Origin of the sequence: Burkholderia sp. BCC1996 (genome assembly GCF_905339955.1) — a bacterium.
Classification (GTDB): domain Bacteria; phylum Pseudomonadota; class Gammaproteobacteria; order Burkholderiales; family Burkholderiaceae; genus Burkholderia.
The window spans coordinates 55,694-113,364 of the sequence record NZ_CAJPHM010000022.1 but is presented as its reverse complement, the minus strand read 5'-3'; the positions used below and the strand labels follow the sequence as shown (position 1 = coordinate 113,364).

General features: G+C 67.7%; 49 protein-coding genes, 1 tRNA gene and 3 riboswitches (1 of these 53 cut by a window edge). Of the genes, 34 read left to right on the top strand and 16 right to left on the bottom strand.

Annotated elements, in window-relative coordinates; all coding sequences use genetic code 11:
• Positions 1–16 precede the first annotated feature (16 nt).
• The 6 genes from U4Z64_RS28130 to U4Z64_RS28105 all read right to left on the bottom strand — a co-directional run bounded on the left by U4Z64_RS28130 (position 17) and on the right by U4Z64_RS28105 (position 8,015).
• The gene (locus tag U4Z64_RS28130; RefSeq protein ID WP_321821683.1) at positions 17–1,153 is read right to left on the bottom strand and encodes an alginate lyase family protein; all 1,137 of its coding nucleotides are present in this window, start codon (positions 1,151–1,153) and stop codon (positions 17–19) included.
• Positions 1,154–1,305: 152 nt separating this feature from the next.
• Positions 1,306–4,233, bottom strand: coding sequence for an aminomethyl-transferring glycine dehydrogenase (gene gcvP, locus U4Z64_RS28125; protein ID WP_321821682.1), 2,928 nt, complete (start codon positions 4,231–4,233; stop codon positions 1,306–1,308).
• A gap of 59 nt (positions 4,234–4,292) precedes the next feature.
• Positions 4,293–4,673 (bottom strand): glycine cleavage system protein GcvH, encoded by a 381-nt coding sequence (gene gcvH / locus U4Z64_RS28120; protein WP_044848374.1) that lies wholly within the window; start codon positions 4,671–4,673, stop codon positions 4,293–4,295.
• A gap of 126 nt (positions 4,674–4,799) precedes the next feature.
• Positions 4,800–5,918 (bottom strand): glycine cleavage system aminomethyltransferase GcvT, encoded by a 1,119-nt coding sequence (gene gcvT, locus U4Z64_RS28115; RefSeq protein WP_321802062.1) that lies wholly within the window; start codon positions 5,916–5,918, stop codon positions 4,800–4,802.
• Between the two features lie 86 nt (positions 5,919–6,004).
• A riboswitch (glycine riboswitch) is annotated at positions 6,005–6,138 on the bottom strand.
• Positions 6,139–6,169: 31 nt separating this feature from the next.
• A riboswitch (glycine riboswitch) is annotated at positions 6,170–6,273 on the bottom strand.
• Positions 6,274–6,394: 121 nt separating this feature from the next.
• Positions 6,395–6,763 (bottom strand): hypothetical protein, encoded by a 369-nt coding sequence (locus tag U4Z64_RS28110; RefSeq protein ID WP_044848372.1) that lies wholly within the window; start codon positions 6,761–6,763, stop codon positions 6,395–6,397.
• A 199-nt stretch (positions 6,764–6,962) separates the two neighbouring features.
• Positions 6,963–8,015: an oxidoreductase gene (locus U4Z64_RS28105; RefSeq protein WP_321821681.1), complete on the bottom strand. Its 1,053-nt coding sequence runs from the start codon at positions 8,013–8,015 to the stop codon at positions 6,963–6,965.
• Between the two features lie 541 nt (positions 8,016–8,556).
• On the opposite strand from U4Z64_RS28105, the gene U4Z64_RS28100 reads away from it, so the two are divergent.
• The gene (locus tag U4Z64_RS28100) at positions 8,557–10,644 is read left to right on the top strand and encodes a UvrD-helicase domain-containing protein (RefSeq protein WP_321821680.1); all 2,088 of its coding nucleotides are present in this window, start codon (positions 8,557–8,559) and stop codon (positions 10,642–10,644) included.
• Between the two features lie 97 nt (positions 10,645–10,741).
• Here U4Z64_RS28100 and U4Z64_RS28095 read toward each other — a convergent pair whose 3' ends face one another.
• The gene (locus U4Z64_RS28095; protein ID WP_321821679.1) at positions 10,742–11,641 is read right to left on the bottom strand and encodes a c-type cytochrome; all 900 of its coding nucleotides are present in this window, start codon (positions 11,639–11,641) and stop codon (positions 10,742–10,744) included.
• Positions 11,642–11,906: 265 nt separating this feature from the next.
• Here U4Z64_RS28095 and U4Z64_RS28090 point away from each other — a divergent pair.
• From U4Z64_RS28090 to U4Z64_RS37660, 3 genes are all read left to right on the top strand, one after another.
• Positions 11,907–11,982: transfer RNA gene (locus tag U4Z64_RS28090), tRNA-Arg, on the top strand.
• Positions 11,983–12,556: 574 nt separating this feature from the next.
• The gene (locus tag U4Z64_RS28085) at positions 12,557–16,126 is read left to right on the top strand and encodes a beta strand repeat-containing protein (protein WP_415750606.1); all 3,570 of its coding nucleotides are present in this window, start codon (positions 12,557–12,559) and stop codon (positions 16,124–16,126) included.
• Positions 16,127–16,338: 212 nt separating this feature from the next.
• Positions 16,339–18,165, top strand: a complete 1,827-nt coding sequence (locus U4Z64_RS37660; RefSeq protein WP_415750605.1) for a tetratricopeptide repeat protein — start codon at positions 16,339–16,341, stop codon at positions 18,163–18,165.
• 57 nt (positions 18,166–18,222) lie between these two features.
• Here the strand turns inward: U4Z64_RS37660 and U4Z64_RS28070 are convergent, their stop codons facing one another.
• From U4Z64_RS28070 to U4Z64_RS28055, 4 genes are all read right to left on the bottom strand, one after another.
• Complete coding sequence (locus U4Z64_RS28070) at positions 18,223–19,002, bottom strand: glycosyltransferase family 2 protein (protein WP_321802064.1); 780 nt, start codon at positions 19,000–19,002, stop codon at positions 18,223–18,225.
• Positions 19,003–19,100: 98 nt separating this feature from the next.
• Positions 19,101–19,406 carry a flagellar protein FliT gene (locus tag U4Z64_RS28065; RefSeq protein WP_044849186.1) on the bottom strand — a complete coding sequence of 102 codons (306 nt, stop codon included), beginning with the start codon at positions 19,404–19,406 and terminating at the stop codon, positions 19,101–19,103.
• 40 nt (positions 19,407–19,446) lie between these two features.
• Positions 19,447–20,913: a flagellar filament capping protein FliD gene (gene fliD / locus U4Z64_RS28060; RefSeq protein WP_044849185.1), complete on the bottom strand. Its 1,467-nt coding sequence runs from the start codon at positions 20,911–20,913 to the stop codon at positions 19,447–19,449.
• A 171-nt stretch (positions 20,914–21,084) separates the two neighbouring features.
• Entirely contained in the window at positions 21,085–21,912 is an 828-nt protein-coding gene (locus tag U4Z64_RS28055) for a flagellin (RefSeq protein ID WP_321810799.1), read from the bottom strand.
• A 588-nt stretch (positions 21,913–22,500) separates the two neighbouring features.
• On the opposite strand from U4Z64_RS28055, the gene rpsU reads away from it, so the two are divergent.
• Positions 22,501–22,713, top strand: a complete 213-nt coding sequence (rpsU, locus tag U4Z64_RS28050; protein ID WP_006401410.1) for a 30S ribosomal protein S21 — start codon at positions 22,501–22,503, stop codon at positions 22,711–22,713.
• A 293-nt stretch (positions 22,714–23,006) separates the two neighbouring features.
• Here rpsU and U4Z64_RS28045 read toward each other — a convergent pair whose 3' ends face one another.
• On the bottom strand, positions 23,007–23,612 hold the full coding sequence (locus U4Z64_RS28045; RefSeq protein WP_124486856.1) for a DNA-3-methyladenine glycosylase I: 606 nt from the start codon (positions 23,610–23,612) through the stop codon (positions 23,007–23,009).
• A 141-nt stretch (positions 23,613–23,753) separates the two neighbouring features.
• On the opposite strand from U4Z64_RS28045, the gene U4Z64_RS28040 reads away from it, so the two are divergent.
• Positions 23,754–24,635 carry a BadF/BadG/BcrA/BcrD ATPase family protein gene (locus U4Z64_RS28040; RefSeq protein WP_321821677.1) on the top strand — a complete coding sequence of 294 codons (882 nt, stop codon included), beginning with the start codon at positions 23,754–23,756 and terminating at the stop codon, positions 24,633–24,635.
• Between the two features lie 276 nt (positions 24,636–24,911).
• Positions 24,912–25,745 (top strand): Cof-type HAD-IIB family hydrolase, encoded by an 834-nt coding sequence (locus U4Z64_RS28035; RefSeq protein ID WP_321821676.1) that lies wholly within the window; start codon positions 24,912–24,914, stop codon positions 25,743–25,745.
• A 110-nt stretch (positions 25,746–25,855) separates the two neighbouring features.
• Here U4Z64_RS28035 and aqpZ read toward each other — a convergent pair whose 3' ends face one another.
• The gene (aqpZ, locus tag U4Z64_RS28030; RefSeq protein ID WP_321802070.1) at positions 25,856–26,596 is read right to left on the bottom strand and encodes an aquaporin Z; all 741 of its coding nucleotides are present in this window, start codon (positions 26,594–26,596) and stop codon (positions 25,856–25,858) included.
• A gap of 298 nt (positions 26,597–26,894) precedes the next feature.
• Here aqpZ and U4Z64_RS28025 point away from each other — a divergent pair, with 298 nt between their 5' ends.
• Complete coding sequence (locus tag U4Z64_RS28025) at positions 26,895–27,191, top strand: H-NS histone family protein (protein WP_321821675.1); 297 nt, start codon at positions 26,895–26,897, stop codon at positions 27,189–27,191.
• 107 nt (positions 27,192–27,298) lie between these two features.
• On the opposite strand, the gene U4Z64_RS28020 is transcribed toward U4Z64_RS28025, so the two are convergent.
• Positions 27,299–28,363 (bottom strand): glycosyltransferase family 4 protein, encoded by a 1,065-nt coding sequence (locus U4Z64_RS28020; RefSeq protein ID WP_044849179.1) that lies wholly within the window; start codon positions 28,361–28,363, stop codon positions 27,299–27,301.
• Between the two features lie 665 nt (positions 28,364–29,028).
• Here U4Z64_RS28020 and flhD point away from each other — a divergent pair.
• From flhD to metF, 25 genes are all read left to right on the top strand, one after another.
• Positions 29,029–29,349 carry a flagellar transcriptional regulator FlhD gene (flhD, locus tag U4Z64_RS28015; protein ID WP_014895554.1) on the top strand — a complete coding sequence of 107 codons (321 nt, stop codon included), beginning with the start codon at positions 29,029–29,031 and terminating at the stop codon, positions 29,347–29,349.
• Positions 29,350–29,443: 94 nt separating this feature from the next.
• Positions 29,444–29,998 (top strand): flagellar transcriptional regulator FlhC, encoded by a 555-nt coding sequence (flhC, locus tag U4Z64_RS28010; protein WP_124520474.1) that lies wholly within the window; start codon positions 29,444–29,446, stop codon positions 29,996–29,998.
• A 167-nt stretch (positions 29,999–30,165) separates the two neighbouring features.
• A complete protein-coding gene (gene motA, locus U4Z64_RS28005; RefSeq protein ID WP_044849177.1) occupies positions 30,166–31,026 on the top strand; it encodes a flagellar motor stator protein MotA in 861 nt (286 codons plus the stop codon).
• Between the two features lie 13 nt (positions 31,027–31,039).
• Complete coding sequence (gene motB, locus U4Z64_RS28000) at positions 31,040–32,059, top strand: flagellar motor protein MotB (RefSeq protein ID WP_321821674.1); 1,020 nt, start codon at positions 31,040–31,042, stop codon at positions 32,057–32,059.
• 108 nt (positions 32,060–32,167) lie between these two features.
• Positions 32,168–32,545: a response regulator gene (locus U4Z64_RS27995; protein ID WP_044849175.1), complete on the top strand. Its 378-nt coding sequence runs from the start codon at positions 32,168–32,170 to the stop codon at positions 32,543–32,545.
• 33 nt (positions 32,546–32,578) lie between these two features.
• Complete coding sequence (cheA, locus tag U4Z64_RS27990; protein ID WP_321821673.1) at positions 32,579–34,831, top strand: chemotaxis protein CheA; 2,253 nt, start codon at positions 32,579–32,581, stop codon at positions 34,829–34,831.
• Between the two features lie 48 nt (positions 34,832–34,879).
• A complete protein-coding gene (gene cheW / locus U4Z64_RS27985; protein ID WP_039320139.1) occupies positions 34,880–35,395 on the top strand; it encodes a chemotaxis protein CheW in 516 nt (171 codons plus the stop codon).
• A 37-nt stretch (positions 35,396–35,432) separates the two neighbouring features.
• Positions 35,433–37,397, top strand: a complete 1,965-nt coding sequence (locus tag U4Z64_RS27980) for a methyl-accepting chemotaxis protein (RefSeq protein ID WP_321821672.1) — start codon at positions 35,433–35,435, stop codon at positions 37,395–37,397.
• 3 nt (positions 37,398–37,400) lie between these two features.
• Positions 37,401–38,414, top strand: coding sequence for a CheR family methyltransferase (locus tag U4Z64_RS27975; RefSeq protein WP_321821671.1), 1,014 nt, complete (start codon positions 37,401–37,403; stop codon positions 38,412–38,414).
• Entirely contained in the window at positions 38,411–39,172 is a 762-nt protein-coding gene (gene cheD, locus U4Z64_RS27970) for a chemoreceptor glutamine deamidase CheD (protein ID WP_124520477.1), read from the top strand. Before U4Z64_RS27975 ends, cheD begins: the two co-directional genes overlap by 4 nt.
• The gene (locus U4Z64_RS27965) at positions 39,169–40,263 is read left to right on the top strand and encodes a protein-glutamate methylesterase/protein-glutamine glutaminase (protein ID WP_044846376.1); all 1,095 of its coding nucleotides are present in this window, start codon (positions 39,169–39,171) and stop codon (positions 40,261–40,263) included. The genes cheD and U4Z64_RS27965 overlap by 4 nt, the downstream gene beginning before the upstream one ends.
• Before the next feature lie 67 nt (positions 40,264–40,330).
• The gene (gene cheY, locus U4Z64_RS27960; protein ID WP_006754880.1) at positions 40,331–40,726 is read left to right on the top strand and encodes a chemotaxis response regulator CheY; all 396 of its coding nucleotides are present in this window, start codon (positions 40,331–40,333) and stop codon (positions 40,724–40,726) included.
• 1 nt (position 40,727) lies between these two features.
• Entirely contained in the window at positions 40,728–41,459 is a 732-nt protein-coding gene (cheZ, locus tag U4Z64_RS27955) for a protein phosphatase CheZ (RefSeq protein WP_044846375.1), read from the top strand.
• Positions 41,460–41,742: 283 nt separating this feature from the next.
• A complete protein-coding gene (locus tag U4Z64_RS27950) occupies positions 41,743–42,246 on the top strand; it encodes a DUF2844 domain-containing protein (protein ID WP_124486866.1) in 504 nt (167 codons plus the stop codon).
• A 16-nt stretch (positions 42,247–42,262) separates the two neighbouring features.
• The gene (locus U4Z64_RS27945; RefSeq protein WP_321821670.1) at positions 42,263–43,522 is read left to right on the top strand and encodes a DUF3443 domain-containing protein; all 1,260 of its coding nucleotides are present in this window, start codon (positions 42,263–42,265) and stop codon (positions 43,520–43,522) included.
• A 145-nt stretch (positions 43,523–43,667) separates the two neighbouring features.
• The gene (locus tag U4Z64_RS27940; RefSeq protein ID WP_044846372.1) at positions 43,668–44,165 is read left to right on the top strand and encodes a VOC family protein; all 498 of its coding nucleotides are present in this window, start codon (positions 43,668–43,670) and stop codon (positions 44,163–44,165) included.
• Between the two features lie 360 nt (positions 44,166–44,525).
• A complete protein-coding gene (locus tag U4Z64_RS27935) occupies positions 44,526–44,906 on the top strand; it encodes a DUF805 domain-containing protein (protein ID WP_321821669.1) in 381 nt (126 codons plus the stop codon).
• A 438-nt stretch (positions 44,907–45,344) separates the two neighbouring features.
• A complete protein-coding gene (gene flhB, locus U4Z64_RS27930) occupies positions 45,345–46,544 on the top strand; it encodes a flagellar biosynthesis protein FlhB (RefSeq protein ID WP_321821668.1) in 1,200 nt (399 codons plus the stop codon).
• A complete protein-coding gene (gene flhA, locus U4Z64_RS27925) occupies positions 46,541–48,643 on the top strand; it encodes a flagellar biosynthesis protein FlhA (protein WP_044846369.1) in 2,103 nt (700 codons plus the stop codon). Before flhB ends, flhA begins: the two co-directional genes overlap by 4 nt.
• A complete protein-coding gene (gene flhF, locus U4Z64_RS27920) occupies positions 48,640–50,412 on the top strand; it encodes a flagellar biosynthesis protein FlhF (RefSeq protein ID WP_321821667.1) in 1,773 nt (590 codons plus the stop codon). The genes flhA and flhF overlap by 4 nt, the downstream gene beginning before the upstream one ends.
• Complete coding sequence (locus tag U4Z64_RS27915; protein WP_044846367.1) at positions 50,405–51,223, top strand: MinD/ParA family protein; 819 nt, start codon at positions 50,405–50,407, stop codon at positions 51,221–51,223. Before flhF ends, U4Z64_RS27915 begins: the two co-directional genes overlap by 8 nt.
• A 22-nt stretch (positions 51,224–51,245) precedes the next feature.
• Positions 51,246–51,980, top strand: a complete 735-nt coding sequence (locus U4Z64_RS27910) for an RNA polymerase sigma factor FliA (protein WP_044846366.1) — start codon at positions 51,246–51,248, stop codon at positions 51,978–51,980.
• A 78-nt stretch (positions 51,981–52,058) separates the two neighbouring features.
• Positions 52,059–52,175: riboswitch (S-adenosyl-L-homocysteine riboswitch) on the top strand.
• A 34-nt stretch (positions 52,176–52,209) separates the two neighbouring features.
• Complete coding sequence (ahcY, locus tag U4Z64_RS27905; RefSeq protein ID WP_044846365.1) at positions 52,210–53,628, top strand: adenosylhomocysteinase; 1,419 nt, start codon at positions 52,210–52,212, stop codon at positions 53,626–53,628.
• A gap of 182 nt (positions 53,629–53,810) precedes the next feature.
• Positions 53,811–54,164: a phage holin family protein gene (locus U4Z64_RS27900; RefSeq protein ID WP_006477367.1), complete on the top strand. Its 354-nt coding sequence runs from the start codon at positions 53,811–53,813 to the stop codon at positions 54,162–54,164.
• 24 nt (positions 54,165–54,188) lie between these two features.
• The gene (metF, locus tag U4Z64_RS27895; RefSeq protein WP_044846364.1) at positions 54,189–55,019 is read left to right on the top strand and encodes a methylenetetrahydrofolate reductase [NAD(P)H]; all 831 of its coding nucleotides are present in this window, start codon (positions 54,189–54,191) and stop codon (positions 55,017–55,019) included.
• Between the two features lie 97 nt (positions 55,020–55,116).
• On the opposite strand, the gene U4Z64_RS27890 is transcribed toward metF, so the two are convergent.
• Positions 55,117–56,595 carry an amidase gene (locus U4Z64_RS27890; RefSeq protein ID WP_321821697.1) on the bottom strand — a complete coding sequence of 493 codons (1,479 nt, stop codon included), beginning with the start codon at positions 56,593–56,595 and terminating at the stop codon, positions 55,117–55,119.
• Positions 56,596–56,676: 81 nt separating this feature from the next.
• A complete protein-coding gene (locus U4Z64_RS27885; protein WP_321821666.1) occupies positions 56,677–57,369 on the bottom strand; it encodes a dienelactone hydrolase family protein in 693 nt (230 codons plus the stop codon).
• Between the two features lie 269 nt (positions 57,370–57,638).
• Here U4Z64_RS27885 and U4Z64_RS27880 point away from each other — a divergent pair, with 269 nt between their 5' ends.
• Positions 57,639–57,671, top strand: partial view of an NAD(P)H-dependent flavin oxidoreductase gene (locus U4Z64_RS27880; RefSeq protein WP_321804075.1) — the 5' portion only. It continues 1,047 nt past the right edge of the window; the window shows 33 of its 1,080 coding nt (coding positions 1–33); its start codon is at positions 57,639–57,641; its stop codon lies beyond the right edge, outside the window.

Genomic DNA, 57,671 nt, shown 5'->3' with positions numbered 1-57,671 from the left:
TGCTTTAAGAATAATGCTAGCGCGCCTGCAATGGCAGGCACGCGGCGAGCCATGCGGGCGGCATGGGGGAGAGTTGCCGCGCGACGCGCGCATAGCGCCCGTCGAGACGCGCGGCCAGATGAAAGAGTTCGGTGGCGTTTTTCGGGTCCCACTGCCCCGTATAACCCGGCAAGCCGGCCTCGCGGCGCTTCGCGTCGAACGGCACCGGCGAATTCACGAATTCCTCGTGCGTTTTCTCGCCGAGCGCGTACGGCACGAGCCAGTCGAGCGCGGCCGCGAGCGTCGCGCCGTTCGCGCCGCGCTCGCGCAGCCAGTTGCGGTTGAAGCGGCGCGCGGCGAGCGCGGCCGTCACCAGCGGTTGCAAGTCGTACACCGCGTAATGCAGCGCATCGCGTTCCTCGAAATCCCAGGTCTTGCCGTCCGGGCCGATGTTGTCGGCGAGATGCTCGACGAACAGCCGCTGCGCGGCGTTCATCATCTTGCGGTCGCCGAGCGTGAACGCGGACAGCGCGATCAGCTTGATCCGGTGGCTCTGCCAGTTGTTGCGCCAGGTGCCGGCGAGCGGGCGCTTCTGCGCGTCGATCTGCGCGACGTAACCGGCGCCGAGCTTCGCGATGAACGCCGCCGTCGCGTTACGCGTCTTGACCGGCAGCGCGCTCGCCGTCATGTCGTACGCGATGATCAGGCTGTCGAAGCGCGTCTCGTCGATCGGGTTGAAGCCCGGCTGATAGGTCGACACCCACGCGGACAGGAAGCGGTCGACGAGCTGCAGATAGCGCGGCGCGTTCGTCACGCGCCACGCGAGCGCGGCGTCGCGCATCAGCTCCATGTCCTTCAGCGCGTCGGCGCTCTGGTCGTAGATGCCTTCGTGCGGCAGCGTGCCCTCGGTGTGCACGCGCGCCATTGCCTTCGGCTGCTCGCCGATGCGCGCGTCGACGCTGCGGATCAGTGCCTGCACGCCCGGCTCGGCCTGCGTCGTCTCGCTCGCCTGCAACGCGGGCGCCGCGCAGAAATTCATCGCCGCGCGCGCGCTGCCGGCCGTGCCGAGGCCGGCGGCGGCCAACGACAGCGACGCGACGAGCAGCGGCACGACGCGGCGCGTGCGCGGCCGCTCCTGCGTGGCACCCTGGCCCGGAAACATCGGACGCACCATGCGGAACTCCTTGATTGGCTGGATCGCGTGTGATGTTAGCCGGATTGGCGGGCAAACGTGAATCGATCGGGCAGACGGCGGACGCAAAAACCGCACGCAACCGAGGGTTGCGTGCGGTGTGGTCACGGCCGGACTCCGGAGCGCGGCGAGCGTTATGCGTAGTCCGACACCGGCACGCACGAGCAGAACAGGTTGCGGTCGCCGTAGGCGTTGTCCGCACGGCCGACCGGCGGCCAGTACTTGTTCGTGCCGAGCGACGCGACCGGGTACGCCGCCTGCTCGCGCGAGTACGCGTGCGGCCATTCGTTCGCGGTGACGACGGCTGCCGTGTGCGGCGCGTGACGCAGCGGGTTGTCCTCGCGGTCGGCGCGGCCTTCCTCGACGGCACGGATTTCCTCGCGGATCGCGATCATCGCGGCGATGAAGCGGTCGAGTTCTTCCTGCGATTCCGATTCCGTCGGCTCGACCATCAGCGTGCCCGGCACCGGGAAGCTCATCGTCGGCGCATGGAAGCCGTAGTCCATCAGGCGCTTCGCGACGTCGTCGACGCTGATGCCGCTCGTTTCCTTGAGCGGACGCAGGTCGAGAATGCACTCGTGCGCGACCAGCCCGCCCGGGCCCGAATACAGCACCGGATAGTGCGGCGCGAGGCGCTTCGCGATGTAGTTCGCGTTGAGGATCGCGGTTTCCGTCGCGGCGGTCAGGTTCTTCGCGCCCATCATCGCGATGTACATCCACGAGATCGGCAGGATCGACGCCGAGCCGTACGGCGCGGCCGACACCGCGCCGATGCCGTCTTCCGCACGCGCGTAGCCGGTCGAACGCTGGTTCGGCAGGAACTTCGCGAGGTGCGCGCCGACCGCGACCGGGCCGACGCCCGGGCCGCCGCCGCCGTGCGGGATGCAGAAGGTCTTGTGCAGGTTCAGGTGCGACACGTCGCCGCCGAACTGGCCCGGCGCGGTCAGGCCGACCATCGCGTTCATGTTCGCGCCGTCGACGTACACCTGGCCGCCGTGCGCATGCACGATCTCGCAGATCTCGCGGACGTTCTGCTCGAACACGCCGTGCGTCGACGGATACGTGATCATGATCGCCGCGAGGTCGTTCGCGTGCTGCTTGGCCTTCGCCTTCAGGTCGGCGATGTCGACGTTGCCTTGCGCGTCGCACGCGACGACCACGACCTTCATGCCGGCCATGTGCGCCGACGCCGGGTTCGTGCCGTGCGCGGAGGCCGGGATCAGGCACACGTCGCGATGCGCTTCGCCGCGCGATGCGTGGTAAGCGTGGATGATCAAGAGGCCCGCGTATTCGCCCTGCGAGCCGGCGTTCGGCTGCAGCGACACGGCCGCATAGCCGGTCGCGGCGACGAGCATCTGCTCGAGCTGGTCGATCATCTCGCGGTAGCCGACGGTCTGCTCGGCCGGTGCGAACGGATGGATCCGGCCGAATTCGGGCCACGTGACCGGCAGCATTTCCGACGTCGCGTTCAGCTTCATCGTGCACGAACCGAGCGGGATCATCGAACGGTCGAGCGCGAGATCCTTGTCCGACAGGCTGCGCAGGTAGCGCAGCATTTCGGTTTCGGAATGGTGGCGGTTGAACACGTGGTGCGTCAGGTACGCGCTCGTGCGCTCGAGGCCGGCCGGCAGCACGGCGACGCCGCCGAGGCCCGCGTCCAGCGCGTCCACGGCCGGCGCGGTGCCGCCCGCGGCCTGCGCGAATACGGCAAGGAGATCGGCGAGGTCGTCGCGGGTCGTCGTTTCGTCGACCGACACGCCGACTTGCGTGTCGCTCACGCGACGCAGGTTGATGCGCTTGGCCTTCGCGAATTCGTGGACCTGCGCGGTGCGTGCGCCGGTATCGATCGTCAGCGTGTCGAAGAACGTGTCGTTGACGGTCGCGAAGCCGAGCTGCTTCACGCCGGCGGCGAACAGCGCGGCGATGCGGTTCACGCGCAGCGCGATCGTCTTCAGGCCGTGCGGGCCGTGGTAGACCGCGTACATGCTCGCCATGATCGCGAGCAGCGCCTGCGCGGTACACACGTTCGACGTCGCCTTCTCGCGGCGGATGTGCTGTTCGCGCGTCTGCAGCGCGAGGCGCAGCGCGGGCTTGCCCTGCGCGTCGACGGTCACGCCGACCAGGCGGCCCGGCATCTGGCGCTTGAATTCGTCACGCACGGCCATGTAAGCGGCGTGCGGGCCGCCGAAGCCCATCGGCACGCCGAAGCGCTGCGTGTTGCCGACCGCGACGTCCGCGCCCCATTCGCCGGGCGGCGTCAGCACGGTCAGTGCGAGCAGGTCGGCCGCGACGACCACATGGCCGCCGGCCGCGTGGATCGCTTCAGTGAGCGCGCGGTAGTCGCGCACGTCGCCGTACACGCCCGGGTACTGGAGCAGCACGCCGAACGCGTTCGCCTGCGCGGCGTCGGCCGCCGGGCCCGTCTTGACCTCGATGCCGATCGGCAGCGCGCGCGTGCGGATCACTTCGAGCGTCTGCGGCAGCACGTCGTCGGCGACGTAGAACACGTTCGACGCCGGCTTGCCGGTGCGCTGCAGCAGCGTCATCGCTTCGGCCGCGGCGGTTGCTTCGTCCAGCAGCGAGGCGTTCGAGATCGCGAGGCCCGTGAGGTCGGCGACCATCTGCTGGAAGTTCAGGAGCGCCTCGAGGCGACCCTGGGAAATTTCGGGCTGGTACGGCGTGTAGGCCGTGTACCACGCCGGGTTTTCGAGCACGTTGCGCAGGATCACGGCCGGCGTGTGCGAGTCGTAATAGCCCTGGCCGATATACGAGCGGAACACCTGGTTCTTGTCCGCGAGGGCGCGCAGCGCGGCGAGGGCTTCGGCCTCGCTCTTCGGTTGCGCGAACGGGCCGAGCGGCAGCGTTTCGGCGCGGCGGATCGAGGCCGGGATCACGGCGTCGATCAGGGCGGCGCGCGACGCGAAGCCGAGCGTGTCGAGCATGGCCTGCTGGCTGGCGGCATCGGGGCCGATGTGGCGTTCTGCGAACGCGTCGTGCGTTTCGAGCGCGGCGAGCGAGAGGGGCGTGCGGTTCATCAGGCGGTCCGGGTGTTCGAGCTTCATGGCGTGACTCTGGTCCCGCGCGGGCCGAGGCCGGCCCCGCGCGGTTCGGGTAAGGAAAATTAGTCGATCAGCTTGCTGTAGGCGTCAGCGTCGATCAGCTTGTCGGTCGACGCGCCGGCCGCGAGCTTGATCTTGAAGAGCCACACGCCGTATGCGTCGCTGTTCACTTCTTCCGGCGAGTCGGCGGCTTCTTCGTTGATGGCGACGACTTCGCCGGACACCGGCGAGTAGATGTCGGATGCCGCCTTCACCGATTCGACGACGCCGACGGCGTCGCCCGCGTTCACCGACTTGCCGACTTGCGGCAGCTCGAGGAAGACGATGTCGCCGAGCGTGCTCTGCGCGTGATCGGTGATGCCGACCGTCAGCGTGCCGTCGGCTTCGGTGCGGACCCACTCGTGTTCGTCGGTGTACTTCAGATCGGCCGGGACGTTGCTCATCGGATGCTCCTGGATAAAAGGGTGTGTTCGTTATGCTGGCGCGCCGCCGGGGCGCGCCGGGTGTGGTTGCGCCGGGCGCCATTTCCCGGCTTCGCGGCAGGCGGCCTCCCGGTCGCCTCCCGGTCGTTACGCAGCGAGGACCTTGCCGTTGCGCACGAACGGCAGTTTTACCACGCGCGCGGGAAGTTGCTTGTCTCGAATCTGCACATGGACCGTGTCGCCGACCTGGACGGCCGCCGGCACGCGCGCGAACGCGATCGACTCCTGCATCGATGGCGAGAACGTGCCGCTCGTGATCTCGCCTTCGCCGTGCGGCGTGACGACCTTCTGGTGCGCGCGCAGCACGCCGCCCGCCTTGCCGTTTTCCTTCTGCAGGATCAGGCCGACGAACGCGGCGCGCGTGCCGTTTGCCTCGAGTGCGGCGCGGCCGACGAACTCGCGCGGCGCCGACAGGTCGACCGTCCACGCGAGGCCCGCGTCGAGCGGCGACACGGTGTCGTCCATGTCCTGGCCGTACAGGTTCATGCCGGCCTCGAGGCGCAGCGTGTCGCGCGCGCCAAGCCCGCACGGGCGCACGCCGTTTTGCTGGAGCGCGTTCCACAGCGCTTCGACGTGCACGGCCGGGACGATCACCTCGAAGCCGTCTTCGCCCGTGTAGCCGGTGCGCGCGACGGTGAGGTCGCCGAACGGCGTGCCGGCGACCTGCGCGGCGTTGAACGGCTTCAGCTCGCTGGTCGCGGCGCGCGCGGCGGGCACCGTCGTCCAGACCTTTTCACGGGCGTTCGGGCCCTGAACGGCGACGATCGCGAAATCGCGGCGCGGCGCGATGGTCAGGCCGTAGCCGCCTTGTTCGTTGAGCTGGTTGAACCACGCGATGTCCTTCTCGGCCGTGCCGGCGTTGACGACGACGCGGAAGAAGTCTTCGGTGAAGTAATAGACGATCAGGTCGTCGATGACGCCGCCCTGCGGATTGAGCAGGCACGAGTAGAGCGCCTTGCCGGGGATCTTGAGCTTGCCGACGTTGTTCGCGATCGCGTGCTCGAAGAACGCGCGCACGCGGCTGCCGGTGAAATCGACGACGCACATGTGCGACACGTCGAACATGCCGGCGTCGGTGCGCACGGCTTCGTGTTCTTCGATCTGCGAGCCGTAGTTGACGGGCATGTCCCAGCCGCCGAAGTCGACCATGCGGGCATTGAGCGCGCGGTGCGCGGCGTTGAGCGGGGTTTGATTCAGTGCAGTCATCGAGGCCTCAGGCAAGGCGCTTGCGCGCGGGTCAGAACGGCCATGTGCCGACCGTCGCGGCCTTGGGGCCTGCGAAACGATCCGGTACATGCCCCTCTGTCCTCGATACCTGAGAGATTGCGCCGCGGCCACGAGCCGGCGAACGCGCGCCCCTTCGGTGGGCAGCCTGCCCGCGCAGCCAATGTGCTGCGGGCTACTGCCGCTCTCCAGAGTGCGGGGAGTGCGGCCCGCGCAATGCGCGGACGGGATTCCCCGACGCGGTCGGTCCTTTTGCCTGAGAGTTTGCGGGTGTGCCCCTTCGGCGGCGCGACCGGCGTTGCTGCTACGCGGTCACACGCTCTCCCGACGCGTGCGGGCGACTGTACGCGAGCGGGTGGGCATTGTCAATTTGAGCAAAAGAATGTCGCTTCGCGACAAGCGGCGGCGTGCGGCGCCGCCGCTTCTGCCGGCACCGGCGGGCGCCGGCATGGCCGGGATTACTCGCCGATCGCGCGCGCGGCCGTGTCGAGTTCCTGGTTCAGCACGCGCTGCTCGTCGCCGGACAGGCCGCCGTTGTGCTGGCCCGACATGTCGTTCGCTTCCTGGCGGATCACGTCGAGGCGGTGGTGCAGCTGCGCGCCGTACGGCGGCGGGTAGTAGCCGCCGTTCACGCGCGCGTCGATGCGCCGGTGCAGGTTGTCGATCCGGCCCTGGACCTCCTGCAGGCGATCGTTCGCGACGACCTGCGGATTCGGCCGCGGCGGGGGCGGGGGCGCCTGTCGGGCCGGCCGCTGCGGCTGCACGACGCAGGCCGCGAGCGAGGAAACCAGGACGCAGCATGCCGCTGCGCGAATCAACCGTTGCATCACATTCTCCTGACGGTTTGGTGTCGGATCGACTTTTTGAGAAACGCGTCAGACCGGACGACCGCTGACTTTCGTTCCCGCACCATTTGTAACGGAATGTTCGGGAACGTGGCGCCGTGGCGGCTGACGCGTGACCGCTGCCGGGGGCGGCGCGCGGTGGCGGCTGCGGCCGGGGCGACGACGACCCGGCCGGCGGCCGTCAGACGGTGCGACGCACGAACGGTACCCGGCGGCCTTCGTGCTCGCTCTGCGCGGCGAGCTCGATGATCGTCATCACGTCGACGGCGTCCTGCGGCGTGACCGGGAACGGCGCGCCGTCGTGGACCGACGCGGCGAGCGCGCGATAGAACTCCGCGTACTGCCCGTCGAGCGTCGGCACCGGCCGCTCGACCTCGACCTCGCCGTCGAGCACGCGCAGCACGCCGGGCGGGTTGCCGCCGCCGAACTCGACGTGATCCGGCGTGAGGCCGGCCTTCAACTGCTCTTCCTGCGTGTCGAGCCCGAACTTCTGGTAGCTGCCGCGCGTGCCGTGCAGCGTGAAGCGCGCGGGCTCGATCGCCGACAGCGCGCTCGCATGCAGCGCGACGTCCTTGTCCGGATAGCCGAGCAGCAGGTGCACGAAATCGGGCGCCGTGCCGTTGTCGCGGCGTGTCTTGACCGTGGCGCTGACCGTTTCCGGCAGCCCGAACAGCGCGAGCGCCTGATCGATCAGGTGCGGGCCGAGATCGAGCAGCAGGCCGCCGCCGCGTGCGGGCTCCTCGCGCCAGCGCGTGCGCGGCGTCGGCCGGAAGCGGTCGAAGTGCGACGCGAAATAGGTGAGCCGGCCGAGTTCGCCGGATTCGACGATGCGGCGCACGGTGAGGAAGTCGCCGTCCCAGCGGCGGTTGTGGAACGGTGCGAACAGGCGGCTGCGCGCATTCGCGAGCCGCGCGAGCGCGAGCGCTTCGTCGGCCGTGAGCGTGACGGGCTTGTCGACGACGACGTGGCGGCCGGCCTGGAGCACCTGGCGCGCGAGCGCGAAGTGCGTGTCGTTCGGCGTGGCGATCACCACGCAGTCGATATCGTCGAGGCCGAGCAGCGTGTCGAGATCGGGGACGATGCGGGCGCCCGGAAAGGCAGCGCGCGCGCGATCGGGTTGCCCCGTCGCGATCGCGGCGACCTCGGTGCGGCCGCTCGTGGCGATCACGGGCGCGTGGAACGTCGCGCCGGCGAAACCGAAACCCATCAAACCAATCCTGAGCAATGACGACATGGCAATCCCTGGCTGCGTACGAAACGAAAAGAGGGCGCGCCGCTGGGGCGCGAGGACGACCGGCTATTTTGGCATGGCGCGGCGGCGCACACCGACGCGCTCGGCAAAATGCCCGGCAGGACACGGCATGCGCGCGGCCGCAGCCGGCAATATGCGTCGGACCGCCGGGCGCTGCGCGCATCGACCCCGCGGGCGGCGTTGGGGCGCGTCCCGCCGCGGGCTTCCCACCGCGACGGCCGCCCATTGTGACCGATCGGGCCGTGGATGGGGCCGGATTGGCCGTCCGGACGAGGATCGGCGAGGACTGGATAAAGAACCCGACAAGAAGGCGAAACGGCAGCTTGCCCGCACGAAAAGCCGGCACACGCCCGCCCGAGAAACGACCGCCTGCCCGCCCGGCCCCGTCCGGCGGCGCTCCCGAAAAGCGCGTCGCCGACGTGTTAACATGCGCGTCCTGCCCCGCGTGTCCGCCTGCATTCCAGGCCCGTCGCGCGCGGCATCCTCCCGGCGTTCGCCGTCAACCGCAACATCATCCGCCATCATGTCCGCAGGCCTCAACTCCGCTCAGAACGAAGCGGTGCGCTACCTCGACGGTCCCTGCCTCGTGCTCGCCGGCGCGGGCAGCGGCAAGACCCGCGTGATCACGCAGAAGATCGCGCACCTGATCGAAGCGAAAGGCTTCGAGCCGCGCCACATCGCGGCCGTCACGTTCACGAACAAGGCCGCCGCCGAAATGCGCGAGCGCGTGTCGAAGCTGCTCGAGGGCAAGACGCTCACCACGCCCGGCAAGGAAGGCCGCAAGGTGCCCGTCAACCAGCTCACCGTGTGTACGTTCCACTCGCTCGGCGTGCAGATCCTGCGCCAGGAGGCCGAGCACGTCGGCCTGAAGCCGCAGTTCTCGATCATGGATTCGGACGACTGCTTCGGGATGATCCAGGAGCAGATCGGCACCACCGACAAGGGCCTGATCCGCAAGATCCAGAGCACCATCTCGCTGTGGAAGAACGGCCTGATCATGCCCGAGGAGGCGATGACGATCGCGGCCAACGAGGACGAGCACCAGGCGGCGCTGGTCTACCGCAACTACGTCGCGACGCTGCATGCATACCAGGCGGTCGACTTCGACGACCTGATCCGCCTGCCGGCCGAGCTGTTCGCGAAGAACGAGCAGGTGCGCGACCGCTGGCAGAACAAGCTGCGCTACCTGCTGATCGACGAATACCAGGACACCAACGCGTGCCAGTACGAGCTGCTGAAGCTGCTCGCCGGCACGCGCGCCGCGTTCACGGCGGTGGGCGACGACGACCAGGCGATCTACGGCTGGCGCGGCGCTACGCTCGAGAACCTCGCGCAGCTCGGCAAGGATTTCCCGAAGCTGCACGTGATCAAGCTCGAGCAGAACTACCGGTCGACGGTGCGGATCCTGACCGCTGCCAACAACGTGATCGCGAACAACCCGAAGCTGTTCGAGAAGAAGCTGTGGTCCGAGCACGGGATGGGCGACTCCATCACCGTCACGCCGTGCAACGACGAGGAGCATGAGGCCGAATCGGTCGTGTTCCGGCTGTCCGCGCACAAGTTCGAGCGGCGCGCGCAGTTCCGCGACTACGCGATCCTGTATCGCGGCAACTTCCAGGCGCGAATCTTCGAGCAGGTGCTGCGGCGCGAGCGGATTCCATACGTGCTGTCGGGCGGCCAGTCGTTCTTCGACAAGGCCGAGATCAAGGACCTGTGCGCGTACCTGCGGCTGATTGCGAACGCCGACGACGATCCCGCGTTCATCCGCGCGGTCACGACGCCGCGCCGCGGCATCGGCAACACGACGCTCGAGGCGCTCGGCTCGTTCGCGGGCCAGGCGAAGGTGTCGCTGTTCGAGGCCGTGTACATGGGCGGGATCGAGGCGCGGCTGTCCGCGCGGCAGGTCGAGCCGCTCAGGATGTTCTGCGACTTCATTCAGCGCCTGACCGATCGCGCGGACAAGGAGCCCGCGACCGTCGTGCTCGACGACATGATGGAGGCCATTCACTACGAGGCCTACCTGTACGATGCGTTCGACGAGCGGCAGGCGCAGTCGAAGTGGCAGAACGTGCTCGAATTCCTCGAATGGCTGAAGCGCAAGGGCACCAAGCCCGAGACCGAAGCCGTCGACGGCGAGGCCGACGGCTTCCACAACGCGGACGGGCTTGCGGATACCGGCAAGAACCTGCTCGGCCTGATCCAGACCGTCGCGCTGATGTCGATGCTCGAAGGCAAGGACGAGGATCCGGACGCCGTGCGGCTGTCGACCGTCCATGCGTCGAAGGGGCTCGAGTATCCGCACGTGTTCCTGGTCGGCGTCGAGGAGGGCATCATGCCGCACCGCGGCGGCAGCGAGGACGACGGCCCGATCGACAACGAGCGGATCGAGGAGGAGCGCCGCCTGATGTACGTCGCGATCACGCGCGCGCAGCGCAGTCTGCACCTGAACTGGTGCAAGAAGCGCAAGCGGGCGCGCGAGACGGTCGTGTGCGAGCCGTCGCGCTTCATTCCCGAGATGGGGCTCGACGAAGCGCCGCCGCCGACGCCGGAGGAAGCGCCGATGACGCCGAAGGACCGGCTCGCGAGCCTGAAGGCGCTGTTGCAGAAGTGAGGCGGTGCGCTTCGGCGCACGGACGCCGCGGCGATCCGGATAAACGAAACCCCCGCGATGTGTGTGCGCCGCGGGGGTTTTTTCTGGCCGGCAGGCGTTACTTCGACGCGTTGACCATGTAGTCGACGGCCGCCTTCACGTCGGCGTCGGACGCGCTCGACCCACCCTTCGGCGGCATCGCGCCCTTGCCGTGCAGCGCGTAGTTGTAGACGGTATCCATCGAGTCCTTCAGGCGCGGCGCCCAGTCTTCCTTGCTGCCGAACTTCGGCGCGCCGAGCACGCCGGCCGCGTGGCACGCCTGGCAGACCTGCGTGTACAGCGCCTTGCCGGCGGAGGCGGCGTCGGCGCTGGCCGGCGCGGCCGCGGGCTTTTCGCCGGCCTGCGGAATCGCGGCGATCGCGGCCATTGCAGCGGCGGCCTGCGCGTTCGATGCGTCGGCGCCCGAAGCGCCTGCCGCACCCGCCGCGCCGCTCGCCGCCGGTGCCGCATTGGCGGCCGGGGCAGCCGGTTCGGGGAAGTTCGCGCCGTCGTTGTTCGCCATGTAGACGATCGCACGCGCGATTTCATAGTCGCTGACGTCGTCGGGGCTCGTGCCGCCGCGCGGCGGCATCGCGCCCTTGCCCGACAGCGCCGTTTTCAGCAGCGTGTCGAAGCCCTGCGAGATGCGCGGTGCCCAGTCGTCCTTGTTGCCGAACTTCGGCGCGCCCGCGGCGCCCGTGCCGTGACAGGTCACGCACACGGCCTTGTAGACTTCCTCGCCGGTCTTGTACGTGCGGGGCGCATTGGCGTCCTTCACTTCGACTTTCGCGAGCGGTGCGATCCGCGCGGCGACCTGTTCGTCGGATAGCGCATCCGTGCCCGCGCCCGAACGGAACGCATGGTTGGCATAAGTGGCAAACAGGACGATCAGGGCGATCGGAATCGCGAATGAGGCGATGACGACGGCAATCAGCTGCCCGGGGGTTTTGACGGGAGATTCGTGGGGTGCTTCGCTCATGCTTGCCTCGTCTCCGTGATTAGGAATTGTGAGCGCGGTGCAACGGCAAAATGGCTGGCGATCCAATGAGTCCGGACGATTATAGACGGAACGTTTACATCACGGCGAGCGGCGCGAAGGCGCGTGTTTACCCGCACGAATTGCGGGCCTGACGGGGTTTCGGCGGGCAAGGTGGACGCGTTTTGGGAAACCGGGTATCCTTGCGGTCTTGTCAATGGTGGGCGGCCAGTTTATTGGGGTCGTTTCACTGTCGTCACTGTCATATGCGCCCGTAGCTCAATGGATAGAGTACTGCCCTCCGAAGGCAGGGGTTGCTGGTTCGATCCCAGCCGGGCGCGCCAAGCCTGATCGAGCATTCTTCGTATCGATTCCCTTTTTTTGATCGTTCATCTCGCGTGCCTAACCAGGGCAACGTGAGGGCAACGCGCGCCGGTTGGCTCGGGCATCGACAGCGCGCGAGTCACTGATACGGCAGCTTGCGCCGCGCCGCTAGCCCGTGCGCGAGCGATCCAGACGCTTCCGCCGCTTCACTTCAACGCAAGCCCATTGCGCGCGCAGCCACCCGCCGACGCCGGGTGCGAAATGGCCGTCACGCGCTCGTGAAATCTTTCAGAACGCATTCAAATCCTGCCGCTGCATCGGCAGCGTCTCGCGCATGTCCCGGTGACATGCGATCGATCGCCCGATCTATCTAAAGTTTGTCGCTCCATGGTCGTTAATCAGTCGGGTGCAGGATAGGGCCAAATCAAAGTAAAGCGTCGGCTGACGGGGGGCAGTCTCGGACATGCCGCTTCTGAACAACGAACTTGGAAAGGATGAAGCATGACTTCGATCGTAACGGGCATGTCTACGGCGCAAATCGCGGCGCTTACGACGGCGCAGGCGCACGCGCTTACAGGGACTGACATCGGTGCAATGACGACGGACCAGGTCAAGGCGCTGACGACCGACTCGGTGGCTGCGCTGACCACGTCGGCAGTCGTCAGCCTCAGCACGACGGCTGTCGCGATTCTCAGCTCCGACCAGCTCGGCTCGCTGAATACGGCGGACATTGCCGCGCTCAAGACGAACCAGATTGCAGCACTCACGTCCGATCAACTCTCGAAGCTGAGCGCGCCCCAGGCCGGTGCGCTGTCGAGCGCTCAAGTGGCGGCGCTGACGACCAGCCAGGCACAGAACGGCCTCACGACGGACCAGATTCACGCGCTGACGACGGCGCAGGCCGCTGCCTTGTCGACGGCCGACGTCGCGGTGCTGACGACGGCGCAAGTCACGGCGCTGACGACGGCCGATGTCGCGGCGCTGAAGACGAACCAGGTCGCTGCGTTGACGACGACGCAGGTGCAGAAACTGACGACCGATCAGGTCAAGGCGCTGACGACCGCGCAGGCGGCCTCGCTGACGACGGCGCAAGTGGCGGCGCTGACGACCGATCAGGTGAATGCGCTGACGACGGCCGCGTTCGCGGCGCTGAAGCCGACGCAGGTCGCGGCACTGACGACGGCGCAGATCGCCAATCTGAGCGCGGCGCAGGAAGGTGCGCTGACGAGCGCGCAGGTGGCGGCGCTGACGACGAATCAGGTGCAGAACGGCCTGACGACCGACCAGGTCAAGGCGCTGACGACGGCGCAGGCCGCGGCGTTGACGACGGCGCAGGTCGCCGCGCTGACGACGGCGCAGTCGAGCGCGCTGACGACGGCCGATGTGGTCGCGTTGAAAGCGACTCAGATTGCGGCGCTGACGACGGCCCAGGTGCAGAACCTGACGACCGCTCAGGCTGCGGCGCTGACGAGCACGCAAATCGCCGCGCTGACGACGGCGCAGGTGCAGAACGGCCTGTCGACCGATCAGGTCAAGGCGCTGACGACGGCGCAGGCGTCGGCCATGACGACGGCGCAGATCGCGGCGCTGAGCACGGACCAGGTGAACGCACTGACGACGGCCGCATTCGCCGCGCTGAAGCCGACGCAGGTGGCGGCACTGACGACGACGCAGATCACCAACCTGAGCGCGGCGCAGGAAGGCGCGCTGACGACCGCCCAGGTCGCGGCATTGACGACCGCGCAGGTGAAAAACGGCTTGACGACCGATCAGGTCAAGGCGCTGACGACCGCGCAAGCCGCGGCGCTGACGGCGGCTGACGTGACGGCGTTGTCCACCGCGCAAGCGACTGCACTGACGACGTCCGCCGTGGCGGCGCTGAAGACGGGCCAGATTGTGGCGCTGACGACGGCCCAGGTGCAGAACCTGACGACCGATCAGGTCAAGGCGCTGACGACCGCGCAGGCGCAGTCGTTGACGACGGCGCAAGTGGCGGCGCTGACGACGGACCAGGTGAACGCGCTGACGACGGCCGCGTTCGCGGCGCTCAAGCCGACACAGGTCGCGGCGCTGACGACGGCGCAGATCACCAATCTGAGCGCGGCGCAGGAAGGTGCATTGACGACCGCGCAGGTGGCCGCGCTGACGACGAGTCAGGTGCAGAACGGCCTGACGACCGATCAGGTCAAGGCGCTGACGACCGCGCAGGCCGCGGCGCTGACGGCCGCTGACGTAACGGCGCTGTCGACGGCGCAAGTCACGGCGCTGTCGACGGCGAACATCGCGGCGCTGAAAACGCCCCAGATCGTCGCGCTGACGACGACGCAGGTGCAGAACCTGACGACCGATCAGGTCAAGGCGCTGACGACCGCGCAGGCGGGCGCGCTGACGACGGCGCAAGTCGCGGCGCTGACGACCGACCAGGTGAACGCGCTGACGACGGCCGCCTTCGCGGCGCTGAAGCCGACGCAGGTCGCGGCACTGACGACGGCGCAGATCGCCAATCTGAGCGCGGCGCAGGAAGGTGCGCTGACGAGCGCGCAGGTGGCGGCGCTGACGACGGCTCAGGTGCAGAACGGCCTGTCGAGCGATCAGGTCAAGGCGCTGACGACGGGGCAGGCAGCGGCACTGACGGCGGCTGACGTCGCGGCGTTGACGACCGCGCAGGCGTCGGCGTTGACGACGGCCGACGTCGCGGCGCTGAAGGCGACGCAGATCGCAGCGTTGACGACGACGCAGGTGCAGAACCTGACGACCGACCAGGTCAAGGCACTGACGAGCGCGCAGGTGACGTCGCTGACGACCGATCAGGTCAAGTCGCTGACGACCGATCAGGTGAACGCGCTGACGACGGCCGCCTTCGCGGCGCTGAAGCCGACGCAGGTCGCGGCACTGACGACGGCGCAGATCGCCAACCTGAGCACGGCGCAGGCCGGCGCGCTGACGACCGCACAAGTGGCAGCGTTGACGACGAATCAGGTGCAGAACGGCCTGACGACCGACCAGGTCAAGGCGCTGACGACCGCGCAGGCGGCCGCGTTGACGACGGCCGACGTCGTGGCGCTGACGACGGCGCAATCGAGCGCGCTGACGACGGCTGATGTGGCCGCGCTGAAGACGAATCAGGTTGCGGCACTGCGCACGGATCAGCTGCAGAACCTGACGACGGCTCAGGCGGCAGCACTGAGCTACACGCAGATCGCATCGCTGACGACGGCCCAGGTACAGAACGGCCTGTCGACCGATCAGGTCAAGGCGCTGACGACGGGGCAGGCAGCGGCACTGACGGCGGCTGACGTCGCGGCGCTGACGACCGCGCAGGCGTCGGCGTTGACGACGGCCGACGTCGCGGCGCTGAAGGCGACGCAGATCGCAGCGTTGACGACGACGCAGGTGCAGAACCTGACGACCGACCAGGTCAAAGCACTGACGAGCGCGCAGGTGACGTCGCTGACGACCGATCAGGTCAAGTCGCTGACGACCGACCAGGTGAACGCGCTGACGACGGCCGCCTTCGCGGCGCTGAAGCCGACGCAGGTCGCGGCACTGACGACGGCGCAGATCGCCAACCTGAGCACGGCGCAGGCCGGCGCGCTGACGACCGCACAAGTGGCAGCGTTGACGACGAATCAGGTGCAGAACGGCCTGACGACCGACCAGGTCAAGGCGCTGACGACCGCGCAGGCGGCCGCGTTGACGACGGCCGACGTCGTGGCGCTGACGACGGCGCAATCGAGCGCGCTGACGACGGCTGATGTGGCCGCGCTGAAGACGAATCAGGTTGCGGCACTGCGCACGGATCAGCTGCAGAACCTGACGACGGCTCAGGCGGCAGCACTGAGCTACACGCAGATCGCGTCCCTGACGACGGCCCAGGTACAGAACGGCCTGTCGACCGATCAGGTCAAGGCGCTGACGACGGGGCAGGTGGCGGCACTGACGACGGCTGATCTCGCGGCGCTGACGACGACGCAGACCGCGGCGCTGTCCACGGCGTCGATCGTGGCGTTGAAGACGAGCCAGGTGATTGCGCTGACGACGGCTCAGGTGCATAACCTGACGACCGATCAGGTGGCTGCGTTCACGACGACCCAGGTGCATGCGCTGACGTCGGCGCAGGTGGGGGCAATGACGACCGATCAGATCCAGCAGCTCCACTTCTGATCAGTCGCGTTGCATGGCGCCGGGGTTCCCGGCGCCATCCCGCCTCGCCGGCATCGGGCAAGGCGTGAGTACTGGCAGGTTAAACTGCCGGCCACGCGTGACGTGGCGGCAGCCGCGCGTCACGGGCAGGCGAGGAGGCGGCGCGCCGTCGTGCCCGCGCGGCGGCTGACGGGCAGCCGTCCGGCGGACTGCCGTACTTTACGGTATTGCGTATGAGTGAAGTCATGGTTTCGTCTGAAGAAAATTTTGCTGCCGATCTTCTGCTCGCGTGGCACGGCAAGATCGACATGACGGGTCTCTTCGAGCGCGCGGGCGCGCTCGAAGCGAACCGGCAGTTCGAGCTGGCGGCGGTCCTTTACCGGACCTGGCTCGAGCGCAACGTCGCGCCGTTCAATCATTTCGTGTACTTCAACCTTGGCGTCGCGCTTTTCAACGCCAATGACATCGAGGCCGCGAAAAAGGCACACTACACGGCCATCGAACTCGCGCCCGATTTCATTCATCCGCATTTCAATCTGGGTGTCATGTGCGAGCGCATCAACGAGCTCGACACGGCGATCGCGGAATGGACGTGGGTCGTGGAGCACGCGTCGGCTGATCATCCCGAGCAACGGCCGCTGCGGCTGTCCGCGCTCAACAACCTCGGGCGCGTCCATGAAAACCAGCGGCGTTACGCCGATGCGCTGGCGTGCCTGACGGAAAGTTTGCGGATGGAGCCGAACCAGCCGGACGTGCTGCACCACTGGGTGTTCCTGCGGGGCAAGCAGTGCGAGTGGCCCGTGTTTGCGCCCGTCGAGGGCGTCGATCCGGACCTCATGCGACAGTCGACTTCCGCGCTGGCGATGATCAGCCAGTCGGACGATCCGGCGGAGCAATTGTCGGCGGCCCGGCATTACGTCGACACCAAGATCAACGTCGACGTGCCCGCATTGTCCGGCAAGAAGGCATACGGTCACGAGAAGATCAGGATCGCGTATCTTTCGTCGGATTTCTGTCTGCATCCCGTTTCGATGCTCACGGCCGAGCTGTTCGAATTGCACGACCGGCGGCGTTTCGAGGTGTACGGCTATTGCTGGTCGCGCGATGACGGCTCCGCGCTGCGCAAGCGGATTATCCAGTCGATGGATCATTTCCATCGCATCGACGCGATGAGCGACGAGGCCGCCGCTCAGCTGATCCGTGAACACGAGATCGACATCGTCGTTGACCTGCACGGGCAGACGCTCGGCGCACGCACGGACTTGCTTGCCTATCGGCCGGCGCCTATCCAGATCACGTATCTGGGCTTGCCGGCCACGACCGGCCTGCCGTACATCGATTATGTGATCGCCGACCGGTTCCTGATTCCGGAAGCGTACGCGCACTTCTACTCGGAGAAGCCGCTGTACATGCCGGACATCTACCAGGTCAGCGATCGCAAGCGGGTCAGTGCGCCGGCGCCGTCGCGCGCAAGCTGCGGCCTGCCGGAAGACGGCTTCGTCTTTTGTTCGTTCAACAACAATTACAAGTTCACGCCCGAGGTGTTCGGCGCCTGGATGCGGATCCTGCAGCGGGTGCCGGCAAGCGTGCTCTGGTTGCTTGCCGACAATCCATGGGCCGAAGCCAATCTGCGAAAGGAAGCGGCCAGGCACGGCATCGACGGCGGACGCCTCGTGTTTGCGTCTCGCGTCTCGCCCGAGAATTATCTTGCCCGGTTTGCGGTCGCGGATCTGTTCCTCGATTCCTTCCCGTTCAACGCCGGCACGACGGCGAACGACGCGCTCTGGATGGGGCTGCCGGTTCTGACACTCTCGGGCAGGAGCTTCGCATCGCGGATGGCGGGTGCGATGTTGTCCGCCGCGGGCATCGAGGAATTGATCACCTACGATCTGCACGCATACGAGGAGAAGGCGGTGGCGCTCGCCAGTGCGCCGGATGAGTGCGAGCGCCTGCGAAAGGTGCTGAACGCCGAGCGCAGGGATGGCGTATTGTTCGACACGCCGCGATTCGTCAACAATCTTGAGGCGCATTTTTCGCGTCTCGTCGGCGCGCTGGACTGATCGGCGCGCCGGTCGGCCGCCTCCCCGGGCAGGCCGATCGCCGGATCGCGCCGCAGGTCAGAAGCGGTCGAGATCCAGCACGATGCCCGCCGAAGCCATCAGCCGCTGGCGGTTCAGGCGGACGTCCGTATTGGGGGCTGGATGCCGCTGGTAAAGCGCGAGCATCGTCGAGGCGATCAGGTCGTCGCGTGTATTGCCGCGTCGCATATTCTCCTGCGCGCCGGCCGGGCTCTTGTGAATGACGACTGAGCTGAGCGGGACATGAACCATTGCGCGTCCGGAAAGACACGCGAGCAGGAAGTCCCAGTCTTCGTAAATCTCGAGATCGGTCGCATATCGGACGCGCGCGACGACGTCGTCGCGATACGCGATGCAGCTGTTCGGCACGCGATTCAGCACGTAGACGCTGTCCGCGTCGACATCGCCGATGCGCACCGTTTCGATCGAGGTCGTGCGTGGCGGATGCGTCGTGCGATCCTCGTAACACACCTTGAAATCGCAAAACAGGATTTCCGGCTCGTCGGCGCCGATGCTTCGGGCCAGCGCGTCGAGGTGCGTCGGCTCAAGCGTGTCGTCGTCGTCGAGGAACATGACGTAGCGCGATTTGGCGAGCGAGAGTCCGATGTTGCGGCTTTCGGCCGGCCCGGGCGCGCCGCTGCGGATCACATGGACGTAGCGCCCCTGCAATGCGGAAAGCTCCTCGAATGGCGGCATGTATGTCGCGCTATCGGAGACGACGATGACGGTGAAGTCCTGCCACGTCTGGTCGATCAGGGACTGCAACGTCCGGCGCAGCAGCAGTGGCCGGTCGTGGGTGGCGATGATGACGGTAAACACGATGAACCGGTAATGAGTGGAATCCGCTCGCCCGGCGAGCGATTCCCGCCGGGCGATGACGCGAGATCATCAGGCGCGGCGGGCACCGGGGCGTTCGTTTAGAAACCCGCGATCCGCTGATATTGCAGCGCTGCTTCCGTGCGGCCGATAGCCGTCTTGAACTCGGCCTGCAGCTCTCGTTGTGTCGTTTGTGCGTCCGCCATCACGGCCGCGTCGATCGCCTCGATGCGCTTCAGGATCGCCAGCGCGTCGGGCGATTGCGGGGCGGCCAGGGACATCAGCAGCGGCGAGCGCTGTTCGACGAGGCTCGCCGCGCCCGGCCAGTCGGCCATCGATGCCGCATGTTCGATTGCCTGCGTGAGCGACCACACGCGCTCCAGCAGAGTGATCGGGTCCGTCGTCATGTTCTCTCCCATGTTGATCCGGCCGCGGCAACGCCTGCCGCTATGCCTTGTTCGTGGCCAGCGCGCCCGCGCTGTTGGTGCCGCCGAACAGTTGCGTCAGGTACTGCGAATTGTTTTGCATCTTTGCCATCAGCGTATTGAGCGCGGTGAATTGCGTATTGTACTGATCGGTGAGCTGGCTGGCGTATGCCTGCAGCGCCGTGGCCTGCGTTTTCGCAGCGGCGAGATCCTGGTTCAACGCCGTGACGCGCGTGTCGATGATGCCGCCCGTCTGCAGGAATGTCGTGATGTTGCTGTTGAGCGTCGCGCCTACGCCGTTGGTCGCGTTGAACGCGGTCGCCACGGATGACGGATTGTTCGCCAGCGCCGACGACAGGGCCGCGCTGTCGACGCTGAGCGTGCCGTCCGGCTGAAGATTGAGGCCGATCGCGCTCAGGCTGATCGTGCTGCCGCCGCTCGTTACGCCCTGGGCCACCTTGGTGGCCAGCGTGTTGACGATCGAATTCAGCATCGAGTCGCCGATGAGCGGGCCCCCCTGGCTACCGGCGGCTGCGCTCGAATTGAAGCTCGACAGCGACGATGCGGTGCTGACGAACGAGTTGTATGCGGAGACGAACGCGTTGATCGTATTGGTGGCGGAGGTGTTGTCCGGCGAGACCGAGAGCGTTTGGGTCGTCTTGGCCGACGAAGCAGACAGGTTGATCGTCACGCCCGTAATCGCGCCCGTGATGGTGTTGCTCGCGCTAACCACGCTGGTGCCGTCGATCGAAAGCTGGGCGTCCTGCGCGGGGATCGTCTCGTTGTAATTGTTTGTCGCTGCGCCCGTGTTATCGACGGTTGCCAGCGCAGCCAGCCCGTCCGTCGAATTGGTCGACACCTTGATGGTGTTCGCCGCGCCCGTGACGTTGGACGTCAGCACGAGGTGCGAGCCGTCCGTGCCGGTGACGACCGTGGCGGTCACGCCCGGATTGCCGCTTCCCGTGTTGATCGCATTTGCGATGTCGGCGAGCGTGTTGGTGCCGGACTTGATCGCGACGGTCATCGGCGTGCCGCTGCCGAGCTGGATCGTCAGGTTGCCGGTGCCGACCTGGTTCGTCGATGGAATTCCCGTGATCGACGAGAGCTTTTGCGCCGTCGCTACCTGCGTCACTGCGACCGAATAGCTGCCCGCGACCGCCCCCGTCGACGTCGTGGCCGTGAGGCCGCTGCCGCTCGCGGATGCCGTGAATTTTGACAGCGCCGAGCCGTCCGTAAGGCCGGACAGTGCGCTTTGCAGCGACGAAAGCGACGACTTGAGCGAACCGATCGCGGACAGCGTCGTGTTGTCGAGCGTTTGCCGATTGGTGTTCTGGGTCGTTTGTGCGGCCGTCTTCGCTGCGACCAGCGCGGACACGAGCGACGAGACGTCCGTATTCGAATTCGTCACACCGCTGATGATCGATTGGGCGGCTGCCGCCAGTGCGCTGTTCGCCGATGTGGTGGTAGTCGTCGACATGTAGGACTCCATTCGATGAGATTAGTCCTGCGCAACGGTCGGGCAGGGCGACGTAATGCGCGAAGCACGAAAAGCAAAATGCTTACCCGACGTAATCGGATAAGCATTGGGAGGAAGGGCGTTCCCGTTCCGATGGCGCCGCCGCGTCGTTCGCGATCCCGCGGCGCGCGCCGTCCGGCTTGCTTAGCCCAGGAGCTTCAGCACTTGCTGCGGCATCGAGTTCGCTTGTGCGAGAACCGAAATGCCGGCTTGTTGCAGCACCTGTGCCTTCGACAGGTTGGCGGTCTCCTGCGCGAAGTTCGCGTCGGTGATCTGCGCGCTTGCTGCGTTCAGGTTCGTCGATTGCGCCGTGGTCTGCGAGATCGCTGCCTGATAGATGTTGATGTCGGAACCGAGCTGAGCTTGCGCGGTGTTGACGGTGCCGAGCGCGGTGTCGATCGTGTTCATCATCGCTTGCGCGTTGGCGACGGTCGTCACGCTGCCGGTCAGGCCGAGCGTCGCCGTATCGTACTTGCCGCTCAGGTCGAGCGACAGTTGCTGGCCGGACTTTTCGCCGATCTGGAAGGTCAGCGGCGTGCCTGCGGCGTTCGCGCTGCCGTCGAGCAGGTTGATGCCGTTGAACGTCGTTTGGCTCGCGATACGGCCGATTTCGGTGATACGCGCTTGCACTTCGGTGTCGAGGTTGCTTGCAGCAGCGGTGCCGATCGACGAATCGGATGCCTGAACAGCGAGCTGGCGGATACGCTGCAGGTTGGCGGTGATTGCCGACAGGCCGCTCGATGCGGTCTGAGCCATCGACACGGCGTTGTTCGCGTTCGACACACCCTGCGTGTATGCGTTGATCGACGCTTGCATCGTCGTCGAGATCGCGAGGCCTGCCGCATCATCTGCCGCGGAGTTGATGCGCTTGCCCGACGACAGGCGGTTGATCGCTTGCGACAGCGCGTTCTGCGTCGACGAGAGGTTCGTTTGAGCGGTCTGCGAATAGATGTTGGTGTTGATGTTCAGCATTTGGATCCTCGTTTGGAAAACGCCGTTTGATTGACTGGATTCGGGGTTCGGCGTCGCGCTTTCCGTGTCCCGCGCTGCCCGCCTTTCCTGGTTGTCGGCGCTGATTCGGGGAAACTTTAGGGCCGCATCGAACACTATTCTTGCGGCGCGATGCCGCGCATGTGTCTCGTGCGTGTCGCCTCGGTGGGGCGCGGAGCCTCGTGGCGCGGCAATGCGCTTCGTCGGGCAGTGAGGTCGGCCCGCATGGGAGGGGCGTGCCTGGCCTTCGCCAATCGGACGTGGTGAGCGGCTCGTGCTGAATTGCAACGGAAAAGCGGTAAACCTGTAGGCGAAGCTGCGTTTAACTGGTATGATGGCGGGCTGAATTGAGATTTTCTGTCACGCCTATGCCGTCTCGGCATTCCTGCTGGCAGTCAAACGCGGCGCTGCACGCGGCTTGTGAAGCGTACCCGCGGTGCTTTGTGCCTCTCTTTTCCGGCCTCCGAGGCCGTATTTCCGCTCGTTTCGCCTGTTGTGGGGACGCCCGGATGGCCGGTGCGTGGCGCTTGGCCGCTACGTTTTTGACCGTTTAAGCAATTTAGGAACGACATGACGACGATTCTTCTGAAGGAAAACGAGCCGTTCGAAGTGGCGATTCGCCGCTTTCGCCGTGCTATCGAAAAAAATGGCCTGATCGCTGAACTGCGCGAGCGCCAGTCCTACGAAAAGCCGACCGCAGTCCGCAAGCGCAAGAAGGCAGCAGCCGTCAAGCGCCTGCACAAGCGACTGCGCAGCCAGATGCTGCCGAAGAAGCTCCACTAAGAGCGTCTACGGTTCGCCGCGAAACGGCGGAGCGTGCTTCGAAAGAAGCCGCTCCGCCGTTTTGCTTTTCGGGGCCGGAAAAGGTTGCAGATCGTGGCGGAAAAGTGGCCGATCGACTGCCGGACGGTCGAATGGCCGCACGGCGGTTCCGCCGGCAGCCAACGGGCAAGGCCGCCGACGTGTTCACCGGGAAATCGGCGCCGCGTTCGGGCTCGCCTTGCGCGGATCACCTGGCGGCGCGTGCTGACGTGCCGGTGCGCGCCAAGCCGACCGGCCCGTGAGCTTCGTCGCCGTCAGCCCGCCTTGCGGCGCCGTGCCGGCTGCTGCTTGCCGCCGAGCGCAGCGCATTGGGCGTGACACGGGCAACCGGTCTCATGGTCGTTGACCATCCCGGTTGCCTGCATCAGCGCATAGCAGATCGTCGAGCCGACGAACTTGCAGCCGTACTCCTTCAGCGCCTTGCTGAGCGCATCCGACTGGGCAGTCGACGCGGGCGCGTCGCGATACGACTGCCATGCGTTCTGGACCGGCGTGTGGTCGACGAACGACCACAGGAATTGCGCGAGCGATCCGTGATCCTCGCGAATGCGCTGCACGGCCCGTGCATTGGTCACCGCGGATTCCACCTTCGCGCGATTGCGGACGATGCCGGGGTTCTCGAGCAGCTTCTCGATGCGCTTCGGCGTGAAGCGGGCGACCGCATCGACATCGAAGTCGGCGAACGCCTCGCGATAGCCGGCGCGCTTGTTCAGGATCGTCGACCACGATAGCCCCGCCTGCGCGCCTTCGAGAATCAGCATTTCGAACAGATGGCGATCGTCATGCGACGGCACGCCCCACTCGGTATCGTGATAGTGAGCATCCGCTTCCGTCTTTACCCAATTGCACCGCTGCGACATCGCCGGCCTCGTTCCAGTGTCGATTCGATCGTGCCAGCATAGCGGAAGGCCCATTCACGGTATAGCTGGCCGAACGGCAGATGGGCGCGCGGCGCCGATCCGGTTAAGCTTGGCGCCTGTTCGAATCAGCAGGATCAACGCATGACGGCATTCCTTTTTGCGATCGGCATCGACGGCGGCGGCACGGGCACCCGCGCGGTACTCGCCGACCGGCACGGGCGCGAACTCGCGCAGGGGCGCGGCGGCCCGTCGGGGCTCGGCCTCGGCATCGAGCGCGCGTGGGCATCGATCGGCGCGGCCTGTGCCGACGCATTCACGCGGGCGGGGCTCGCGTTCGACTGGTCGCAGTGCGCGCTCGGCTGCGGGCTCGCGGGCGTCAACAATGCCGCGTGGCTCGCCGCGTTTCGCGCGCAGGCGCCGCTCGACGCGCTCGCGATCGAGAGCGACGCTTATACGACCGTCGTCGGCGCGCACGGCGGTGCGCCGGGGCTCATCGTCGCGCTCGGTACGGGCAGCATCGCGGCGGCGCTCGACGCGGCGGGCGACTGCCGCATCGCGGGCGGCTTCGGCTTTCCGTCCGGCGACGAGGCGAGCGGCGCGTGGCTCGGCATGCGCGCGCTCGCGTACGCGCAGCAGGCGCTCGACGGCCGCGTGCCGCGTGACGCGTTTGCCGGCGCGCTGCTCGCGGAAACGGGCGCGCACGATCGCGACGCGCTCGTCCAGTGGTCGTGCGATGCGAACCAGACGATCTACGCACGCCTCGCGCCGATCGTCTTCGCGCACCGCGACCATCCTTATGCGGCGGCGCTGATCGCGCAGGCCGGCGACGAGATCGGCAAGATGATCGACGCGCTCGATCCGCAGCAGGCGCTGCCGGTCGCGCTGTGCGGCGGGCTGGCCGACGCGCTGGCACCGGCCGTGCCGGCACACCATGCGGCGCGGCTGCGCGCGCCGCTCGACGATTCCGCGCACGGCGCGTTGCGGCTCGCGCTGCAGGCGTTGAGGGCGGCTGAAGCGGGGTGAGAGGGGCGCATGGGCGGCGTGCGATGAGTGGGCCGAGCAGACCGGGCGGGCCGATCGGGCTGATCGGGTAAAGCGACGGGCGGGCACGTTGAGCGGACAAACTGGACCGAGCGGACCGAGCGGACCGAGCAAACAGCCTGCCCCGACCGAACCAGCGACGCACCGAAACCCGAACGCCCTGAAACCCGCCCCCATTTCCCAACCACCCGGCGCGCCCCCGGGCACGACGTTAAAATGGCGGCTCCGCAGCGTCCTGCGCGCCACTCCCCCATCCCCATGTACAAAGTCATCGCCACTGATCTCGACGGCACCCTGCTGAACAGCGACCACCAGCTCGATCCGTACACGATCGAGACCGTCCGCCGGCTCGACCGCGACGGCCTGCAGTTCGTGATCGCGACGGGGCGTCACTACGCGGACGTCGCCGGCATCCGCGACGTGCTGGGCATCCGGCCGTACCTGATCACGTCGAACGGCGCGCGTGTGCATGCGCCGGACGACACGGCGATCCATGCGCAGGACATCGATCCCGCGATCGTCCGCGGCCTCGTGCAGCCGGGCGTGACCGGTGCGCACGGGCGCGTGATCGTCAACCTGTTCACCGACCGCGGCTGGCTGATCGACCGCGACGCGCCGCACCTGCTCGAATTCCACCAGGATTCGGGCTTCCGGTACGACGTGATCGACATGGCCGCGCACGACGGCGCCGACATCGCGAAGGTGCTGTACATCGGCGAGCCGGCCGATCTGGCGGTGGTCGCGGAGCAGATGCGCGTGCGGTTCGGCGATGCGCTGTACGTCACGTACTCGCTGCCCGACTGTCTCGAAGTGATGGCCGCCAACGTGTCGAAGGGCCGCGCGCTGCGGACGGTGCTCGCGCGACTCGGCGTCGACGCCGGCCACTGCATCGCGTTCGGCGACAACATGAACGACATCGACCTGCTCGAAACGGCCGGCCACGCGTTCATGATGAACAACGCGAACCCCGACCTGATCGCGCACCTGCCGCACATCCCGCGGATCGGCAACAACTTCGATGCGGGCGTCGCCCGCCACCTGCGCACGCTGTTCGCGCTGGAAGGCACGCTCGACGGCGTCACCGCTTCCTGAGCTGAGCGGCCATGAAAAACGGGCGCCAGCGGCGCCCGTTCAAATTACCTGCCTCGATGTTGTTCGACAGCGTGAGGCTCGCTGCTCTGCTCGCGTGACCCCGTAGTGTTTTATTCGCTAGTGCGAGCGGATGCGGGCACGAGGCCGACGGCATCGTCGCGCCCCGCGATCAGCGGGTAGATGATCCCCGCGATTGCCGCGCCGATGATCGGCGCGACCCAGAACAGCCACAGCTGGCCGATCGCCTCGCCGCCCACGAACAGCGCGGGGCCGGTCGAGCGGGCCGGGTTCACCGACGTGTTGGTGACCGGGATCGAGATCAGGTGGATCAACGTCAGGCACAGGCCGATCGCGATCGGCGCGAAGCCGGCCGGCGCGCGCTTGTCGGTGGCGCCGAGAATCACGAACAGGAAGAAGCCCGTCATCACGACTTCGCAGATGAACGCCGCGCCGAGCGAGTAGTGGCCGGGCGAGCGCTCGCCGAAGCCGTTCGTCGCAAAGCCGCTGCCGACGACGTCGAAGCCCGGCTTGCCGGTCGCGATCAGGTACAGCACGAACGCACCGAGCGTCGCGCCGACGACCTGCGCAACGATATACGGCGCGAGATCGCGTGCCGGGAAGCGGCCGGCGACCGTCAGGCCCACGCTGACGGCCGGATTCAGGTGGCAACCCGAAATATGGCCAATCGCGAATGCCATCGTCAGCACGGTCAGGCCGAAGGCGAGCGCGACGCCGGCGAAGCCGATGCCGAGGCCCGGAAAGGCTGCGGCCAGCACGGCGCTTCCGCACCCGCCGAGCACCAGCCAGAACGTGCCGAATACCTCTGCAGCCAGACGCTGAGAAAGATTCATGTAAGGATCCCGTTCAAGTGGGTTGAAGACAAACGGATGACCGGATGATTTATTCCGTCACCCCGAATTGGTCTGGATTATAGGAAATGAATCGGCTGGGTGAGGGTCAACGATTGTTAAATTCGAATGGCTGACGAATGGCTTTTATTAGAATAAGTCCGCATTCTCGATATAGCCGATTCGGTTAAAGATGGCAGCATTAATTTTGAAGGGCAGGGCGGCAGTGCGGATGACGTAACGGGTGTTGGCGTTCCGGCCGGAACTGCCGGCGCCGCATCATGGAAAAGGGAGCCGAAAAATGTCTCAATACGCGAAACTCAAGGCGCAGATCGCCGATCTGCAGGCCCAGGCGGATGACGCGCGTCGCCAGGAAGTGGCGGCGGTGATCGCCGACGTCCAGCGAATGATTGCCGAATATGGCCTGACGGCCCAGGATCTGGGCTTCGCGGAGCGAGCGCGGCGCGGCCGTCCGCCGAAAAAGGCACCGCTCCCCCCGAAATACCGCGACCCGAAGTCGGGTGCAACCTGGAGCGGGCGTGGCAAGCCGCCGAATTGGATCGTCGGGAAAAACCGCGATCGTTTCCTGATCGAATGAGCGCGCAAAAAGAAAGAGCCGCATCGACTGCGGCTCTTTGGCGCCTTTGGGTTTTACGCGCCGATTTCGGCGCGAATTTCACCGAATATTTCTGACGAATTTCGCCGTCACGCGCTCGCGACGCGACGCAAGGTCGGCCGCTTTGCCGTCGCGCAAAGCGATTCGTAAGTTTCGACATAGCGCCGTGCCATCGCTTTCGAGCTGAAGCGCGTATCGAAGCGCGCGCGGATCGCGTCGCGCGACAGGCTGTCGATCCGGTGCAGCGCACCGACCGCGCCCTGCACGTCCTCGACGATGAAGCCGGTCACGCCGTCCTCGATCACCTCCGGCACCGAGCCGCGGTTGAACGCGACGACCGGCGTGCCGCAGGCCATCGCCTCGATCATCACCAGGCCGAACGGTTCCGGCCAGTCGATCGGGAACAGCAGCGCCTTGGCGCCGGACAGGAACGCCGGCTTCTGCGCCTCGTTGATCTCGCCGATGAATTCGACATGCGCCTCGCCGAGCAGCGGCTCGATCACTTCCTTGAAGTAGTCGGCGTCGGCCTTGTCGACCTTCGCGGCGATCTTCAGCGGCAGGCCGCTTTGCGCGGCGATCCGGATCGCGGTGTCGACCCGCTTTTCGGGGCAGATCCGGCCGAGGAACGCGAGATATTCGGGCTTCACGTCCGGTTGCGGCGTGAGCAGCGTGTCGGGCAGCCCGTGATACACGGTGCCGGCCCACGCGGCTTGCGGCAGCGGCTTGCGCTGGTTGTTCGAGATCGATACGACCGGCGCGTCCGGGAACGCGTCGAACACCGGTTGCAGCTCCGGCAGGTCGAGGCGGCCGTGCAGCGTCGTCACGTACGGCGTGTCGAGGCGCGACATCAGCGGGAACGGCAGGTAGTCGAGGTGGAAGTGCAGCACGTCGAATTCGTGCGCGACACGGGCGACCTGCTCGATCAGGCGCATATGGGGCGCCATCGAGTCGCGGATCGACGGGTCGAGCCGCAGTGCGCGCGGCCATGCCGCCTCGAGACGGGCGGACGTGACGGAGTCGCCGCTCGCGAACAGTGTCACGTCGTGCCCCAGCTCGACGAGCGCCTCGGTGAGGTAGGACACGACACGCTCGGTGCCGCCATAGAGTTTCGGCGGGACAGCTTCGTAAAGCGGCGCGATCTGGGCAATACGCATGGACGTTCTCCGGTGTCGACCAGCGCAAAGCGCTCGAGCGCGCATGCTGGTCCGCTGCAGGGTTGCGGAACTCGCCGACGCACGCTGTCTGCGGTGCGTGGCCGGGTCCGTGGCGGGGTGCGCGGGACGCCGGGCGGCAAGCTGCGGGGCGGGCCGGCGCGGCTCCCGCCGCCGCCCATTTAAGTCCATTATCGATATCGCCTTCAGGGGTTCGAGTGTTTTTTCAAACACTTAAGGCTTGTTACACCATGAAATACGAGAAAACCCCGATAAAAAGGGTGCGAAAACATAAAACGAGATAGCCACCACAATTGTTGCGCTATCATGAAAAACCACTATAATTTTTACCGATTCAACTTCCGGCAGCCTTGCCGGATGGCCTTCAGCCGGATTCGTCCCATGCGGACCGCATCGCCGACGCATTCGCGCCCCATTCGCCCCCGCCGTTCGTTCCCTTTCAATTCGCCTTGTCGGAAAAATTCCTACACGGTTTACAGACAATTCCTGCGTGGCGTGCGCCACTTCGCTGATACCGGCATAAATGCCGTTTGGCCAGAATTCGCCCTGTAAGACTATAAACGTGCCGGCAGCGCGTCAGCAGGCGCCCGATCGAGCAAACGTTTTCACAATGAAAGGCCAAAGCAAAAGCTCTTAACGGGGGAATCATGAGCGCCACCAGCGAAATGCTCAGTGAGATCAAAGAGGTCAACCTGTCGTACCTCCTCCTCGCGCAGCGCCTGCTGCGGGAAGACAAGGCGATGGGCATGTTCCGCATGGGAGTTTCCCAGGAACTGGCCGACGTGCTCGCGAACCTCACGCTCGCCCAGACCGTGAAGCTCGCGGCATCGAACCAGATGTTGTGCCGTTTCCGCTTCGACGATCACGCGCTGCTGTCGTCGCTCGCCGACAAAGGCCGCAGTGACGTCGTCACGCATGCGCATTCCGCGATCCTGATGGCCGGCCAGCCGGTCGAAAGCGTCCGCTGATCCCTCCCCGCCTTGCGTTCGTGCCGGCGCGCCGCGTCGGCGGGCGGCGTATTGGCGATTCATCCGAACAACGTCAAGCGGACGGTTATTCACCATGGCAAGCAAAAGCGTCGTGATCGAGGTGAAGGAAATCACCCTCGCCATAGAACTGATCGAACTGGGCGCCAGGCTGCAGCTGCTGGAGGCGGAGACGAGCCTGTCGCGCGACCGCCTGATCAAGCTGTACAAGGAACTGAAGGGCGCGTCGCCGCCGAAGGGGATGCTGCCGTTCTCGACCGACTGGTTCATGACGTGGCAGCCGAACATCCACTCGTCGCTGTTCTACAACATCTACCGGTTCATGCAGGACCACGGCCGCTGCGAGCCGATCCAGTCGATCGTGAAGGCGTACCGGCTCTATCTGGAGCACGTGAACCTGTCCGGCGACGAGGCCGCGCTGAGCCTCACGCGCGCGTGGACGCTGGTGCGCTTCTTCGACTCGGGGATGCTGCAGATGACGCCGTGCACGCGTTGCGGCGGCCATTTCGTCGCGCATGCGCATGATCCGCATCAAGGTTTCGTGTGCGGCCTGTGCCAGCCGCCGTCGCGCGCGGGCAAGACCCGCAAGGCGGCCGCCGCACGCGCCGGGCTGGCCACCGCCGCGGCCTGAACGCCGCCGGGCGGGGCCGGGCGGGAGCCGCGCGCCGCGCGAACCGGCCGGGGCCTGCTGGTAAACACCGCCGCGCGGTCGCGGCGCGACCGCCAAAGTTTTCCTGCCGACTGCCGTAAACCTGATTAACGGCGGTCTCCCCGCCGGTCTTTCGTGAGGGACAGGCAGTGCTGATTATCGTGGGAACACTCGTGACGCTGTTGTCCGTCTTCGGCGGTTACGCGCTGGCAGGCGGGCATCTGGGCGCATTGGTCCAGCCGCTCGAGATCCTGATGATCACCGGCGCGGGCGTCGGCGCGTTCATCCTCGGCAACGGCATGAAGACCATCAAGGCGACGCTGCGCGTGCTGCCGACGCTCTTCAAGGGCTCGAAGTACACCAAGGACGTCTACATGGAACTGATGGCGCTCCTGTACGTGCTGCTCGCGAAGGCCCGCAAGGAAGGCACGCTGACGCTCGAGGCCGACATCGACGATCCGGACAAGAGCCCGATCTTCACGCAATACCCGAAGATCCTCGCGGATCGCCACATCGTCGAATTCCTGACGGACTACCTGCGCCTGATGGTGGGCGGCAACATGAACGCGTTCGAGATCGAGAGCCTGATGGACGAGGAAATCGAGACGCACCACGCGGAAGGCGAAGGCCCCGCGCACGCGCTGATGCGCGTCGGCGACGCGATGCCGGCGTTCGGGATCGTCGCGGCGGTGATGGGCGTCGTGCACACGATGGCGTCGGCCGACAAGCCGCCCGCGGTGCTCGGCGCGATGATCGCGCAGGCGCTGGTCGGCACGTTCCTCGGGATCCTGCTGTCGTACGGGCTGATCGGGCCGCTCGCGAGCCTCGCGGAGCAGCGCGTCGCCGAGTCGACCAAGATGTTCCAGTGCATCAAGGTGACGATCCTCGCGAGCCTGAACGGCTATGCGCCGGCGATCGCGGTCGAGTTCGGCCGCAAGGTGCTGTTCTCGACCGAGCGGCCGTCGTTTACCGAGCTCGAAGAGCATGTGCGCCGCGTGAAGGCGAAGTGACGCGGAGCATTCGATGAGCAAGAGCAAGGATCGCGCGATCGTCGTCAAACGGGTGGCCCCGCAGAAGAAGGGCCACCACGGCGGCGCCTGGAAGCTCGCGTATGCGGACTTCATGACCGCGATGATGGCGTTCTTCCTGCTGATGTGGCTGCTGAGCTCGGTCACGCCGGTGCAGCTGAAGGGGATCGCCGAGTACTTCAACACGCCGCTGAAGGCCGCGCTGTTCGGCAGCGGCGATCGCAGCTCGCAGGACTCGAGCATCATCAACGGTGGCGGCCGCGACCTGTCGAGCCTCGATGCCGGCACGCTGCGCCGTACCGACGGCACGACGTCGCTCGCCGATCGCGTCGCGAAGGCCGGCGACGACAGGACGCGCTCGCAGGCGCAGGGCGCACAGGACCGGCTCGAGCAGGCGCGCCTGCACGACCTGCAGATCAAGCTGATGGCGGCGATCGAGGCGAATCCGACGCTGCGCCAGTTCAAGCAGCAGATCCGCATCGATTCGACGCTGATGGGGCTGCGCATCGAGATCGTCGATTCGCAGAAGCGGCCGATGTTCGCGATGTCGAGCGACCACGTCGAGCCGTACATGCGCGACATCCTGCGCGAGATCGGCAAGACGCTGAACGACGTGCCGAACCGGATCATCGTCCAGGGCCACACCGACGCGGTGCCGTACGCGGGCGGCGAGGGCGGCTACAGCAACTGGGAACTGTCGGCCGATCGCGCGAACGCGTCGCGCCGCGAGCTGATCGCGGGCGGCATGGACGAGTCGAAGGTGCTGCGCGTGCTCGGCCTCGCGTCGACGCAGAACCTGAACAAGGCCGATCCGCTCGATCCGGAAAACCGCCGGATCAGCGTGATCGTGCTGAACCGCAAATCCGAAGACGCGCTGATGCGCGACGACACGACGACCACGACGCTGTCGGCCGACGCCGCGGGCTCGAAGCAACTGGCCCAGCAGCTCGACGGCGCGGCGCCGGCCGCGCGACCGGTGCTCGCGAGCGCCGTCGCCGTGGTGCCGAAACCCTGACGTTTTCCAAGATTTCGAGACGCGTATGAAACAACCTTCACGCTCACTTCGTTCGCTGCCCCCCGAGGGGGCGGTCAGCCACCCTGGAGCGGTCCTGCGGAGCCCGACATGATCCGAACCATTCTCGCCATCGACGACTCCGCGACCATGCGTGCGCTGCTGCAGGCGACGCTTGCGCAGGCCGGCTACGACGTGACGGTGGCGCCGGACGGCGAAGCCGGCTTCGACATGGCGGCCACCGTGCCGTACGACCTGGTGCTGACCGACCAGAACATGCCGCGCAGGAACGGCCTCGAGGTGATCGCCGCGCTGCGCAAGCTGACGGCGTATGCGGACACGCCGATTCTCGTACTGACGACCGAAGGCAGCGATGCGTTCAAGGACGCCGCGCGCGACGCAGGCGCGACCGGCTGGATCGAAAAACCGATCGACCCGGCCGTGCTGATCGACCTGGTCGCGACGCTGTCCGAGCAGACCGCCTCCTGACATGAACGCGACGAATCCAACCGGTGACCGGGCATGACTCTCGACATCACGCAGTTCTACCAGACCTTTTTCGACGAAGCGGACGAGTTGCTCGCGCAGATGGAGCAACTGCTGTTGAACCTCGACGTCGGCTCGCCGGACCCCGAGGACCTGGCCGCGATCTTCCGCGCCGCGCATTCGATCAAGGGCGGCGCGGCGACGTTCGGCTTTTCCGCGCTGACCGAGACGACCCACATCCTCGAGTCGCTGCTCGACCGCGCGCGCAACCATGAGCTGACGCTGACCAAGGAAATGGTCGACGCGTTCCTCGAGACCAAGGACGTGCTGTCCGACCAGCTGGTCGACTATCGCGCGAGCGCGGAACCGGACGCGGCGGCTGCCGCGACGATCTGCGCGAAGCTCGAACGCCTGAAGGCCGAGAGCGGCGCGGGCGCGCCCGCGGACGTCGCACCTGCCGCGCCTGCCGTGGAGACTGCACCGGCACCGGCGCCGGCCGCCGCTACCTCCGCCAGCGACCGCGCGCCCGATCACGTGGTCGAACAGGCGGTCGCGGCCGCGCATCCGGCGGCGGCTGCCGGCACGGACGGCCCGCACCTGAAGATCACGCTCGTCGGCGTCGACGCGAAGGACCAGGCGCTGCTCACCGAGGAGCTCGGCAATCTCGGCCGGATCGTCGGCCGCGAGGAAGCGGGCGCCGACCTGACGCTGTGGCTCGAATCGGACGTGCCGTCCGACGACATCGTCGCCGTGTGCTGCTTCGTGATCGACGACAGCCAGATCCGCATCGCGCGCGGCACCGCGCCGGCCGCACCGGCGGCGCCTGCCGCCACGCCGGCCGCCGTCGAACCGGCCGCCGTCGAACCGGTCGCCGCGCCGGAGCCGGCCGCGCGGGTCGAGGTCTTCGCGCAAGCCCCCGGTGCCGCCCCGGCCGCCGCCGCACCGCAGGCGCAGCCGAGCGCCGCCGCGCAACCGGCGCCGCAACCGGCATCGCAACCGCACGCAGAACCCGCCGCGCAGGCTGCCCAGGCTGCCGCGCACCACGACGACAAGCGTCCGCGCCCGGCCGCCGCCGCATCGGGCGCCGAAGGCAGCTCGATCCGCGTCGGCGTCGAGAAGGTCGACCAGCTGATCAACCTGGTCGGCGAGCTCGTGATCACGCAGGCGATGCTCGCGGAAACCGCGAGCGCGTTCGATCCGGCGCTGCACGACCGCCTGTTCAACGGGATGGCGCAGCTCGAGCGCAATGCGCGCGACCTGCAGGAAGCGGTGATGTCGATCCGCATGATGCCGATGGACTACGTGTTCAGCCGCTTCCCGCGGCTCGTGCGCGACCTCGCCGGCAAGCTCGGCAAGCAGGTCGAGCTGGTCACGTTCGGCCAGGCGACCGAGCTGGACAAGAGCCTGATCGAGCGGATCATCGACCCGCTCACGCACCTCGTGCGCAACAGCCTCGACCACGGGATCGAGACGGTCGACAAGCGCGTCGCCGCCGGCAAGGACGGCGTCGGCCAGCTGGTGCTGTCGGCCGCGCATCACGGCGGCAACATCGTGATCGAGGTCAGCGACGACGGCGCGGGCCTGAACCGCGAGCGGATCCTCGCGAAGGCCGCGAAGCAGGGCATGCAGATTTCCGAAAACATCAGCGACGACGAAGTCTGGCAGCTGATCTTCGCGCCGGGCTTCTCGACCGCCGAGACCGTGACCGACGTGTCGGGCCGCGGCGTCGGGATGGACGTCGTGAAGCGCAACATCCAGTCGATGGGCGGCCATGTCGAGATCACGTCGCAGGCCGGTCGCGGCACGACCACGCGGATCGTGCTGCCGCTCACGCTGGCGATCCTCGACGGGATGTCGGTGAAGGTCGGCAGCGAGATCTTCATCCTGCCGCTGAACTTCGTGATGGAGTCGCTGCAGCCGTCGAACGACGACATCTACACGGTCGGCAACGGCGAGCGCGTGGTGCGCGTGCGCGGCGAATACCTGCCGCTCGTCGCGCTGCACGAGGTGTTCTCGGTCGAGGACGCGCGCACCGATCCGACCCAGGGCATCGTCACGATCATGGAAACCGAGGGGCGCCGCTTCGCGATGCTGATCGACGAACTGGTCGGCCAGCAGCAGGTGGTCGTGAAGAACCTCGAAACCAATTACCGCAAGGTGCACGGCATCTCTGCGGCGACCATTCTCGGCGACGGCAGTGTCGCGCTGATCGTCGACGTCGCGGCGCTGAACCGCGAAACCCGTGCGACGCACGGCGCCCGAGCCGGCGCCGAGCTCGCCATTTTCTGACTCTCGCCATTCAACCGATTGGGGGCAAACGTGTCCGCTGAAGTCCAAATGATCAATCCGGCCGCGGCGAACGCGGCAACCAGCCGCCGCGATGCGGAGCAGGGCGATGCGACGGGCCAGGAATTCCTCGTCTTCACGCTCGGCGACGAGGAGTACGGGATCGACATCCTGAAGGTGCAGGAAATCCGCGGCTACGACAGCGTCACGCGCATCGCGAACGCGCCGGACTTCATCAAGGGCGTGATCAACCTGCGCGGGATCATCGTGCCGATCGTCGACATGCGGATCAAGTTCCATCTCGGCCGCGTCGAGTACGACCACCAGACGGTGGTGATCATCCTGAACGTGTCGAACCGCGTGGTCGGGATGGTGGTCGACGGCGTGTCGGACGTGTTGACGCTGCAGACCGACCAGATCATGCCGGCGCCGGAATTCGGCGCGACGCTGACGACCGAGTACCTCACGGGCCTCGGCACGGTCGACGGCCGGATGCTGATCCTGATGGACATCGAGAAGCTGATGTCGAGCCGGGAAATGGCGCTGATCGAGACGCTCGGCGCGTAAGCGCGCCGCGCGCGCAGGAACTTCGGGAGAATCTGCAATGTTGCACAACTGGTCGATCCGCACGACGCTCACGGCGGTCGGACTCATCCTCGTGGCGCTGGCCGCAGCCGTCGGCGGGCTCGGCCTGTACGCGCTGAATCACGCGAGCCGCTCGCTCGACGAGATTGCGCACGTCGACCTGCCGGCGATCCACACGCTCGACGACACGTCGTCGTACCTGCTGCGCGCGCGCGTGTCGCTCGACCGCTTCCGCTCGCTGACCGAAGCCGGCAACACGGCCGACGCGGGCAAGGTGCTCGACCGCGCGCAGGAGCTGTACGCGAAGTCGAACCAGAACTGGCAGGCGTTCCAGGCCACGTCGAAGCTCGGCATCGAGCAGGCGCTCGTCGACGAGCTCTCCGCACGCTACGCGACGATCGTGAAGGAAGGCGTCGAGCCGGAATTCGCGGCGGCGCGCGCGGGCGACATGGCCGCGTATCACGCGGTCGCCGACACGAAGATCAGCCCGATGTTCGTCGCGTACGACCAGGCGGCATCGGCCGTGGTCGCGTCGCTGCAGAAGCGCGCGGAGGAACGCCAGACCACGACGCAGTCGCAGATCTCGCTGATGATCGGCCTGATCGCGGCCGGCATCGCGATCGCGTTCGTCGTCGTGATCGCGATCCGCTTCGTGCTGCGCGGGCTGATCGTGAAGCCGCTCGAGGACGCGATCGCGCACTTCGAGCGGATCGCCGGCGGCGACCTCACGCAGCCGGTGAACGTCTTCAGCAACAATGAGATCGGCCGCCTGTTCGGCGGCATCAAGCGGATGCAGGACGCCGTGACGGCGATGGTGCAGGCCGTGCATCGCGGTACCGAATCGATCGACGTCGGCGCGCGCGAGATCTCGACCGGCAACACCGACCTGTCGCAGCGCACCGAGGAGCAGGCCGCGTCGCTGCAGGAAACCGCATCGAGCATGGAGCAGCTCACCGGCACCGTGCGGCAGAACGCGGAGAACGCGCGGCAGGCGAGCCAGCTCGCGGTGAACGCGTCCGACATCGCGACGCAGGGCGGCGAGGTGGTCGGCCAGGTCGTATCGACGATGCAGGACATCGCGGCCAGCTCGGGCAAGGTCGTCGACATCATCGGCACGATCGAAGGCATCGCCTTCCAGACCAACATCCTCGCGCTGAACGCGGCGGTCGAAGCCGCGCGCGCGGGCGAGCAGGGCCGCGGCTTCGCGGTGGTCGCGGGCGAAGTGCGCTCGCTCGCGCAGCGCAGCGCGAGCGCCGCGAAGGAAATCAAGCAGCTGATCGGCGATTCGGCCGAGAAGGTCGACAGCGGGTCGGCGCTCGTCGCGCGGGCCGGCTCGACGATGGACGAGATCGTGCAGGCCGTGCGCCGCGTGACCGACATCATGGGCGAGATCAGCGCCGCGTCGGACGAGCAGTCGACCGGCATCGAGCAGGTCAATCGCGCGGTCGGCCAGATGGATTCCGTCACGCAGCAGAACGCGGCGCTCGTCGAGCAGGCCGCGGCCGCCGCCGCGTCGCTCGAGGAGCAGACGCGCCAGATGAAGGCGGTCGTGTCGGCGTGGCGCGTCGCGGGCGGCATCGCGCTCGCGCCGGCGCGCGGCGCCGCACGCCCGGCCGCGCACGCAGCGGCGCCGGCGCTGGCGTCGCCGTCGGAACGCCGCCATGAAACCGCGCCGGCCGCATTGCCGGCACCGCAGACGGCCGCTCAGCCGGCGCGCCGCGCGTCGCCTGCGCCCGCGTCGCATACGTCACATGCATCGGCACCGGCCGCGAGCCACGAAACGAAGCGTGCGCCGGACGCCGCCGCACGCGCGGCGAAGGAAGCGCCGGCCGCGGGCGGCTACGGCCCGCGTCTCGCGAAGGCGGCCGCCGCACCGGCGCACAAGCCGGCCGACAAGCCCGCGCTGGTGCGTCCGGCGCTGAGCAGCGAGAAGCCGGCGCTGGCCGCGGCCGGCACGTCCGATGACGACTGGGAGACCTTCTAAGCCATGCCGTCCGCGCGCGCACCGTTTCGACCCGATGCACCGGATGCCTCGCCCCGCGCGGGCGAGCCGGGGCGCGACTTCGCGTTCACCGGCGCGGATTTCGCACGCATCCGCGCGCTGATTCATCAACGCGCGGGCATCTCGCTGTCCGAGCACAAGCGCGACATGGCGTACAGCCGGCTCGCGCGCCGGCTGCGCGCCCGCGGCCTCGACACGTTCCGCGACTACCTCGACCTGCTCGAGCAGGAGGACGATCCGCTCGAGTGGGAGGCGTTCACCAACGCGCTGACGACGAACCTGACCGCGTTCTTCCGCGAGTCGCACCATTTCCCGATCCTGGCCGACTTCGTGAAGGGGCGCGCGGCGCCCGTGTCGGTGTGGTGCTCGGCGGCGTCGACCGGCGAGGAGCCCTATTCGATCGCGATCACGCTGATCGAGGCGCTCGGCGAATCGGCCGCGCGCGGCGCATCGATCCTCGCGACCGACCTCGACACGCAGGTGCTCGCGAAGGCCGAGGCCGGCATCTATACGTACGACCAGGTCAAGCACCTGAGCCCGGAGCGGCTCAAGCGCTTCTTCCTGAAGGGCACCGGCGCGCAGGCCGGCCGCGTGAAGGTGCGCCCGGAGCTGCGCGCGATGATCCGCTTCGAGCAGCTGAACCTGACCGATGCCGACTACGGGATCGCGAAGCCGTTCGACGCGATCTTCTGCCGCAACGTGATGATCTATTTCGACAAGCCGACGCAGGGGCAGGTGCTGTCGCGCTTCGAGCCGCTCGTGAAACCGGGCGGGCTGCTGTTCGCCGGGCATTCGGAGAATTTCACCTACGTCTCGCAGGCGTTCCGGCTGCGCGGGCAGACGGTGTACGAGCTGACGCGCGCCCCGAAGGAAGTGCCCTTGGGGCACGATGCCGCGCCGGGCCTGCGCCCGCGCGGCGCGGCGCCGGCCGCGGCGGTGCCGACGCGCGCCCATGCGCGTGCCGCGGGCGTCGCGCCCGCTTACGGAGAACGCGGATGAGCGCGCTGCCGATCGCCACCAATCGTTACTTCGACAACCACTTCGAGCGCCCCGGCGTGAAGCTGCTGCCGAACGAGTTCTACACGACGTCCGAGGACATGGTGCTGATGACCGTGCTCGGCTCGTGCGTCGCCGCGTGCCTGCACGACCCGATCGCGGGCATCGGCGGAATGAATCACTTCATGCTGCCCGACGACGGCGCCGACGCCGGCGCGGCCGCATCGGAGTCGATGCGCTACGGCGCGTATGCGATGGAAGTGCTGATGAACGAACTGATCAAGGCCGGCGGGCGCCGCGAGCGCCTCGAGGCGAAGGTGTTCGGCGGCGCGGCCGTGCTGGCAGGGATGACGACCATCAACATAGGCGACCGCAACGCGGATTTCGTGCGCCGCTATCTCGCGCTCGAGCGCATCCGCATCACCGCGGAGGACCTGCAGGGCGTGCACCCGCGCAAGGTCGCGTTCATGCCGCGCAGCGGGCGCGCGATGGTGAAGAAGCTGCGGCTGCAGGTGCCGGGCGTGACCGAGCGCGAAGCCGCGCTGGCGCGCGAGGCCGACCGCGTGCACGCCGCCCGGACGCGCGCGCACGTCGAGCTGTTCGCGGCGAAGCGCCCGGCCGCGCCGCCGCCGGCGCGCCCGCGCATCGAGCTGTTCGGCGCACGCGGCGGCGCGGGCGCGCAGCCGGCGAACGCGAAGGCCACCAGCCCGAACGCCGGCAGCCCGTACGCGGCCAACCATTCGAGAAAGCAGGAGGCATGACCGCAGTGCAGAAGATCAAAGTGTTGTGCGTCGACGATTCGGCGCTGATCCGCAGCCTGATGACGGAGATCATCAACAGCCAGCCCGACATGACGGTATGCGCGACCGCGCCCGATCCGCTCGTCGCGCGCGAACTCATCAAGCAGCACAACCCGGACGTCCTGACGCTGGACGTCGAAATGCCGCGCATGGACGGCCTCGACTTCCTCGAGAAGCTGATGCGCCTGCGGCCGATGCCGGTCGTGATGGTGTCGTCGCTGACCGAGCGCGGCTCCGAGATCACGCTGCGCGCGCTCGAACTCGGCGCGGTGGATTTCGTCACGAAGCCGCGCGTCGGGATCCGCGACGGCATGCTCGACTACGCGGAAAAGCTCGCGGACAAGATCCGCGCGGCGTCGCGCGCCCGCGTGCGCCAGGCACCGCAGCCGCAGGCGGCCGCCGCGCGCACCGCGAGCGGCCAGCCGGCCGCGCCGATGATCAACAACCCGCTCGTCAGTACCGAGAAGCTGATCATCATCGGCGCGTCGACGGGCGGCACCGAGGCGATCCGCGAGGTGCTGACGCCGCTGCCGCCGGATGCGCCGGCGGTGCTGATCGCGCAGCACATGCCGCCCGGCTTCACGAAGTCGTTCGCGCAGCGGCTGAACGGGCTGTGCCGGATCGCGGTGAAGGAAGCCGAGCACGGCGAGCGCGTGCTGCCGGGCCATGCGTACATCGCACCGGGCCATGCGCACCTGCTGCTCGCGCGCAGCGGCGCGAACTACATCGCGCAGCTGTCCGACGAGCCGCCGGTGAACCGCCACCGGCCGTCGGTCGACGTGCTGTTCCGCTCGGCGGCGCAGCACGCGGGCAAGAACGCGATCGGCGTGATCCTCACGGGGATGGGCCGCGACGGCGCGGCCGGCCTGCTGGACATGAAGCGCGCGGGCGCCCACACGTTCGCGCAGGACGAGGCGAGCTGCATCGTGTTCGGGATGCCGCGCGAGGCGATCGCGCTCGGCGGCGCGGACGAGGTCGCGCCGCTTGCCGAGATGAGCCGGCGCGTGATGGCGCGGCTGGCGACGATGGGTGACCGCGTGCAACGCGTCTGAATGAAATGTCACGGGGCGCGTGCGAAGCCGCGGGCCCCGACGGTAACGAATCTGCAAAGGAACGACGATGGACAAGAGCATGAAAATCCTGGTGGTGGACGATTTCCCGACGATGCGCAGGATCGTCCGCAACCTGCTCAAGGAACTGGGCTACACGAACGTCGACGAAGCCGAGGACGGCGCGGCCGGCCTCGCGCGCTTGCGCGGCGGCGGCTTCGACTTCGTGATCTCGGACTGGAACATGCCGAACCTCGACGGCCTCGCGATGCTGAAGGAAATCCGCGCGGACGCGACGCTCACGCATCTGCCGGTGCTGATGGTCACGGCCGAGTCGAAGAAGGAGAACATCATCGCGGCCGCGCAGGCCGGCGCGAGCGGCTACGTCGTGAAACCGTTCACGGCCGCGACGCTCGACGAGAAGCTGAACAAGATCATCGACAAGATGGCCAAGGCCGGGAGCTGACGTGAACGAGCCGATCCATGCGGCGCTCGCCGGCGCTGCGTTCAGCGCCGACGGCCACGCCGAAGGCGCCGATTACGCGAGCGACCGGATCCTCGCGCGCATCGGCCACGTCACGCGCACGCTGCGCGATTCGATGCGCGAGCTCGGGCTCGATAAGCATGTCGAGCGCGCGGCGGAAGCCGTGCCCGATGCACGCGACCGGCTGCGCTACGTCGCGACGATGACCGAGCAGGCGGCCGAGCGCGTGCTGAACGCGATCGAGGTCGCGAAGCCGGTGCAGGCGCGCATCCAGAACGAGGCCGAGGCGCTCGACGCGCGCTGGGCGCAGTGGTACGCGGCGCCGATCGAGCATACGGAAGTGCGCGCGCTGATGGACGACACGCGCACGTTCCTGCGCGCGCTGCCCGAAGCGACGTCCGCGACCAGCGCGCAGCTGCTCGAGATCATGCTTGCGCAGGATTTCCAGGACCTGACCGGGCAGGTGATCAAGAAGATCATGGACATGGTCTATCTGATCGAGCAGCAGCTGCTCACCGTGCTCGTCGAGAACATCGCGCCCGAGCGGCGCGAGCAGTTCGCGGCGACCGCGGCCGCGCTCGCGGCCGAGCAGATCAGCGCGACCGGCAGCCCCGAGTCGCTGCTGAACGGGCCGCAGATCGCACCGGAAGGCAAGTCCGACGTCGTGCAGGACCAGGCGCAGGTCGACGACCTGCTCGCGAGTCTCGGCTTCTGACCGTGCCGCACCGCACGCCACCGGGCCGCTTCCGTTCGCGGAGCGCCCGGTGTGCGGGGCTTTCACCCTGCCTCTCCCGCCGAGCCCCCCGCGCGCGGGTCGTGCCGCTCGTCATGCTGCGCCGCGTCATGCATCGTTGATTTGACACTCCGACACACTCCGCAGGCATACTACGCATCAGCAGCAACGAAGCGTCATTCTTAAGACTTTGATTTGTTGGCCCGCGGCGCCGTGCCTGATGGCGGCACCGCCGGCAACGAAGCCAGTCCCTTTGGGGGGGAACGTGAAGCTGAAACGCTTGGGCTGGGCCGCCGCGCACGCGACGGCTGCAATGGGTGTGCTGTGGGCCGTCCACGCACAGGCCGAACTGGGCGGCGCACCGATGTCGCCGCCGGCGGACGATCACGCCGCCACGGTGCGCGCGCTGCAGCGCGCGATGCGCTCCGCCGACGGCGCGCAGGCGAGCGCGGCCGCCTACACCGTCCGCGAGATCACGCTCGGATCGGGCACCGTCATCCACGAATACGCGAGCGCGGCCGGCACCGTGTTCGGCCTCGCCTGGCGCGGGCCGAGCATGCCGGATCTCGAGTCGCTGCTCGGCAGCTATTTCCCGCAGTACACCGCCGGCGTCCAGGCCGCGCATGCGGCGCGCGGCTGGCGCGCGCCCGTGTCCGTCGACACGAGCGGCCTCGTGATCCGCACGGGCGGCCACATGGGCGCCTTCGCGGGCCAGGCATGGCTGCCGGCGGCGCTGCCTGCCGGGCTGACCGGCAACGACATCCAGTGACAGCGGGAGAGCGATCTTGAGAATTCCTCGTACCTTCAGGCGCTGGCTCGGGCTGCTGAGCGTCGCGGCCGTGACGGCCATGCTCGTGACCGCCTGCGGCGGCGGCGATGACAACGGCGGCAGCGGCGGCGGCGGCGGCGGCGGCAATGGCTCCAACGTATCGGACGGCAATACCGCGAACACGGCCGTGATCACGGTCGGCACCGGCGTCGCCCACGTGATCAACATCCCGACCGTCAACGTGAAGATCTGCGTGCCGGGCACGACGAACTGCCAGGTGGTCAACAACGTGCTCGTCGACACCGCGTCGTACGGGCTGCGGCTCGTCAGCAGCGCGCTGTCGTCGGGCGTGTTGAACAACCTGCCGCAGACGACGAGCGGCGGCGCGCCGGTCGCCGAGTGCGGCAAGTTCGTGTCGAGCTTCACGTGGGGTTCGGTGCGTACCGTCGACCTGTCGATCGGTACCGAGCAGGCGGGTTCGCTGCCGGTGCAGATCATCGGCGATCTCGGCACGACCAACGTGCCGAGCTCGTGCTCGAACAACGGCGCCAGGACGTCGGCCAACACGGCGAGCGACCTCGGCGCGAACGGCATCCTCGGCATCGGGCCGGCGCCGGTCGATTGCGGCACGAGCTGCGCGACGTCGACGTCGGCGACGTCCAACAACTACTACGCGTGCCCGAACGGCAATGCGAGCTGCGCCGTGGCGCTGGTGCCGGTCGCGCAGCAGGTGGCCAACCCGGTCCATCGCTTCGCGACCGACAACAACGGCGTGATCGTGCAGATGCCGAACATCTCGAGCAGCGGGCAGGGCAGCGCGACTGGCCTGCTGACGTTCGGGATCGGCACGCAGGGCAACAATGCGCTGGGGGCGTCGACGGTGCTGACGTCGACGACGACGGGCGACGTGAGTGCGACGTTCCTCGGCGGCAACGTGACCGCGTTCTTCGATACGGGCTCGAACGCGTACTTCTTCAACGATTCGGCGCAGAAGGCCTGTACGACCAACACGCAGTTCTACTGCCCGTCGTCGACGACCACCTATACGGCGACGCTGACCGGCCAGAACGGGAAGTCGGGCGGCGTGTCGATGCCCGTCGCGAACGCCGATTTGCTGTTCGCGAATGCGTCGACGTTCGCGTTCAACGACATCGCCGGCCCGTTCGGCGCGGCCGGCTGGCTCGATCTCGGCATGCCGCACTTCTACGGCAAGACGATCTACTTCGGGATGGACCGGACTGCGACCGGCGGCGCGCAGCCTTACGTCGCGTTCTGATCGCGCACGGACGGCAGCAGCAGGAAGGGGGCGAGCGATCGCCCCCTTTTTTTTAGGTTCGTCGCGGATTCCCGGGGAACGCCGCGCCAGCGCCTACGATATAAGACCGGCACCGGTGCCGGCACGACATCGAGGAGACAGCGCCATGAGCCAGCGTATCCAACGCATCACGCCGTTTCTGTGGTTCGACCACGACGCCGAGGCGGCCGCCCGCTTCTACGTGTCGGTGTTCGACGACGCGCGCATCCTGCACGTCGCCCGTTACGGCAAGTCCGGCGCGCAGGCGTCGGGGCAGGCGGAGGGCGCGGTGATGACGGTGTCGTTCGAACTGGACGGGCAGGCGTTTCTTGCGCTGAACGGCGGCCCGGCGTTCCCGCTCACACCGGCCGTGTCGTTCGTCGTCAACTGCCGCGACCAGCAGGAGATCGACCGCTACTGGGCGGCCCTGGCCGAAGGCGGCGACGAGCGCGCGCAGCAGTGCGGCTGGCTGCGCGACCGCTTCGGCGTGTCGTGGCAGGTGGTGCCGGTGCAGATGCCCGAACTGATGGCGGGCGACCCGGCACGCGCCGAACGCGTGATGGCGCAGGTGATGAAGATGAAGAAGCTCGATCTCGGCGCGTTGCAGCAGGCGGCGGCCGGTTAGCGAACGCCGGCCGGGACGTGCCGTTTTCGACGTGCGCGCGCGACGTCCGGCGATATTCCCGGCCGGTCGGTCAATCAGCGCAGAACGATCGTTTCGATTATCGAGCGAGATGCGTTTCACGCTGGTGTAATCAAGTCGTGGATTATCTTGCCGCTATTTATGTCAGGTCGCCGCGATTATAAAAATGACGTGACATGCGCGTTGGCGCTACGGCACGCCGCCGCTGCGGCCGCTCCAGTAATGCGAAAGACGGCGTGAGAGACGGTCAACATGCGAAAGGAGATGCGATGCGAAGAAATTCAAACTTATAATGCCCGCGTTGTTTCCGAGGTCGCCGATATAAAACATGAGGGCAATAAGATGAGTTTCAGTGAAGCCGTTCGTGCCGCACTCAATCAATACGCGAAATTCGAGGGCCGCGCGCGCCGCGCGGAATACTGGTATTTCGCGTTGCTCACGAGCGTCGTGTCGATCATCTGCCAGGCGATCACCATGGTGGGGCGCGACACGAGCGCGATCTCGCTGCTGCTGATGATCGTCGCGGCCGTCGTGTCGCTCGCGCTGGTGCTGCCGAGCCTCGCGGTCACCGTCCGCCGCCTGCACGATACGGGCCGCTCGGGCTGGTTCCTGCTGATCGCGCTCATTCCGCTCGTCGGCGGGATTCTGCTGCTCGTATGGATGTGCTCGCGCGGCACCAACGGCCCGAATCGTTTCGGCTCGGATCCGATTCCGGTGATCTGAGCGCCGCCCGCCCCGACGCGCGACGCCGTCGTGTCGGGGCGGGCCGACGATCGCTTCACGGCTGCCTTGCTTCGCTGCTTGGCAGATCCCACGCTTCCCCGTTTCCCCGTTTCCCCGTTTCCCCGTTTCGCCGTTTCGCCGCTTCGCCGCTTCGCCGCTTCGCCGCGTCACACCTTCATCCACATCACCACATCGCCACGTCACCACGTCACCACGTCACCACGTCACCACGCCACCGCGCCACCGCGCCACCGCGTCACCGCGCCGCCGCGCCCGCGAACGCGTTTTCCATCGTCTCCCCGCGCGCCGCCCCCGCTCGCCCGATTCCTCGAAATACCCCCCTTTCCCGGCTTTGCTCGACCGATCGGCGTTTGACGGGCGCATGAATAATCGGTGTCACTGGAGAACGGCATTTCGCCGTACCCGACTGGAGGCCCCGTGGCAGACGAGAGCGATCTCGACAGAACCGAAGCCGCCACTCCGAGGCGCCGCGAGAAGGCGCGCGAGGAGGGGCAGGTCGCGCGTTCGCGCGAGCTGGCTTCGTTCGCGCTGCTCGCGGCCGGGTTCTACGGCGCGTGGCTGCTCGCGGGTCCGTCGGGCGCCCACCTCCAGGCGATGCTGCGCGGTGCGTTCGCGTTCGACCGCGCCACCGCGTTCGACACCCACCGGATGCTGTCGGCGGCCGGCAGCGCGAGCCTCGAGGGTCTCGCCGCGCTGCTGCCGATCCTCGCGCTCACCGGCCTCGCCGCGCTGCTCGCGCCGATGGCGCTCGGCGGCTGGCTGATCTCGCAGAAGACCTTCGAGCTGAAGTTCGACCGCCTGAACCCGATCTCGGGCCTGGGCCGGATGTTCTCGATCCAGGGGCCGATCCAGCTCGGGATGTCGCTCGCGAAGACGCTCGTCGTCGGCGGGATCGGCGGGATCGCGATCTGGCGCAGCAAGGACGAGCTGCTCGGTCTCGCGACCCAGCCGCTCGGCTCGGCGCTCGCCGATGCGCTGCATCTGGTCGCCGTGTGCTGCGGCACGACGGTCGCCGGGATGCTGGTGGTCGCCGCGCTCGATGTGCCTTACCAACTCTGGCAGTACAACAAGAAGTTGCGCATGACGAAGGAAGAAGTGAAGCGCGAGCATCGCGAGAACGAAGGCGATCCGCACGTGAAGGGCCGCATCCGCCAGCAGCAGCGCGCGATCGCGCGGCGCCGGATGATGGCCGCCGTGCCGAAGGCCGACGTGGTCGTCACGAACCCGACGCACTTCGCCGTCGCGCTGCAGTACACGGACGGCGAGATGCGTGCGCCGAAGGTCGTCGCGAAGGGCGTGAACCTCGTCGCCGCGCGCATCCGCGAACTCGCGGCCGAGCACAACGTGCCGCTGCTCGAGGCGCCGCCGCTCGCGCGTGCGCTGTATCACAACGTCGAACTCGAACGCGAGATTCCCGGCTCGCTGTACTCGGCTGTCGCCGAAGTGCTCGCGTGGGTCTACCAGCTCAAGCGTTTCCGCTCGGAAGGCGGCGCCTTCCCGGCCGCGCCGGTCGATCTCGACGTGCCGGCCGACCTCGACAAGGGGTCGTCGGTCGCCGCCGACGACGAGCGTGAAGAAGCCGAAGACACGCTCGGCAAGCAAGGGAACGCAGCATGAGCACCCCGACCACCGGCCTGTTCGCCAAACGCCCGAACCCGTTCGCGGGCACCAACCTGCGCGCGCTCGCGGGCCCGATCCTCATCTGCATGATCCTGGGGATGATGATCCTGCCGCTGCCGCCGCTGCTGCTGGATCTGCTGTTCACGTTCAACATCGCGCTGTCGGTGATGGTGCTGCTCGTCAGCATGTACACGATGAAGCCGCTCGACTTCGCGGCGTTCCCGAGCGTGCTGCTCTTCTCGACGCTGTTGCGGCTGTCGCTGAACGTCGCGTCGACGCGCGTCGTGCTGCTCGAAGGCCACACCGGCCCGGACGCGGCCGGCCAGGTGATCGAGGCGTTCGGCCACTTCCTCGTCGGCGGCAACTTCGCGGTCGGCATCGTCGTGTTCGTGATCCTGATGATCATCAACTTCATGGTGATCACGAAGGGCGCGGGGCGGATCGCCGAAGTGTCCGCGCGCTTCACGCTCGACGCGATGCCCGGCAAGCAGATGGCGATCGACGCCGACCTGAACGCCGGCCTCATCAACGAGGAGCAGGCCCGCAAGCGCCGCCTCGCCGTGTCGCAGGAAGCCGAGTTCTACGGGTCGATGGACGGCGCGTCGAAGTTCGTGCGCGGCGACGCGATCGCGGGCCTGATCATCATGGCGATCAACGTGATCGGCGGGCTGATCGTCGGGATGGTGCAGCACGACATGAGCTTCGCAGCGGCCGGCACCAACTACACGCTGCTGACGATCGGCGACGGCCTCGTCGCGCAGATCCCGTCGCTCGTGATCTCGACCGCGGCCGGCGTGATCGTGTCGCGCGTCGCGACCGACGAGGACATCGGCACGCAGATCACCGGCCAGCTGTTCACCAACCCGCGCGTGCTCAACATCACTGGCGCGATCATCGTGCTGATGGGGCTGATCCCGGGCATGCCGCACGTCGCGTTCCTCGCGCTCGGCGGCGGCGCGATCTGGCTGGCCCGCACGCAGACGCGTCGCGCGGCGGCCCGCGTGGCGGCCGGCGACGTGACCGAGATCGCACCGCCCGCCGCGCTGCCGGGCGACAGCCACGAGGCGACGTGGGACGACGTGCAGCTGATCGATCCGCTCGGCCTCGAAGTCGGCTACCGGCTGATCCCGCTCGTCGACAAGAACAGCGACGGCGAGCTGCTCAAGCGCATCAAGAGCATCCGCAAGAAATTCGCGCAGGAAATCGGCTTCCTGCCGCCGGTGATCCACATCCGCGACAACCTCGAGCTGCGGCCGAACGCATACCGGATCGCGCTGAAGGGCGTCGAGATCGGCACGGGCGAAGTGTTCCCGGGCCAGTGGCTCGCGATCAACCCGGGCCAGGTGACGGCCGCGCTGCCGGGCGCCACGACGCAGGACCCGGCGTTCGGGTTGCCGGCCGTGTGGATCGACGTCGCGATGCGCGAGCAGGCGCAGGTGTACGGCTACACGGTCGTCGATGCGAGCACGGTCGTCGCGACCCACCTGAACCATCTGGTCGTGCAGCACGCGGCCGAGCTGCTCGGCCGCCAGGAAGTGCAGTCGCTCGTCGAGCGCACCGGCAAGGATGCGCCGTCGCTCGTCGAGGACCTCGTGCCGAAGACGATCTCGCTGACGACGCTGCAGAAAGTGCTGCAGAACCTGCTCGAGGAAGGCGTGCCGATCCGCGACATGCGCACGATCCTCGAGGCCGTGTCCGAACACGCGGGCCGCGGCGACGCGTACGAGATCACCGCCGCGGTGCGGCTGTCGCTCGGCCGGGCGATCACGCAGCAGTGGTATCCGGGCGCGGGCGAGATGCAGGTGATGGGCCTCGATTCGAATCTCGAGCGCGTGCTGTCGCAGGCGCTCGCCACCGGCGCGAACCCGGGCCTCGAACCCGGCCTCGCGCACAACCTTCTGACCGGCACGCAGCAAGCGATGCTGCGTCAACAGAATCTCGGGCTGCCGCCCGTGCTGCTGGTGCAGCACGCGCTGCGCGCGATGCTCGCGCGTTTCCTGCGCCGCAGCCTGCCGCAACTGAAAGTGCTGTCGTATGCCGAAGTGCCGGACACGCGCACGATCAAAGTCGTTAACGTCATCGGGGGTTCCGCTTGAACATTCGCAAATTCACCGGCGCGACCAGCCGCGACGCGCTCCGCCTCGTGCGCGAGGCACTGGGTGCCGACGCCGTCGTGCTGTCGAACCGCACGCTCGATGACGGCAGTGTCGAAATCGTCGCGCTCGCCGATTCGGATCTCGCCGCGGTCGCGCCGCCGGCCGCGGCCCGGGCGCGCAGCCTTCCGCCGCGCACGCCGGAATCCGTGCCGGCCGCAGCCGTGCCGGGCATCGTGTCGCGCCCGGGTGCCGGGCTCGCGCGCCCGGCCGTCAATCCGTATGCGGCAGGCGAGGGCGGGCTCCCGGACGTGTTTTCCTCGGTGTTCGGCGCGCGCGCCGAAGCGACGGAGCCGGCCGCGGAATCGACCGCCTTCGACGCGGATGCCGACGCGCACGCAACGGCCGCGGCATCGGCTGCGCCCGTTGCGCCGGTCACCGCTGCCGGCACGCCGTCGGCAGCGTCCGAACCCGCGCCGTGGCTCGTCGAGCACGCGAAACGCCTGACCCAGCAGCGCGAAGCGCTGATCGCCCGCGCGCAGGCCGCCCCGCAAGCGCCGGCCCGCACGCAGCACGACGCCGCACCCGCGACGCCGGCCGCCTGGGCGCGCGACATCGTGCGCGACGCCGAGCGCCGGATGCCGTCCGCCGCTGCTGCGACGGCCCGCCAGGGCGAAACGAGCGCCGCGAAGCCGGCCGAACGCACGCGCCTGTCCGCCGAGGCTGCCGCCGCGGTGGCCGACGCGGTGAAGGCGCGCGTCGAGAGCATCGTCAACGACACGGTGATGCACGAGCTCGGCGCGATGCGCGGGATGATGGAAGCGCAGTTCGACAGCCTGATGTGGCATGACCGCCAGCGCCGCAGCCCGGTGCACGGCGCGCTGACCCGGCACCTGTTCTCGGCCGGCTTCTCCGCGCAGCTGGTGCGCATGCTGGTCGACAACCTGCCGTCCGGCGACGGCGCGCAGACCTTCGAGCAGGCCGCCGACTGGGCGCAGTCGGTGCTCGCGGCGAACCTGCCGGTGCTCGGCAGCGAAGACGCGCTGATGGAGCGCGGCGGCGTGTTCGCGCTGATGGGGCCGACCGGCGTCGGCAAGACGACGACCACCGCGAAGCTCGCCGCGCGCTGCGTGATGCGCTTCGGCGCGAGCAAGGTCGCGCTGCTGACCACCGACAGCTACCGGATCGGCGGCCACGAGCAGCTGCGCATCTTCGGCAAGATCCTCGGCGTCCCCGTGCATGCGGTGAAGGATGCGGGCGATCTCGAGCTCGCGCTGTCCGAGCTGCGCAACAAGCACATCGTGCTGATCGACACGATCGGCATGAGCCAGCGCGACCGCGCGCTGTCCGACCAGATCGCGATGCTGCACGGTGCGAACGCGCCGGTGCAGCGCCTGCTGCTGCTCAACGCGACGAGCCACGGCGACACGCTCAACGAGGTCGTCCAGGCCTACCGCAGCGCGGCCGACCATCCGCACGCGGCACATCCCGATCTCGCCGGCTGCATCCTGACCAAGCTCGACGAGGCGACCCACCTCGGCGGCGTGCTCGACACGGTGATCCGCTACAAGCTGCCGGTCCACTACGTGTCGACCGGCCAGAAGGTGCCGGAGAACCTGTACGTCGCGTCGACCAAATTCCTGCTGAAGAGCGCGTTCTGTGTGCCGCGCGACGGCTCGCCCTTCGTGCCGCAAGACGAAGACATGCCGACGCTGCTGTCCGCACTGACCGCACGTTCCACCGCCGAGCTGCACGAGGTGCGATTTGGATAAACGGATCATCGATCAGGCCGAAGGGCTGCGGCGCCTGCTGGCCGGGCGCGCGTCGCGCATCGTCGCGGTGACGGGCGGGCCGGCGGGCGTCGGCTGCACGTCCACCGTCGTGAACCTCGCGGCGGCGCTGACCGCGCTCGGCAAGGACGTGCTCGTCGTCGACGAGCGCGCCGACGTGCAGTCGGCCACGGCGACGCTCGCGGGCGCGTGGCTGCGCGACGGCGAACGCACGCGCGTCGCCGCCGGCTTCGGCCTGTGCGCGGCCGCGCGGCTCGCACGCGACGGCTACGACGATACGGAACTGAGCGACTTCGTCGACGGCCAGGCCGACATCGTGCTGGTCGACGCGCAGCTCGGCGCCGACGGCGGGTTCTCCGCGCTCGCGCGCGAAGCGCACGACGTGCTGATCGTCACGCGGGTCGCCGCGCAGGCGATCACCGAGGCGTACGCGTGCATGAAGCGGCTGCATTTCGCGCACGCGGTCGCGCAGTTCCGCGTGCTGACCAATCACGTCGGCAGCCACGCCGACGCGAGGACCGCATTCGACAACCTCGCGGGCGTCGCGAGCCGCTACCTGACGGTGTCGATCGCCGACGCCGGCTGCGTGAACGCCGATCCGCTCGTCGAGCATGCGCGCGACCTGATGCATACCGCGGTCGACGCGTTTCCGTCGTCGGCCGCCGCGCGCGATTACCGGCAGATTGCCGCCGACCTGCTGTACTGGCCGATGCGCCCGGGCACGGGCGCGGGGCGCGCCGTGCATGCGGGCGGCAAGCCGTCTTACGAGGCGGGTGCGGCGCACGCCGCGTGAGCGCCACCGCAAGGAGAGAGCCATGATGTACAACGCTCAGGGAAAGATGACCCAGGCCGACGTGCTCGCGCAATACGCGCCGCTCGTGCGGCGCCTGGGGCTGCAGCTCGTCGCGAAGATGCCGGCGAGCGTCGACCTCGACGACCTGATCCAGGCCGGCATGATCGGCCTGATGGACGCGGCCGGCCGCTACAAGGAAGACCAGGGCGCGCAGTTCGAGACCTACGCGACCCAGCGCATCCGCGGCGCGATGCTCGACGAGCTGCGCAGCAACGACTGGCTGCCGCGCAGCCTGCGCAAGACGTCGCGCGAGGTCGAGCACGCGGTGCACCAGGTCGAGCAGCAGCTCGGCCGCTCGGCGAGCGAGACCGAGATCGCGCAGCACCTGAAGATGCCGCTCGACGAATACCAGGGGATGCTGCAGGACCTGCACGGCAGCCAGCTCATCTATTACGAGGATTTCGACCGCGCGGCCGACGACGAGCCGTTCCTCGACCGCTATCGCGTCGATCACGCCGATCCGCTGTCGGCGCTGCTCGACGACCACCTGCGCGAGGCGCTCGTCGACGCGATCGACCGGCTGCCCGAGCGCGAGAAGCTGCTGATGTCGCTGTACTACGAGCGCGGGCTGAACCTGCGCGAGATCGGTGCGGTGCTCGAGGTCAGCGAGTCGCGCGTGTGCCAGCTGCACAGCCAGGCCGTCGCGCGCCTGCGCGCGCGGTTGCGCGAACAGGCGTGGGTCGGCGCGGAGAACTGACCCCTTTCATTGCGCCCACGCGCGCCGATGCCGCGCGCGGCGCGCATTTCCCGCGCCGATTTGCTACAATCCTTCCCGTTTTCCGAGGAGCGTTGCGACGGACCATCCTGCGTCCGCCAGGCTCGGAAAGCTTCACCAAGCAGCCGTGCGGCGATATTTGCACCGGCCCCGCTTCCTGAACGGCGCTCACGTCACCAATTTCTAGAACTTTTTTAGAAAGGAGGGCGTGATGAACGCCATTATCGATTCCAAGGCTTCCACCGATTACATCGTCGCCGACATGGCGCTTGCCGGCTGGGGCCGCAAGGAACTGAACATCGCCGAGACCGAAATGCCGGGCCTCGTGCAGATCCGCGACGAATACAAGGCGCAGCAGCCGCTGAAGGGCGCGCGCATCGCCGGTTCGCTGCACATGACGATCCAGACCGGCGTGCTGATCGAGACGCTGAAGGCGCTCGGCGCCGATGTCCGCTGGGCGTCGTGCAACATCTTCTCGACGCAGGACCACGCTGCAGCGGCGATCGTCGAAGCCGGCACGCCGGTGTTCGCGTTCAAGGGCGAGTCGCTCGACGAATACTGGGAGTTCTCGCACCGCATCTTCGAATGGCCGAATGGCGAATTCGCGAACATGATCCTGGACGACGGCGGCGATGCAACGCTGCTGCTGATCCTCGGCTCGAAGGCCGAGAAGGACCGTTCGGTGATCGCGAAGCCGACCAACGAGGAAGAAGTCGCGCTGTACAAGTCGATCGCGAAGCACCTCGACGCGGACCCGACCTGGTACTCGACGCGCCTCGCGCACATCAAGGGCGTGACCGAAGAAACCACGACCGGCGTGCACCGCCTGTACCAGATGGAAAAGGACGGCCGCCTGCCGTTCCCGGCGTTCAACGTGAACGACTCGGTCACGAAGTCGAAGTTCGACAACCTGTACGGCTGCCGCGAATCGCTCGTCGACGGCATCAAGCGCGCGACCGACGTGATGATCGCGGGCAAGGTCGCGGTCGTCGCGGGCTACGGCGACGTGGGCAAGGGCTGCGCGCAGTCGCTGCGCGGCCTGGGCGCGACCGTGTGGGTCACCGAAATCGACCCGATCTGCGCGCTGCAGGCGGCGATGGAAGGCTACCGCGTCGTGACGATGGAATACGCGGCCGACAAGGCCGACATCTTCGTGACGGCGACCGGCAACTACCACGTGATCAACCACGATCACATGAAGGCGATGCGCCACAACGCGATCGTCTGCAACATCGGCCACTTCGACTCGGAAATCGACGTCGCGTCGACCCGCCAGTACCAGTGGGAAAACATCAAGCCGCAGGTCGACCACATCATCTTCCCGGACGGCAAGCGTGTGATCCTGCTGGCCGAAGGCCGCCTCGTGAACCTCGGCTGCGCGACCGGCCACCCGTCGTTCGTGATGTCGAACTCGTTCGCGAACCAGACGCTCGCGCAGATCGAGCTGTTCGTGCGCGGCAACGAGTACGAGAACAAGGTGTACGTGCTGCCGAAGCATCTCGACGAAAAGGTCGCGCGCCTGCACCTCGCGCGCATCGGCGCGAACCTGTCCGTGCTGTCGGACGAGCAGGCTGCGTACATCGGCGTGCAGAAGGACGGCCCGTTCAAGCCGAACCACTACCGCTACTGATGCGCCGCCGCCGCCGTGCCGCGTGCGTCCCGCATCGGGCGGGCGCGGTACGGCGGCACGGTGCCGGATCGCCGGCCGTCGCGTCATGTCCGCCGCTGCGCGGGCACGCGTGGCGGCCGGCGGCGGTCACCGAGCATTGACCGACCAGATCGACCAGATCGACAACCGAACCGGAGCCCTCCATGAGCGTCATCCTCACCTGGGTCATCAACGCCCTCGCGCTGCTGATCATCACGTACCTCGTGCCGTCGATCCACATCAAGAGCTTCGGCACCGCGCTGATCATCGCGGTCGTGCTCGGCCTGATCAATACGGTGATCCGGCCGGTGCTGATCCTGCTGACGCTGCCCGTCACGATCGTCACGCTCGGGGTGTTCATCCTCGTCGTGAACGCGCTGTGCTTCTGGTTCGCGTCGTCGCTGCTGAAAGGGTTCGAGGTGTCGGGTTTCTGGTCGGCGTTCTTCGGTTCGATCCTGTACAGCATCGTGTCGTGGCTGCTGTCGGCGCTGATCTTCGGGCAGCGCGACATCGGCTGACGGCCGGGCCCACTCTTGCGAATCATGAAACCGATCGAACTCTCGTTTGAATTCTTCCCGCCGAAGACGGCGGAGGGCGTCGAGAAGCTGCGCGCGACGCGTGCGCAGCTGCTGCCGCTGAAGCCGAAATTCGTCTCCGTGACGTTCGGCGCCGGCGGCTCGACGCAGCAGGGCACGCTCGATACCGTGCTCGACATGCAGAAGGACGGCCTCGAGGCCGCGCCGCACCTGTCGTGCATCGGCTCGTCGCGCGACAACCTGCGCGCGATCCTCGACCAGTACCGCTCGCACGGCATCCGGCATATCGTCGCGCTGCGCGGCGACCTGCCGTCGGGGATGGGCGCGGTCGGCGAGCTGCGTTATGCGTCCGAGCTCGTCAGCTTCATCCGCGCCGAGCATGGCGACTGGTTCCACATCGAAGTCGCCGGCTATCCGGAATACCACCCGCAATCGCGCTCGCCGAAGGCCGATCTCGAGAACTTCGCGCGCAAGGTGAAAGCCGGCGCGAATTCCGCGATCACGCAATACTTCTTCAACGCGGACGCGTATTTCCGCTTCGTCGAGGATGCGCGCAAGCTGGGGGTGGACGTGCCGATCGTGCCGGGCATCATGCCGATCACGAACTTCTCGCAGCTGATGCGCTTCTCGGAAATGTGCGGCGCGGAAGTGCCGCGCTGGGTCGCGCGCCGGCTCGAGAGCTTCGGCGACGATCGCGACGCGATCCGTGCGTTCGGCGCGGACGTCGTCACGAGCCTGTGCCAGCGCCTGATCGACGCGGGCGTGCCGGGCCTGCACTTCTATACGCTGAACGCGGCGGCCGCGACGCGGACGATCTGCGAACGGCTCTCCATGTAAGCGTCATCACGCGCTTGCATGCGTCAAAGCCCCGCCGGCAAAACCGGCTGGGCTTTTTTTTCGCTGCCGGTCGGCCGGTCCGCCCGCCGCGCCGGCGTCAGCGCTGCGCCTGCATCAGCGGCGGCCGCCGGTCGAACCACGGCCGCGCCTGTTCGAGCTGGCGCGCGAGTCTCAGCAGCAACGCATCGTCGGCGTGGCGCGCGACGAACTGCACGCCGATCGGCAGCCCGCGCGCGTTCCACCAGAGCGGCACCGACATCGCCGGCTGGCCCGTCAGGTTGAACAGCTCGGTGCAGCCGGCCCACGCGAAGGCCTTCTCCGACGCCTTCGCGAGCATCTCGCGCAGCAGCGGTTTCACCGGCAGCGCGCCGAGCAGCTTCATCTGCGCGGCTTCGAGCGGCGTCGGCTGCAGCTCGCCGATCTTGACCGGCGGCCCCGCGAGCGTCGCGCACAGGATCGCGTCGTAGCGCGACACGAGGCCCGCGACCTGCACGGTGAGCTGGCGCTGCCATTCGAGCACGTCCGGCAGGCGCGCGCGGGCGACGCGCTTGCCGACGACCGCCATCGCCCACGTCGCCGGCTCGAACTCCGCGCGCTTCGGCGTGCGTCCGGTCAGCGCGCGCGCACCCAGCACCAGCTCCTCGGCGATCGTCGCCCACAGCGTGAGAAAGGTTTCGGCCGCGCGTGCGTAGTCGATGTGCAGCGTCGCCGGTTCGACGTGATGGCCGAGCGATTCGACCAGCGCGGCCGCGTCGTCGAGCGCCGCGCGCGTGTCGCCGGCGAGCGCCGGCGCGAGCATCGGGTCGACGACGAGGCCGATCCGCAGCGGGCCGGGCGGCGCGTCGAGCGCGCCCAGAAAGGTGCCGGGCGCGCCGGGCGGCAGCGTCTGGCCGGTCGTTACGTCGAGCAGCAGCGCACTGTCGCGCACGCTGCGCGACACCGCATGCTGGACGACCAGCTCGCCCTTCGAAGGCAGGTCGACCAGCACCGGATTGCGGCTCGGCTTCAGGCCGAACAGCCCGCAGCACGACGCGGGGATCCGGATCGAGCCGCCGCCGTCGGACGCATGCGCGAGCGGCACGATGCCGGCCGCGACGGCCGCGGCCGCGCCGCCGCTCGAGCCGCCGGGCGTGTGATCGATGTCCCACGGATTGCGGCACGCGCCGAACAGTTCGGGTTCGGTGTACGGCATCTGGCCGATTTCCGACGTGTTGGTCTTGCCGAACACGTTGAGCCCTGCCGCGCGGCTGCGCGCGATCAGCGGCGAATCGTCGGCGGGGGCGAAGTAGCGGTAGTGCCGGCTGCCCATCGACAGCGGCAGCCCGGCGACCGCCGCGCCCAGATCCTTGACGAGATACGGGACGCCCGCGAACGGCGCGTCGGTGCCGGTGTCGCCGGCCTGCTCGGCCCGCTTGCGCGCGGCGTCGTAGTCCTGCAGCACGATCGCGTTGATCGCGCCGTTCACCGCTTCGGCCTGGCCGATCGCGGCGTCGAGCAGTTCGCGCGGGCTCGCCTTGCGTTCGCGCACGAGCGTGGCGAGGCCGATCGCGTCATGCGCGAGATAGTCCGAGTGCATCGCGGTCACCCCCGTTGTGACTCGTGGCGATGAAAGGAGGATAACGCGGGCCCGGCGCGCCGGACCCGCCGCCGGCGGCCTTTACAGGTGTTCGGCGAGGAACGTCAGCGTGCGGCCGTGCGCGAGCGCCGCGGCGCGCTGGTTGTACGACGCGCGGTCGGTGCAGTTGAAGCCGTGTTCGGCGCCCGGGTACAGGTGGAACGACGCGTTGTGGCCGCCCGCGAACGCGGCCTTCACCTGCTCGACGGCGGCGAGCGGGATCGCGTGGTCGTTCTCCGCGTAGTGGAACAGGGTCGGCTGCGTGATCTTGCCCGCGAGGTCGAGCGCATTCTGGATGCCGCCGCCGTAGTAGGCGACCGCCGCATCGACCTTGCCGGCCGCGGCCGCGCGGTACGCGAGCTGGCCGCCGAAGCAGTAGCCGATCGCGGCGACCTTGCCGGCGACTTCGGGGCGCGCGCGCAACGCGTCGGCGGCCGCGCCGATGTCCGCGACCGCGAGGCCGACGTCGGTCTTCTTCATCAGCTCGATGCCCTTGTCGCGATCGGCGCCTTCGTAGGTCAGTTCGACGCGCGGCTGCGTGCGCCAGAACACGTCCGGCGCGAGCGCGACGAAGCCGTCGGCCGCGTACTGGTCGGCGACCGCGCGAATGTGCGCGTTCACGCCGAAGATTTCCTGGATGATGATGACGGCGGGGCCCTTGCCGCGCTTGGGCAGCGCGAGATAGCCGCCGAAGCTGTCGTTACCGGTCGGGATGTCGATCCATTGGGCTGTCACGTTTGAACTCCTGGCGAACGGGCGCGCGACATGCGCGCCGCGGATGGAAATGGAGGCGGCCCAGTGTGCCACCAATCCCCGGACGCTGCAGCGCGCGCAAGCGGCGCGCCGGCCGGGTATGCGCGGCTCGAACCCGCGTGCCGAACCCGCTTCTCGCGCAGCGATCGTTTCGATCTCGATTATTCATTTTTCGGCGGCGGGCGGCTTCGATAGAGTCGAAGTGTCACCTTTACAAAGCGCTTTCGCGCATCGCCCCCGAAGGATTCGCCATGCCAGCCCGTACATTTTCCACCCCGTTTTCC

Coding starts and splice junctions, on each gene's coding strand:
- U4Z64_RS28055 (WP_321810799.1), bottom strand. CDS start 21,912: ATGCTGAACATCAACACCAACATCTATTCGCAGACCGCTCAAACGAAC.
- cheW (WP_039320139.1), top strand. CDS start 34,880: ATGATCAATCCGGCCGCGGCGAACGCGGCAACCAGCCGCCGCGATGCG.
- metF (WP_044846364.1), top strand. CDS start 54,189: ATGAAACCGATCGAACTCTCGTTTGAATTCTTCCCGCCGAAGACGGCG.
- gcvT (WP_321802062.1), bottom strand. CDS start 5,918: ATGACTGCACTGAATCAAACCCCGCTCAACGCCGCGCACCGCGCGCTC.
- U4Z64_RS28100 (WP_321821680.1), top strand. CDS start 8,557: ATGTCCGCAGGCCTCAACTCCGCTCAGAACGAAGCGGTGCGCTACCTC.
- gcvH (WP_044848374.1), bottom strand. CDS start 4,673: ATGAGCAACGTCCCGGCCGATCTGAAGTACACCGACGAACACGAGTGG.
- cheD (WP_124520477.1), top strand. CDS start 38,411: ATGAGCGCGCTGCCGATCGCCACCAATCGTTACTTCGACAACCACTTC.
- U4Z64_RS28045 (WP_124486856.1), bottom strand. CDS start 23,612: ATGTCGCAGCGGTGCAATTGGGTAAAGACGGAAGCGGATGCTCACTAT.
- cheA (WP_321821673.1), top strand. CDS start 32,579: ATGACTCTCGACATCACGCAGTTCTACCAGACCTTTTTCGACGAAGCG.
- U4Z64_RS27980 (WP_321821672.1), top strand. CDS start 35,433: ATGTTGCACAACTGGTCGATCCGCACGACGCTCACGGCGGTCGGACTC.
- U4Z64_RS28110 (WP_044848372.1), bottom strand. CDS start 6,763: ATGCAACGGTTGATTCGCGCAGCGGCATGCTGCGTCCTGGTTTCCTCG.
- gcvP (WP_321821682.1), bottom strand. CDS start 4,233: ATGAAGCTCGAACACCCGGACCGCCTGATGAACCGCACGCCCCTCTCG.
- U4Z64_RS27900 (WP_006477367.1), top strand. CDS start 53,811: ATGAGCGTCATCCTCACCTGGGTCATCAACGCCCTCGCGCTGCTGATC.
- U4Z64_RS37660 (WP_415750605.1), top strand. CDS start 16,339: ATGAGTGAAGTCATGGTTTCGTCTGAAGAAAATTTTGCTGCCGATCTT.
- U4Z64_RS28035 (WP_321821676.1), top strand. CDS start 24,912: ATGTACAAAGTCATCGCCACTGATCTCGACGGCACCCTGCTGAACAGC.
- U4Z64_RS28065 (WP_044849186.1), bottom strand. CDS start 19,406: ATGACGACGGACCCGATCACTCTGCTGGAGCGCGTGTGGTCGCTCACG.
- flhD (WP_014895554.1), top strand. CDS start 29,029: ATGAGCGCCACCAGCGAAATGCTCAGTGAGATCAAAGAGGTCAACCTG.
- U4Z64_RS27995 (WP_044849175.1), top strand. CDS start 32,168: ATGATCCGAACCATTCTCGCCATCGACGACTCCGCGACCATGCGTGCG.
- motB (WP_321821674.1), top strand. CDS start 31,040: ATGAGCAAGAGCAAGGATCGCGCGATCGTCGTCAAACGGGTGGCCCCG.
- U4Z64_RS28040 (WP_321821677.1), top strand. CDS start 23,754: ATGACGGCATTCCTTTTTGCGATCGGCATCGACGGCGGCGGCACGGGC.
- U4Z64_RS27935 (WP_321821669.1), top strand. CDS start 44,526: ATGAGTTTCAGTGAAGCCGTTCGTGCCGCACTCAATCAATACGCGAAA.
- U4Z64_RS27890 (WP_321821697.1), bottom strand. CDS start 56,595: ATGCACTCGGACTATCTCGCGCATGACGCGATCGGCCTCGCCACGCTC.
- ahcY (WP_044846365.1), top strand. CDS start 52,210: ATGAACGCCATTATCGATTCCAAGGCTTCCACCGATTACATCGTCGCC.
- U4Z64_RS28095 (WP_321821679.1), bottom strand. CDS start 11,641: ATGAGCGAAGCACCCCACGAATCTCCCGTCAAAACCCCCGGGCAGCTG.
- U4Z64_RS28130 (WP_321821683.1), bottom strand. CDS start 1,153: ATGGTGCGTCCGATGTTTCCGGGCCAGGGTGCCACGCAGGAGCGGCCG.
- flhA (WP_044846369.1), top strand. CDS start 46,541: ATGAGCACCCCGACCACCGGCCTGTTCGCCAAACGCCCGAACCCGTTC.
- U4Z64_RS28085 (WP_415750606.1), top strand. CDS start 12,557: ATGACGACGGACCAGGTCAAGGCGCTGACGACCGACTCGGTGGCTGCG.
- rpsU (WP_006401410.1), top strand. CDS start 22,501: ATGACGACGATTCTTCTGAAGGAAAACGAGCCGTTCGAAGTGGCGATT.
- U4Z64_RS28020 (WP_044849179.1), bottom strand. CDS start 28,363: ATGCGTATTGCCCAGATCGCGCCGCTTTACGAAGCTGTCCCGCCGAAA.
- cheY (WP_006754880.1), top strand. CDS start 40,331: ATGGACAAGAGCATGAAAATCCTGGTGGTGGACGATTTCCCGACGATG.
- U4Z64_RS28105 (WP_321821681.1), bottom strand. CDS start 8,015: ATGTCGTCATTGCTCAGGATTGGTTTGATGGGTTTCGGTTTCGCCGGC.
- aqpZ (WP_321802070.1), bottom strand. CDS start 26,596: ATGAATCTTTCTCAGCGTCTGGCTGCAGAGGTATTCGGCACGTTCTGG.
- U4Z64_RS27975 (WP_321821671.1), top strand. CDS start 37,401: ATGCCGTCCGCGCGCGCACCGTTTCGACCCGATGCACCGGATGCCTCG.
- U4Z64_RS28025 (WP_321821675.1), top strand. CDS start 26,895: ATGTCTCAATACGCGAAACTCAAGGCGCAGATCGCCGATCTGCAGGCC.
- U4Z64_RS27965 (WP_044846376.1), top strand. CDS start 39,169: ATGACCGCAGTGCAGAAGATCAAAGTGTTGTGCGTCGACGATTCGGCG.
- U4Z64_RS27910 (WP_044846366.1), top strand. CDS start 51,246: ATGATGTACAACGCTCAGGGAAAGATGACCCAGGCCGACGTGCTCGCG.
- fliD (WP_044849185.1), bottom strand. CDS start 20,913: ATGGAGTCCTACATGTCGACGACTACCACCACATCGGCGAACAGCGCA.
- U4Z64_RS27940 (WP_044846372.1), top strand. CDS start 43,668: ATGAGCCAGCGTATCCAACGCATCACGCCGTTTCTGTGGTTCGACCAC.
- flhC (WP_124520474.1), top strand. CDS start 29,444: ATGGCAAGCAAAAGCGTCGTGATCGAGGTGAAGGAAATCACCCTCGCC.